49 protein-coding genes, 1 pseudogene and 1 riboswitch (2 of these 51 running past the window's edge) are annotated in these 57,671 nt (G+C 44.9%); of the genes and pseudogenes, 3 read left to right on the plus strand and 47 right to left on the minus strand.

The window, feature by feature from the left end; translation table 11 throughout:
* The 10 genes and pseudogenes from rsmD to M3180_RS01975 form a co-directional block, all read right to left on the minus strand.
* Positions 1-258 carry the 5' end (the start) of a 16S rRNA (guanine(966)-N(2))-methyltransferase RsmD gene (gene rsmD, locus M3180_RS01930; protein WP_251665536.1) on the minus strand. Its footprint begins 321 nt before the window's first position, so the window shows 258 of its 579 coding nt (coding positions 1-258); its start codon is at positions 256-258; its stop codon lies off the left edge, out of view.
* Positions 259-532: 274 nt separating this feature from the next.
* Positions 533-1,333, minus strand: a complete 801-nt coding sequence (locus M3180_RS01935; RefSeq protein WP_251665537.1) for a peptidoglycan recognition protein family protein — start codon at positions 1,331-1,333, stop codon at positions 533-535.
* Positions 1,308-2,075: a glucosaminidase domain-containing protein gene (locus tag M3180_RS01940; protein WP_251665538.1), complete on the minus strand. Its 768-nt coding sequence runs from the start codon at positions 2,073-2,075 to the stop codon at positions 1,308-1,310. Before M3180_RS01940 ends, M3180_RS01935 begins: the two co-directional genes overlap by 26 nt.
* A 209-nt stretch (positions 2,076-2,284) precedes the next feature.
* Positions 2,285-3,079: a TatD family hydrolase gene (locus tag M3180_RS01945; protein ID WP_251665539.1), complete on the minus strand. Its 795-nt coding sequence runs from the start codon at positions 3,077-3,079 to the stop codon at positions 2,285-2,287.
* A gap of 141 nt (positions 3,080-3,220) precedes the next feature.
* On the minus strand, positions 3,221-3,694 hold the full coding sequence (locus M3180_RS01950) for a hypothetical protein (RefSeq protein WP_251665540.1): 474 nt from the start codon (positions 3,692-3,694) through the stop codon (positions 3,221-3,223).
* An 81-nt stretch (positions 3,695-3,775) separates the two neighbouring features.
* Positions 3,776-4,571 (minus strand): annotated as a pseudogene (locus tag M3180_RS01955) (IS1595 family transposase); the annotation flags it as partial.
* Between the two features lie 332 nt (positions 4,572-4,903).
* The gene (locus M3180_RS01960; RefSeq protein ID WP_251665541.1) at positions 4,904-5,662 is read right to left on the minus strand and encodes an ABC transporter ATP-binding protein; all 759 of its coding nucleotides are present in this window, start codon (positions 5,660-5,662) and stop codon (positions 4,904-4,906) included.
* The gene (locus M3180_RS01965) at positions 5,662-6,435 is read right to left on the minus strand and encodes an ABC transporter permease (protein WP_251665542.1); all 774 of its coding nucleotides are present in this window, start codon (positions 6,433-6,435) and stop codon (positions 5,662-5,664) included. Before M3180_RS01965 ends, M3180_RS01960 begins: the two co-directional genes overlap by 1 nt.
* A complete protein-coding gene (locus M3180_RS01970; RefSeq protein WP_251665543.1) occupies positions 6,425-6,724 on the minus strand; it encodes an MTH1187 family thiamine-binding protein in 300 nt (99 codons plus the stop codon). Before M3180_RS01970 ends, M3180_RS01965 begins: the two co-directional genes overlap by 11 nt.
* Before the next feature lie 59 nt (positions 6,725-6,783).
* Complete coding sequence (locus M3180_RS01975; RefSeq protein ID WP_251665544.1) at positions 6,784-7,812, minus strand: ABC transporter substrate-binding protein; 1,029 nt, start codon at positions 7,810-7,812, stop codon at positions 6,784-6,786.
* Positions 7,813-8,060: 248 nt separating this feature from the next.
* Positions 8,061-8,170, minus strand: a riboswitch (TPP riboswitch).
* 197 nt (positions 8,171-8,367) lie between these two features.
* On the opposite strand from M3180_RS01975, the gene M3180_RS01980 reads away from it, so the two are divergent.
* Positions 8,368-9,447 (plus strand): TPR domain-containing glycosyltransferase, encoded by a 1,080-nt coding sequence (locus M3180_RS01980; protein WP_285855552.1) that lies wholly within the window; start codon positions 8,368-8,370, stop codon positions 9,445-9,447.
* Between the two features lie 263 nt (positions 9,448-9,710).
* Here M3180_RS01980 and M3180_RS01985 read toward each other — a convergent pair whose 3' ends face one another.
* On the minus strand, positions 9,711-10,637 hold the full coding sequence (locus tag M3180_RS01985; protein WP_251665546.1) for a DsbA family protein: 927 nt from the start codon (positions 10,635-10,637) through the stop codon (positions 9,711-9,713).
* Positions 10,638-10,781: 144 nt separating this feature from the next.
* Here M3180_RS01985 and M3180_RS01990 point away from each other — a divergent pair, with 144 nt between their 5' ends.
* Positions 10,782-11,351, plus strand: a complete 570-nt coding sequence (locus M3180_RS01990; protein WP_251665547.1) for a TetR/AcrR family transcriptional regulator — start codon at positions 10,782-10,784, stop codon at positions 11,349-11,351.
* A gap of 139 nt (positions 11,352-11,490) precedes the next feature.
* Here M3180_RS01990 and M3180_RS01995 read toward each other — a convergent pair whose 3' ends face one another.
* From M3180_RS01995 to M3180_RS02110, 24 genes are all read right to left on the minus strand, one after another.
* Complete coding sequence (locus tag M3180_RS01995; protein WP_251665548.1) at positions 11,491-11,844, minus strand: YolD-like family protein; 354 nt, start codon at positions 11,842-11,844, stop codon at positions 11,491-11,493.
* Positions 11,841-13,085: a DNA polymerase IV gene (locus M3180_RS02000; RefSeq protein ID WP_251665550.1), complete on the minus strand. Its 1,245-nt coding sequence runs from the start codon at positions 13,083-13,085 to the stop codon at positions 11,841-11,843. The genes M3180_RS01995 and M3180_RS02000 overlap by 4 nt, the downstream gene beginning before the upstream one ends.
* Before the next feature lie 182 nt (positions 13,086-13,267).
* Positions 13,268-14,338: a hypothetical protein gene (locus tag M3180_RS02005; protein ID WP_251665551.1), complete on the minus strand. Its 1,071-nt coding sequence runs from the start codon at positions 14,336-14,338 to the stop codon at positions 13,268-13,270.
* A gap of 347 nt (positions 14,339-14,685) precedes the next feature.
* Entirely contained in the window at positions 14,686-15,663 is a 978-nt protein-coding gene (locus tag M3180_RS02010; RefSeq protein WP_251665552.1) for a carbohydrate kinase family protein, read from the minus strand.
* Between the two features lie 54 nt (positions 15,664-15,717).
* Positions 15,718-17,205: a glycoside hydrolase family 32 protein gene (locus M3180_RS02015; protein WP_251665553.1), complete on the minus strand. Its 1,488-nt coding sequence runs from the start codon at positions 17,203-17,205 to the stop codon at positions 15,718-15,720.
* Between the two features lie 46 nt (positions 17,206-17,251).
* On the minus strand, positions 17,252-18,712 hold the full coding sequence (locus M3180_RS02020; protein ID WP_251665554.1) for a glycoside hydrolase family 32 protein: 1,461 nt from the start codon (positions 18,710-18,712) through the stop codon (positions 17,252-17,254).
* Positions 18,713-18,769: 57 nt separating this feature from the next.
* Positions 18,770-20,356: a glycoside hydrolase family 32 protein gene (locus M3180_RS02025; protein ID WP_251665555.1), complete on the minus strand. Its 1,587-nt coding sequence runs from the start codon at positions 20,354-20,356 to the stop codon at positions 18,770-18,772.
* A gap of 85 nt (positions 20,357-20,441) precedes the next feature.
* Positions 20,442-21,806 (minus strand): ABC transporter substrate-binding protein, encoded by a 1,365-nt coding sequence (locus M3180_RS02030; RefSeq protein WP_251665556.1) that lies wholly within the window; start codon positions 21,804-21,806, stop codon positions 20,442-20,444.
* A gap of 188 nt (positions 21,807-21,994) precedes the next feature.
* Entirely contained in the window at positions 21,995-22,924 is a 930-nt protein-coding gene (locus M3180_RS02035; RefSeq protein ID WP_251665557.1) for a carbohydrate ABC transporter permease, read from the minus strand.
* Positions 22,925-22,970: 46 nt separating this feature from the next.
* Positions 22,971-23,873, minus strand: a complete 903-nt coding sequence (locus M3180_RS02040) for a carbohydrate ABC transporter permease (protein WP_251665558.1) — start codon at positions 23,871-23,873, stop codon at positions 22,971-22,973.
* 12 nt (positions 23,874-23,885) lie between these two features.
* On the minus strand, positions 23,886-26,195 hold the full coding sequence (locus M3180_RS02045) for a DUF5696 domain-containing protein (RefSeq protein WP_251665559.1): 2,310 nt from the start codon (positions 26,193-26,195) through the stop codon (positions 23,886-23,888).
* A gap of 87 nt (positions 26,196-26,282) precedes the next feature.
* Positions 26,283-27,032, minus strand: coding sequence for a Yip1 family protein (locus M3180_RS02050; RefSeq protein ID WP_251665560.1), 750 nt, complete (start codon positions 27,030-27,032; stop codon positions 26,283-26,285).
* Entirely contained in the window at positions 27,029-28,504 is a 1,476-nt protein-coding gene (locus tag M3180_RS02055) for an NHL repeat-containing protein (protein WP_251665561.1), read from the minus strand. Before M3180_RS02055 ends, M3180_RS02050 begins: the two co-directional genes overlap by 4 nt.
* Positions 28,505-28,518: 14 nt before the next feature.
* Entirely contained in the window at positions 28,519-29,388 is an 870-nt protein-coding gene (locus M3180_RS02060) for a carbohydrate ABC transporter permease (RefSeq protein ID WP_251665562.1), read from the minus strand.
* Between the two features lie 19 nt (positions 29,389-29,407).
* On the minus strand, positions 29,408-30,307 hold the full coding sequence (locus M3180_RS02065; RefSeq protein ID WP_251665563.1) for a carbohydrate ABC transporter permease: 900 nt from the start codon (positions 30,305-30,307) through the stop codon (positions 29,408-29,410).
* Complete coding sequence (locus tag M3180_RS22875) at positions 30,304-33,159, minus strand: extracellular solute-binding protein (protein ID WP_251665564.1); 2,856 nt, start codon at positions 33,157-33,159, stop codon at positions 30,304-30,306. The genes M3180_RS02065 and M3180_RS22875 overlap by 4 nt, the downstream gene beginning before the upstream one ends.
* A gap of 207 nt (positions 33,160-33,366) precedes the next feature.
* The gene (locus M3180_RS02075) at positions 33,367-35,007 is read right to left on the minus strand and encodes a response regulator transcription factor (RefSeq protein WP_251665565.1); all 1,641 of its coding nucleotides are present in this window, start codon (positions 35,005-35,007) and stop codon (positions 33,367-33,369) included.
* Positions 35,008-35,014: 7 nt separating this feature from the next.
* The gene (locus M3180_RS02080; protein ID WP_251665566.1) at positions 35,015-36,802 is read right to left on the minus strand and encodes a cache domain-containing sensor histidine kinase; all 1,788 of its coding nucleotides are present in this window, start codon (positions 36,800-36,802) and stop codon (positions 35,015-35,017) included.
* 13 nt (positions 36,803-36,815) lie between these two features.
* Positions 36,816-38,171 (minus strand): ABC transporter substrate-binding protein, encoded by a 1,356-nt coding sequence (locus M3180_RS02085; protein ID WP_251665567.1) that lies wholly within the window; start codon positions 38,169-38,171, stop codon positions 36,816-36,818.
* A gap of 164 nt (positions 38,172-38,335) precedes the next feature.
* Positions 38,336-38,623 (minus strand): stage VI sporulation protein F, encoded by a 288-nt coding sequence (locus M3180_RS02090; RefSeq protein ID WP_251665568.1) that lies wholly within the window; start codon positions 38,621-38,623, stop codon positions 38,336-38,338.
* A 67-nt stretch (positions 38,624-38,690) separates the two neighbouring features.
* The gene (recG, locus tag M3180_RS02095) at positions 38,691-40,748 is read right to left on the minus strand and encodes an ATP-dependent DNA helicase RecG (RefSeq protein ID WP_251665569.1); all 2,058 of its coding nucleotides are present in this window, start codon (positions 40,746-40,748) and stop codon (positions 38,691-38,693) included.
* A gap of 7 nt (positions 40,749-40,755) precedes the next feature.
* Positions 40,756-41,616, minus strand: a complete 861-nt coding sequence (locus M3180_RS02100; RefSeq protein ID WP_251665570.1) for a DegV family protein — start codon at positions 41,614-41,616, stop codon at positions 40,756-40,758.
* A 36-nt stretch (positions 41,617-41,652) separates the two neighbouring features.
* The gene (locus M3180_RS02105; RefSeq protein ID WP_251665571.1) at positions 41,653-43,392 is read right to left on the minus strand and encodes a DAK2 domain-containing protein; all 1,740 of its coding nucleotides are present in this window, start codon (positions 43,390-43,392) and stop codon (positions 41,653-41,655) included.
* 17 nt (positions 43,393-43,409) lie between these two features.
* A complete protein-coding gene (locus M3180_RS02110; protein ID WP_251665572.1) occupies positions 43,410-43,769 on the minus strand; it encodes an Asp23/Gls24 family envelope stress response protein in 360 nt (119 codons plus the stop codon).
* Positions 43,770-44,030: 261 nt separating this feature from the next.
* On the opposite strand from M3180_RS02110, the gene rpmB reads away from it, so the two are divergent.
* The gene (gene rpmB / locus M3180_RS02115; RefSeq protein ID WP_251665573.1) at positions 44,031-44,219 is read left to right on the plus strand and encodes a 50S ribosomal protein L28; all 189 of its coding nucleotides are present in this window, start codon (positions 44,031-44,033) and stop codon (positions 44,217-44,219) included.
* A gap of 101 nt (positions 44,220-44,320) precedes the next feature.
* Here rpmB and spoVM read toward each other — a convergent pair whose 3' ends face one another.
* The 12 genes from spoVM to coaBC all read right to left on the minus strand — a co-directional run.
* The gene (gene spoVM, locus M3180_RS02120; RefSeq protein WP_123039970.1) at positions 44,321-44,401 is read right to left on the minus strand and encodes a stage V sporulation protein SpoVM; all 81 of its coding nucleotides are present in this window, start codon (positions 44,399-44,401) and stop codon (positions 44,321-44,323) included.
* A gap of 117 nt (positions 44,402-44,518) precedes the next feature.
* Positions 44,519-44,800 carry a hypothetical protein gene (locus M3180_RS02125; RefSeq protein WP_251665574.1) on the minus strand — a complete coding sequence of 94 codons (282 nt, stop codon included), beginning with the start codon at positions 44,798-44,800 and terminating at the stop codon, positions 44,519-44,521.
* Positions 44,801-45,606: 806 nt separating this feature from the next.
* The gene (rpe, locus tag M3180_RS02130; protein WP_251665575.1) at positions 45,607-46,251 is read right to left on the minus strand and encodes a ribulose-phosphate 3-epimerase; all 645 of its coding nucleotides are present in this window, start codon (positions 46,249-46,251) and stop codon (positions 45,607-45,609) included.
* Positions 46,252-46,257: 6 nt separating this feature from the next.
* Positions 46,258-47,181 (minus strand): ribosome small subunit-dependent GTPase A, encoded by a 924-nt coding sequence (rsgA, locus tag M3180_RS02135; protein ID WP_251666337.1) that lies wholly within the window; start codon positions 47,179-47,181, stop codon positions 46,258-46,260.
* A gap of 25 nt (positions 47,182-47,206) precedes the next feature.
* Complete coding sequence (gene pknB / locus M3180_RS02140) at positions 47,207-49,375, minus strand: Stk1 family PASTA domain-containing Ser/Thr kinase (RefSeq protein WP_251665576.1); 2,169 nt, start codon at positions 49,373-49,375, stop codon at positions 47,207-47,209.
* The gene (locus M3180_RS02145; protein ID WP_251665577.1) at positions 49,375-50,133 is read right to left on the minus strand and encodes a Stp1/IreP family PP2C-type Ser/Thr phosphatase; all 759 of its coding nucleotides are present in this window, start codon (positions 50,131-50,133) and stop codon (positions 49,375-49,377) included. Before M3180_RS02145 ends, pknB begins: the two co-directional genes overlap by 1 nt.
* Positions 50,134-50,145: 12 nt before the next feature.
* The gene (rlmN, locus tag M3180_RS02150) at positions 50,146-51,192 is read right to left on the minus strand and encodes a dual-specificity RNA methyltransferase RlmN (protein ID WP_251665578.1); all 1,047 of its coding nucleotides are present in this window, start codon (positions 51,190-51,192) and stop codon (positions 50,146-50,148) included.
* Positions 51,193-51,264: 72 nt separating this feature from the next.
* Positions 51,265-52,761, minus strand: coding sequence for a 16S rRNA (cytosine(967)-C(5))-methyltransferase RsmB (gene rsmB, locus M3180_RS02155; protein ID WP_251665579.1), 1,497 nt, complete (start codon positions 52,759-52,761; stop codon positions 51,265-51,267).
* Positions 52,758-53,702, minus strand: a complete 945-nt coding sequence (gene fmt / locus M3180_RS02160; RefSeq protein WP_251665580.1) for a methionyl-tRNA formyltransferase — start codon at positions 53,700-53,702, stop codon at positions 52,758-52,760. Before fmt ends, rsmB begins: the two co-directional genes overlap by 4 nt.
* A 2-nt stretch (positions 53,703-53,704) precedes the next feature.
* Positions 53,705-54,193 (minus strand): peptide deformylase, encoded by a 489-nt coding sequence (def, locus tag M3180_RS02165; RefSeq protein ID WP_251665581.1) that lies wholly within the window; start codon positions 54,191-54,193, stop codon positions 53,705-53,707.
* A gap of 47 nt (positions 54,194-54,240) precedes the next feature.
* Complete coding sequence (gene priA / locus M3180_RS02170) at positions 54,241-56,727, minus strand: primosomal protein N' (protein ID WP_432806901.1); 2,487 nt, start codon at positions 56,725-56,727, stop codon at positions 54,241-54,243.
* On the minus strand, positions 56,711-57,671 hold the 3' portion of the coding sequence (gene coaBC / locus M3180_RS02175) for a bifunctional phosphopantothenoylcysteine decarboxylase/phosphopantothenate--cysteine ligase CoaBC (protein WP_251665583.1). The gene runs 263 nt beyond the window's last position; only the last 961 of its 1,224 coding nucleotides appear in the window; its start codon lies off the right edge, out of view; its stop codon occupies positions 56,711-56,713. The genes priA and coaBC overlap by 17 nt, the downstream gene beginning before the upstream one ends.

Consider the following 57,671-nt stretch of genomic DNA (forward strand, 5'->3'; position numbering starts at 1 on the left):
TGCCTGCACATTACTGCGAATAATATCGATGCTAATTTTCTCCTTGTCAATACTAATCACTTTATCCGCACCACGGCTCCATGCCTCTATCCCTAACCCCCCAGTGCCAGCAAACAAATCCAGTACTAAGCCTCCATCGAAAAAGGGGCCAATCATACTAAATATCGCTTCCTTCACTTTATCTGTAGTGGGTCTTGTGCTTTGTCCAGGAACAGCTTTTAAGGGTCTCCCCTTAGCTTTTCCAGCTATTACTCTCACAGTTTGTCCCCCTTCAATGCTCGTCAATTGTATCGTACCATACTACGTTTAACGATGAAAGATTCGCTTTTCATATTAGCTAAAATTAAAATTTTATTGGGAATATGTATAAATGATGTTCATTCGGTCCACAATATGCTCATCGGTATCTTTGATGCCGTAGAAAACCGTGTAGAGGACTTACGTTTCCCCATAAGCTCTTCATCCGGTTTCTCCTCTCCCATTTTTTTGGATAGAGGCCCTAGCGATAGGGCCTCGCTATTTTTTTGAGGGTCTAGTCAGTAACAGGCTCTTGACCGCTTGCTTTACGCAGCTCATTTGCTAGTCTGTTAAATTCCTGACGAGCTTCTCTATTCGGAGAAGCCATATATGCCGCACTTAAGAAACGTATAATCTTGTTCGCATCCTCCACTGACATTGTAACGCCTCCATTCTCATTGTCTGGATTCTGTCCACCTGAACGTACATCGTCATTGCCAGCTTCTCCATCATTGTTTTCTTTTAGCTGTTGCAGCTTGGCTGCCACACTATCCACAAAATTTTTCCAGCCGGTCCATTTACCATCTGTATTCATAATTCTAGGACAATTCTTTCCGCTCCAATCATAATGCCTTCTTAGTCGATCTGTGCCCCATTTACGTTCCAGTAGCATTTCGGCTACGAGCTGAGCAGCATTCTGCAGTGTGCGCCCATAATTTCCGCTTTCGCATATTTCAATTCCAATCGAGGTACGATTGCCGCTTGAGCTGCGACTTCCATCTCCAGCATGCCAAGCTACTTCATCTAACGGAATTACCTCAATCGCTTCTTTATCGTCAATAACGATATGAAACGATGCCGTATTCGTATTCAGGCTATTCGTTAGCCATGCTCGTTCATTGCTTGCAGTACTAGATGCATTACCTGTGTTATGAATCGTTATCGTGCTTGCGTCCATTCGCGTGCCTGGCCTGCGGTTATACGGTGTTGATCTCGGTATATGCTCTACTCGATAGTTCACACTCATCTCTTCGCCTTCCTCCTCTTCCCAGTTCTTGAAGTCGACATAATTAATGGACAAATAGAACTTTAGCATTGGAATCCCACTCTAACGTCAAGTTAATGAGGTTTGCGAGCTCTCTCACTTGTACATAGCTAGTCGCCGCAACGAGTCGAGTCTCCAAGAGTGTGCCGTTAACGTATACCTCGCCATTACTCCATATAACCCTTGCACCGAAATGCTCTGCCAGCTTACGTACTGGTACATAATTGGTACCTCGTTCATAATAAGCAGCTCCAAAAAATTGCTTCTCAACGTAAATCGGCACGATTTGGGCATCTTTAAATACTTCAGGCATAACAAAAGGTGTAACCGCATCGTATTTTTCTAACTGATATTGCCGTATTAACGACATAATCTTAGACGCATAGTTCGGGTCCGTTGCATAGCCAGCCCGTTGCATTTCATTGGCCTGCTCATATGGTGTAGTAGCCGTTCTGACTCTACTGTAGCGGCTTCCTAGAAACAATTCATCCTGATCCTTGTAGTAATGATACAGTGTGCGGTATGCACGAAATGCTGAGCTTTCACGAACTTCCTGTCCCCCACGGTATTCCCATGTCCCTTTAGTGACCGTTTCTCCTCGCCAATAAGGGGTCACTCGCCCGCTTCCAACCTTAATCCCTCCTAAGTTGTTCCAGGCATGAATGGCACCGCCGGTTTCTAGCAAGCTTTGTGCTAATCGTACAGATGGTAGAATTGGAGAGCCTTGCTGACGAATAAACACAATAATCGGTGCAATCGTTTCAAAAAATTGCTGCCTTGTTAATGTGGCCATGCTCTTCTCTCCTTTGCTTGTATTTTTTCAAAATCTAGCATCTCTACTATTTATGCTTCTAGTTCCAGAATGGCAACGGCGAATACCTCAAGAGCACTGATATTCGCCTAAAAAAGCAGTAAGGAGCCTATAAGCGTTAGCTTACAAGCTCCTTGACAGTGGTACATATACCTATATGTCTTAGAGGGAGAGGGTATTGTTTCCCTTCCCTATTCAAAACGATAAAACTGGTTGCTATTATGATACAGCTGAGCTGCTACTTCCTCGACATCTCTTCCAACGATGTCTGCAATCGCTTCAACGACTCTAACCACCATCGCGGATTCTGTCTCTCTCCCATGAAATTCGCCTTCAAATGGCCACGGTCCATCTGTTTCGACCATGAGCAGTTCTAGCGGATAGCGTTTAACGAGCGCTTGTATTTCCTGCTCGTAACAGACGTCTGGCGTGATAGAAATAAAGTAGCCTTGTTCAATCATACGATCTATCGTTGCTGCATCTCCCTTAAACCAGTGAAAATGCGCTCGTTTCATCTGATGCTTCTGCAACAAATCACATACCACTGCAGCATCCTCATATACCGCATGCAGCACGATTGGTCGATCAAGCTCCTTGGCCAGTAGAATAAACCGTTCTAACAGCTCGATATATGGTTGCTTATCTAGCTGCTCACCTTGCTCCAAAAGCTCCAGTCCACGATAATAAGGCAGACCGACTTCCCCGATAGCAAAACGTTCTTTGTAAGCAGCTCGTACTCTTATCCATTGCATTAGCAGCTCTAACTCTTCTGCGCGAGGCAGTGGTTGTTCAGGGTGAAATCCATAAGCAGGCATTATCGTTGAGCGATAACGCTGTGCAAGTGCATAGGTCGCTTGCGAAGAAGGTAAATCCATGGATACAGCCACAATATACTTTACATTCGCTGCTTTTGCTTCTGCCATAAGCTTTTCAATCTGGTCATAATGATATTGCTCCAAATGAATATGGGTATCTGCGTAGTTCATTGCAAACCTCCTTATTATATAGGCTATGTTAAATTCTAATGTTGATATTTGATGATTAGAAAACCTCCTTAGTGAAAAGGCGGTTTTTTAAGCTATCGTTCCCGATAGCTTAATCGCTAAGACCATTAATCCACCAACTGTCTAAACTATTGGTCCTTCAATGGCTTTGCTAAGCTTCATATCGAAAGTGACAGATTGCTCATCTTTATTGCTGATATAAATGCGGTATTTCCCGTATTCTGGGACTTTAATAATGACCTCATCTTCTCTGCTCTTCACGATGTCGCTGAATACTTCTTCGGTATCTATAGACAATATACCAATCTCAAGTTCACCGTCATTTTCACTTACCACAGAAATTTTGAACGTCTCACCTTTACGAAATGACAATTCTCCGAAATTGTTTTTTGTTCCGCCATCCATTGTTATTTTTAGGTTCTTGCCGTCATTTGTTTCAATATTACCAACTTTAATTGATGATGTCTCTATTCCGCTATCTTGTATTACCGGGCTGGAGGGAGCTTGTAGTACATACTCCTGCTTGGCATTACCGCATCCAACAATTAACCCCAGTACAACGCCTACTATCAAAACAAGATAACTTTTCTTACTCATATTGTCATCCTTCCTAATTACAAGTTCAATTCATCTCCAAATAATATATTTGTAAATTTATACTGAGTTAACTTACATGAATAAACAGGCACGATTTGACCAACATATTTTTCTTATTCCTTGAGGTATTCTCATATTCCTTGTGTCTATATAACGAAACCAAGCCAAATAATGTTGCAAATATTTGGTTGCAACACTATTAAAGCGGTCCATCCATTCCATTTTTTTAAGCGGCTGTGGCAGTACTTTACGTTTGGATATGGTACATGCCTTTCGCACGTTGTTTACCGTCGAAACTTGAAACATTAATGAGCAAAGCTTTTTGAATTCGCATAGGAACTGAATGCCCTCCACGAATCAATGCATAGCATGTTTGAGTCAGATAGATGACCACTAATCGCTTCATCCAATTTTGTAGTCCGAATGCGTCCACGCCCAAGTATGCCAGAGTAAGAATTTTCTGACGGTCATGAGCAACCAGTATGTAAACTTGATCGTGGCTAATACCACGATATATAGCTTTGCCGCCATGTTCACGAGGCTTGCGTTGGGGGTGATATTTCGTTTGCCTTTTTCCGAGTACAGAAAGTAAGTCTCATCCATCTCAACAATATCTTGAAATGCTTCGGTTGGAATCTGTTTTAGAGCAGAGAGAATCTTATGCCGCCAGTAAAACAAGGTGACATGCGTGACTTCACCGTTTAACTGCTCTGCACATTTTCTCAGAGAAAAGCAAAGCCCTCAATTATGCATTCAATAAAGCGAACCCAAACATGAGGTCTGCAGCGTACTTTCCATAACGCACGACAGAATGATTTTTGCAATTCGGGCAAACAAGTCCATCTTTATGCTTCTGCTCTTGTATTTCATCAATCGCTGTACAGGAACCGCAACTCCCTTGGTTGTGATATTACACTTGTAATAGAACATTTATTCGTAATCATCAAAAGGTTATAATTATGCTTCAATAAGTACTACTTTCAGCACCAAGGTTTATGCTTACGATGTGCGTTTCTTCAAAACGCTGTAGTTGGATAACGCTAGGGTATGAGGAACGCAGCTAAACGTTTTCGCAGAAAACGACTACGGAAGCATCCACTTGTAGTTGGTACGTGAGCAACCGAAGTCACTGGCTGAATTCAAGATTCGATGTCGAATAAGCTAACAGTTTAACTTCGTGATCAAAGTAGGACTAAAAAAGGTGCAGGCTTAGCCTGCACCTTGGGCCTGCAACAACCCATATATAAGCTGCTTTAATTCGTTAAATTCAGCCGTACTCCAAAGCTCTCCGCTTCTAGGACGGTCGAACGGAACCGACACCTCTTGAACGACCGTAGCAGGATGACTCGATAGTACGACGATTCGATCGGACAGCATAAGTGCTTCGTCTATGCTATGGGTAACAAGTAGAACGGAGCGACGGTTCTGCTCCCAGATTGACAGCAGCCATTGCTGCATATGCAGCCTTGTTAGCGCATCGAGCGCTCCAAACGGCTCATCTAACAGCATTAGCTTTTGCGGTGACAGCAGCGCACGCAGAAACGATACACGCTGACTCATACCGCCTGACAGCTTATATGGATACTCATCACTGTACTCAGCTAGTCCTACACGCTCGAGCCATTGCTCGGCCTGCTGCTGAGCCTCCTTTTTACCCGCTCCTGCTATTTGCAAAGCTAATGCAATATTGCGTTTTACTGAATACCATGGCAGCAGAGACGCTTGCTGAGGCATATAGGCAATATGTCCTCGCTCACCCGTAATATTATTGCCTTCAAGCCAGATCTCACCTGTATCCAGCTCATTTAATCCGCCTATTAATTGAAATAATGTCGTTTTCCCACTGCCAGATGGACCAATCATCGATACAAACTCTCCATCTTTAACGGAGAGATTAATGTTGCGCAGCACCTCATGCCGCTCACCATTTGTTACAAATGACTTGCTTACCCCTTTTAGCTCAAGCATTAGCTCGCCTCCTTCCGAGGTCGCCAGCGTATGCAAAGCCTCTCCAGCAGCGTAACAAGCCAGAACAATAATAAGCTCGTCATCACGATCAGGAGCACGGTAGCGAATACGCGTTCCGGCATGTAGCCACGAGAAGACAAGATCATAAACCCTCCTAGTCCAACCTTAGGAGACAGCCATTCTGCTACAACTGCACTTAATACACTATAAGATGCGGCTATTTTTAAGCCGCTGAATACATTGCTTAGCGCGCTTGGCAGCTCCAGATGAATGAAGGTTTGCCATTTGTTGCTCCCGATCATCCGCATATAGTTATTCAAACTATAATCAATCTGCGCAAGCCCGCCCAGCATAGCGATACAGATTGGGAAAAAGCAAACAAGCACGATCAGCAGCACCTTTGGCAGCATTCCGAAGCCTAGCAGCATCGTTAATATTGGCGCAATGACGATAACGGGAATATTTTGCGACAATATGAGTACAGGGTACATGGCACGTCTTATAATCGGAATAAAGTGCAATAGCATAGCAAGTGCAATACCGCTTAGCGCACCGCCAACAAAGCCTAGCAGCGTGAGCTGCATCGTAGCCAGCCAATGCTCCATCAGTCTTGACCAGCTGTTGATCATCTCTTGACCTACGCCTATGGGAGACGGAATTAACCAGCTATATACCAGCTCATAGCGAACGATAAGCTCCCATACGATGAATATGAGAAGCAGCATTAGCGCTGGCGGCCATATGCTGCTCCATAGACGCTTTCTACTGTCCATCCGGGTATTTCTCCAGCAGCTTATCCATCGATGCACCTTGTGGGTTGTAGGAAATTTTGATTTGAGATAATGCTCCTGGACATCCTGCCTCAGTCATCGCTTCATGCATTCGTTGAACGATGCGCAGCAGCTCATCCAGATTGCCTTCCATTGTTGTTTCCAGCGGAGCTACACGATACGGTACCCCTGATTCCTTAATGATCGCGATTGCTTGATCAACATAAGGTATGACACTTTCCCCGTTATTCGTTTTTGGTATCATTTGAATGCTCAATAATGCATTAGCCACTTAGCCTTCACTCCTCTTTTTAGTTTACTTATTAACAATTCGCCTTTGGCGTGTTTCACTTATTCTGGTAAAAACTCATTAGTAAATGCCGCTTCAGCTTCAAGCTCACCCTCTAGCAAGCCATTGCTGTACATCCAGTCAGCATACCCTTGCCATACGGACAGCTTCTGCTCACCCCAGCGTGGTGCATCATCCTGATAGCGTGGGCTTAGCCATTGCTGACTTGCTTTAACAAGCTCTGCATTAAGATCTGGTTCTGCTGCAATCAATACATCTGCCGCCTCCTCTGGGTGCTCGATGCTGTACTGATATCCCTTTGCTACTGCTGCGACAAAGCTACGAACGAGCTCAGGGTCTTCCTTAATCATCGCTTCACCCGTTACAAGCACTGGCGTATAGTAATCTAAATTTTCATTATAATCCTTCATATAGATCATATTAAGATCTACCCCTCGCAGCTCTGCTTCAATCCCTGTCCAAGCGTAGAAGATCCAAGCAAAATCTATATCTCGCTCAACCGCTGCAAAGAAATCACTATTGCCCATATTCACAATATCCATTTTGCTATAATCAGCATCTGCTGCAAGCATTAAGGACTCGATTGTGGCTTGCTCAATCGGAGAGCCCCATCCGCCATAGCGCATCCCTTCAAATTCCTTCGGTGTTACAATGCCTTTATCCTTAGGCGATGCAAAGCCTGAGGTGTTATGCTGAATAATGGCCGCAAGCGACACAACTGGTAAACCAGCGATGCGTGATAGCGTCACATTTTCCTGATAGCTTACACCAAACTCTACATTTCCCGCTGCAACATGTGCGTCTGCTCCACCATCTGCTGGAGCAATAATTTCCACCTCTAAGCCCTGCTCTGCAAAGTATCCTAGGTCACGAGCTGCATACAGTCCGGTATGGTTTGTATTTGGCGTATAATCCAGCATAAGCTGTACCTTGCGCAGCTTTTCCTCTGAGGCTGCTTCATTCCCCTTTGCTGCATTCTCCGCATTTCCTGCATTCCCCGTATTACCGCATGCTGTAAGCATCGCTAGCAGCACAACCATAACGAGCCATTTAGTGCTTTGAATTTTCATAGCTTTTCTCTCCATCTCTTTTTCTTTTTCTTTTTAGATTGACCATTTTGACACGCTGATCATCATAGGTATTAAAAAGACACCCTTCGCGTAGAGGAAGGATGCCTTGCAGCAACGTCATTACCCTGCTATGAAACAGCTTGCCCGCTGTTCAAACGTTCATACAGGTTAATTGATCGTTTTCGATGCCCGAATATGTATCTGCTCTGCTGCAGAGCACAAAAAAACCGGGCATAGAAACGTGGCCGGTTAATGTTATGGCACATTTCCTACGCTGGAATTATCCAGATCAGGTACGGTCGAGAACAGAACAGTTCTCCTCTCAGCCAAGTTCATCTTAGCTCCCGAAGTGTCGTATTCAATTGGTTAATCTATTGTTTATTATAGCAAACGGTTATTCATTTGGATAGCCCTGCTCATGATGAACACGTCTAGGCATTGTAAGCTGCGTCTAAACATAGGGGTATACAGGCACATTCATTCCACGTGTCTAGCACTTTTCTTATGGTTGACTAATAGACTATACAAGACTATACAAGACTTTGATAAAGGGTGATGTTGTTGATTACGATTAGTTTATGTATGATCGTGAAAAATGAAGAAGATGTGATTGCTCGCTGTCTCAATAGCGTGAAGGAGGCTATTGACGAGATCATCATTGTGGATACAGGCTCAACAGATCGGACGAAAGAGATTGCTGCCTCGCTTGGTGCAAAAGTGTACGACTTTGAATGGATTAATCATTTTGCAGCTGCTCGTAATTTCAGCTTTCAGCAAGCAACCAGTGACTATATCATGTGGCTTGATGCGGATGATGTACTGATGCCAGAGGATCTTGCCCGCTTACTTGAGCTGAAGCAGCGCGAGCCTTTTAACTACGATACCGTTACGATGAAGTACAATCTTGCCTTTGATGAGAATGGCAAACCTACCTACAGCTATCGCCGCAATCGCCTCGTTAAACGCTCCATGAATTTTGAGTGGATTGGTCCAGTACATGAATATTTATCTGTATACGGCTCCAGCTTCCACTCAGAGATTGCTGTAACGCACCGGAAGGAACGTCATGCGTCCAATCGTAATCTCGATATTTACTTAGCTCGATTGGAGCAAGGAGAAGAATTTACGCCACGTGATCAATTTTACTTTGCAAATGAGCTGCGCGACCATGCCCGTTACGAAGAAGCCATTCAATGGTACGATCTGTTTCTTGAAGGAAAAAAGGGCTGGGTCGAGGATAATATTGCAGCCTGCTCTCGCAAAGCGCACTGCTATGCCCAATTAAAACAGAGGGAGCTTGCCATTCGTAGCCTACTGCAGACGCTTGAATACACGCCACCTCGTCCTGATTTTTGCTATCAGCTTGGCAGCTTGTTTTTACACGAAAAACGGTATCCTGAAGCCACTTATTGGTATACCCAAGCACTTTCAACATCAAAGTATATGACAGATATGAGCTTTCATAATCCTGCTACAGCGACATGGCTGCCTCATTTGCAGCTGACAGTCTGCTATGATCGAATGGGAAATATCGAGCAAGCCGTCGAACACCACAAACAGGCAAAAGCATTAAACCCGAATCATCCGAGCATTGTCTATAACGACAACTACTACAAGAAGAAAGGCGTTCTGTAACTGCTTCTTCAAGTGTACGCCTATTGCCGCAAAAACGGCTGCAAGATGCAGCCGTTTTTTTGTCGTGACCTTGTCACTATGAAATGCACTATTAATAATATTCAGCAAGGAACAGGAAGCTCGAAAACATCGAAAATTGTACACATAATAATCGATCCATGGGCTATTCGCTTGCCAAGTTAAGTTTCTTCGTTCGCCTTCGCTGCTCAAAGGAGCTGCTTAGCTTTATGAGCTGGAGCAGTACACCATACAGCACAGCATCGTTAATTGTTTATGGTCACATAGCGCTCTCCGACAATTTCCTTCACTTGATAATGCCCCTCAGAAAGCTCCTTTTCGATGAATGCATCAATTTCCGATTGTTCAACATCGTACATCACTTCAATCTCTTTTGAGAATAAAAGCTTTTCTTTTTCTAGTAAGCTTGATAGAGAAGGCTGTTGTTTCGGCTGCAGTTCTTCCACATCGAGAATCTGCTTTAATCCGTCTACATAATACTCAAACGGTCGACCACCACCAATTTTTACACCTTTGTTTTCCTCATTGATCATAACAATGGTAGGGAATCCTCTAACACCTAATCGTCCTGCTAGAGTGAAGTCCTCATTCAATAATTGTTGTCCGATAGGTTGTTCCGCTTCATTTACAATCGCCTCACCATCAAGCCCAACCTTATTTACAATATCGATCAATATAGACTGATCTGAAATATTTTGGTTAAATGCGAATAGTTGTTCTCTTGTGCGACGCAGGAACTCATACGCTAACGCATCACTATATTTACTTTGAATGACCTTAAACACGCGGGATGGCGGGTAAGATGATTGAACAGGGTTGTCGATCATCAGTGAGCCGTCAATAGGCATACGAGAATATTGTCCTACTTCCCTCCAGTGACCGGCCACATCTGCTGGCTTGTAGATTCCATTGGCAGGATCAATTGGTCCATCGCCCCATTTTTCTAGCAGTCCACCCATAACGGCATGGAAGTTAAAATAATGTCCATACTGCTCCTTAAACTTTTTCAGTACAGGTTCAATCGCCCAGCAATGTGAGCAGATCGGATCGGTTACATAATATACATCAATGGATTTTTTCGGTTGATTGAAATCAACAATCTCCATTTTTTCCTCTTCTGCTACTCCACAAACACCTGTCGCTAGATCACACATCATTTGATTGTTGCTCATAATCCATTCCTCTTTTCGTCCGTTGATTTGCTTTACAATCGTAGTTTAAGCCATAATAGTATTGATAAACACCAATATTTCTCTGAATCTGTTGCTTTTACAACACATCTAAGTATTTGTCTAAAAAGTAGGAGGGATCATAGAATGACGCCAACGAAAACCGATCCTCGCGTACTGCGGACTCGTAAATTAATTATGGATTCTTTCATCGAGCTTTCTGGGAAGAAGGAATTTAAAGATATTACGATCAAGGATATTACGTCAGAAGCGATGATTAATCGCGCAACTTTTTATTATCATTTTGAGGATATCTACGACTTACTAGAGAAGGTATTATCTGAGGTTTTATTAGTCAATTTGAATTATGAACTCTATCAGAATGACGAGCTATCAGAAGAAACGTTCATAAGTCTCTTTAACGCTATAACGAATTTTCAAAAATCATTGTCCAATCGCTGCCATCGAGGCTATGAGGACACCATTGCCCGTATTATTAGGGAGCAGCTCGAAATTATATTTTATAAAATGCTAAGGAAACAAAATCATATTGAAGAGGATGACACACTTAAAATTACTGCGGCCATTTTAAGCTGGGGAATGTACGGAGCCTCTGTAGAATGGAGACGCCAAAGTGAGCAGCGTTCTCCGGAGCAATTTATTAAGTCTGCTATTCCTTTTATCCTTTCCGGAATTAATGCTGGTTCTGAGAGCTAGCCATTGTGCCAATGTATAAATGGGTACCCACAGTCTTCTTGGATACTTTGAAAATAGTGTTTAGGCTGTGGGTATTTTTGTGCTCTCACTATTACAGATAATTCAGCGCTGGTATAGATGATTTAGTGCTGAACAACCGTTAGCTTGGCGCAGCGGCAGCATCGATATCCAGCAGATCGCTAAAGCTAATCCATAGCTCCTCGTCTCCACCCTCACTAACGACCTTTACTCGTTTCAATTGGGTATCGATTTTTGTGATCATGCCTGTGATGACGGTATCCATATAAGGATGAAATACCGTTATCGCTACTTCTAAGTTTTTATATAAAGCTTCGAACATTCGATAAGAAAGCTCCTCAAATCTTTGTTCGTCCAGAACAGGTCGTTGCTTTTTATTCAACGCTAGTTGATAATTAACGATCGCCTCCTTATGCTCTGGCAGCATCATTCTAGACGATTCGAACAGACCGTTTCCTTGCAGCTTTTTACTCATTTATAATGCCCTCCTATTTTTTCGGCCCGATCGCGTGCTTGACCTGAAGCCGTTACCGAAGAAGCCCTCATAATCGCAGTATTGCCATAGCGGGCTTTAATTTGATCTGTGACACGCTCTAAAGCAAGCTGTTCTTCATACGGATCAAACCATGCCAGCTGCACGACCTGATCACTTACCAACCCTCCAAGCGACACCCCAATGCTCCGTACCGGCATCCCATCCCAGTGCAGCTGAAACAGCTCCATCACTGTTTTGTACATCGCTGCAGCGACATAGGTTGGATCATCCAGCTTACGCTGCCTATGAAAGCCCGTTGGTCGGTCAAAATCAGCACCTCGGCAGCTAACAGAAATTACCTTGCCCATCATTCCTTTCGCACGTGCACGCTGACACACTAGCTCGGTGAGCTCCTGCAGTGGGATCTTGATCTCCTCTAGCGTTTTGTAATCGCGTGGAAGCGTCATATGATGCCCGATCTCCTTCTGCGTATGATGTGTCGCTAAGCTTACATGAGAATCGTCGATGCCGTTAGCTATCCGCCATAGCACCTCTCCGTTTACTCCCCAGCGGCGTCTCAGTACAGCAAGCGGCGTATGTGCGAGTTCTCCGATCGTATGAACGCCCATTACTTCCAGATGCCTTGTCATGCGACTGCCAACCATAAACATCTTGCTTACGTGCAGCGGCCACAGCGTATCGGCAAGCTTGTTCTTTTTAAGCTCGAATATTCCTGATTCGTTCTTTTTAGCAAAGTGATCACAAGCCATTTTGCTCAGCACCTTATTGCTCCCTATGCCGACGCGTACACGAACCCCGGTTTCTCGCATTACACGTTGCTGTATTCTCGCAGCCATCACCGCAGGGTCTCCGCCAAACAGGTGGATCGTGCCTGTCACATCTAAATGCTGCTCATCGATACTGTACGGCTCTACGAGATCTGTGAAGCTGCTGTAAATCGATGTGATCTGCAGCGAAACCCGAATATATTCCTCCATGCGAGGTCTAATGACTGCTAGATCGGGACATTTGCCTAGCGCCACCCCGAGCGGTTCTGCCGTTGTCACACCAAAGCTTTTAGCGATTGGACATGCTGCCAGAATAATACCTGAACGACGCTCTGGGTCGCCTGCAACGACGAGTGGACGATGCTTTAAATGAGGATGAGCAATCTTTTCTACCGTTGCATAAAAGGACTGGCAGTCTGCTAACATAATGATACGTTCTCGTTTCTTTTGCATCACTACACTTCCTTTTACATGTCAATCTTCAAAATAGAACAAGTGTTCGTATATATATTATATACTCCTTTAGCCTGTCTTATGCAAAGGTAATTTGTTACAAATGAAAAAAAGACCGGATGGAGCTGTAATCACTATGTGATTAACCCCCAGCCAGTCTGCTCATAACACGATCGAAAATATTACAGCGGCAACGTCAGCAATACCGCTGCCACTTTATCATCCACGAAATATAAATAAAATCGTACATAATCCCCCATCAGGTATCCCCATACATTGGGCAGGTTCAGATTAGGATTACCTAGCTTCGCCAGCGCCTCCTCCCGTGTCGTTCCTACCTCTATGCCATCCGGCGTCGTGAATCCAGGCTCCGTGAACGCATAAGCAAGATTCAGCTTTAGCACGCCATCTTCGTATAATGCCATCGCTTCAAGCTCTCCTTCGAAGCCGATAAAAGCAGACTCTGTTAAAGGCTCAGCACCCGACAGCTCCTTTTCCCAATCCAGATAATCCTTCCCGTTAATCGTAAGCCGGTCGCGCTCCACAGACTGCTCTGTCTGCACGCCTTCGCTTGTCATCAATTCTACACTCAAAGTACTATAGAGGGCTCCGACCTTCCCCATTGCCGTCTCTGGCTCAAACAGCTCATGCAGGAGCAAGGAAAGCTGAGTATCATAGGCGTACAAATATCCAGTACCGGTCGGACCATCCGTTGACGAGGAAAGTACATTCTCTTCGTAATAAAAACTCGTCTCGTAAGCGTCCTCTCCGCTCTTGATTACCATTAACGCTAAGGAACCGGTGGGCTCCTCCTCAAGCCAGCTCCAACCAGCGGAAGAGGCTGGATCAGTAAGCCGAAGCGTTTGCAGCGCAATCATAGTTTGATCTGAAGTTAGCTCGAACACCTCCGTTGAGCCAACCTTTTGCACGTATACAACGGCATCTTCCTCGACATCAAGCGCGAAGGGAAGACGAAACGATGCCGTAACCGAAGGCATCTCATCTGGCGGATACGTATAACGTATTGCTTCCGTAGCCAAGCGCTGCTCCGCTGGTGATTCGACAGGCACTTCCTCGATCGGTCTCTCCGTGAGCGTCTCTATTGGCTTCTCGGGTTGCTTCGTCTCCTCGATCGCCATCGTTACCACAGGCCGCTCCGTCTCTGCAGCCTTATCCGGCGTTGCACCTATATCGCAACCGACAGCTACCAGCATAAGCACAAGTAATAAGAGACTAAACCTAACATTTCCCATCAACAAACCACCTTCCAAAACTTGCCATATATATGATATCAGAATAGACGGTTGTTGCTCATAAAAGGTTCCGACATCTCTTATTTTTTTAATAAATAGGCATAGGCTAAGCAAAAAAAGGTCTTCTTCGTTTATATGTAGGGTAATTCGCCTGCTAAACGATTGTAAGATCGAACTACACCAAAGCTCAAGACTCAATAGAAATAAAAGGCGTGTCTAGAAAGTCAGTTATTACCGACTTTCTAGACACGCCATAAGTCTTACTAAACAGCCGCTCTAATGTAACCTGCTAACGATATAAACAATTCTCACGATGCACTGTAAGTGCCACTAATACTTTACTCAATTCACAATTCAATAAAGGCTTTTGCTTGTTCTAAGGTCGGCAACGAAGGGATCGCACCCTTACCTGTCGCTGTCAAAGCGCCCATCGCATTGGCAAATGCCAGCATCTTATGCAGCTTATCTTCGGTCCATTGCAGCTCTACTACATTTTCTTCAGTAAGCAGCCAGTACAATACACCACCGAAGAAAGCATCGCCAGCCCCTGTCGTATCGATTGCGTTCACCTTGAATCCTGTATGTGTTGCAGACAGTTCTCGATCGTCACTACTTGCTCCGGTGACGCAATAGCTGCCCGCTGCACCAAAAGTTATGAGCAGCAGTTTAATATTGTTGAATTGATTCAACAGCAAACGCGAGCCAAGCTTTACATCCTCTGTCTCTGTTAAAAACAACAGCTCTTCTTCTGATATTTTTACGATATCGCCGTATTGCATTCCATCCAGAATTGCTTCTTTAGCATGCTCTGCATCGCGCCACAACGAAAGTCTTAGATTAGGATCATAGCTGACCAGAACTCCATGCTCTCTCGCATAGGCAGCCGCCTGCAGCGTTGCTGTGCGAGAAGGCTCTTGTGTCATCGAAAGAGACCCAAAATGAAATACTTTCGCTGTAGCAAGCAACGGGTAGTCAATATGCTCGGTACGCAGCATCTGATCCGCGCCTGGCTTACGATAAAATGTAAACGATCGATCCCCTCCATCATCTAAATGAACAAAGGCAAGCGTTGTAGGAGCCTCATCCGTAACGATGAGCTGATCTACGTTAATATTGGCAGCGTGCAGTGTTTCTTTCAAGTATGACCCAAAAGCATCATTGCCTACTGTACCAACAAAAGCAGTCGTTCGTCCCAGCTTCGCTAATGCTGCAAGTACGTTAGCTGGTGCACCGCCAGGATTTCGTTCAAACAGCTGCTGCCCTTGCTGCGACACGCCAGCCGGTGTAAAATCAATTAACAATTCACCTAATGCAATGACATCCATATATAGCCGTCCTTTCAATAGTTGATAATCTAAGCAGCAGCCTGCACAGCAATACTACCAAATCGACGTTAAAGGCCATGCTTGTAAATCCACTACTCTCGCTTCTCCGCCGCAAGCAAAAAAAGAGATTCCCGTCGCAAGCGCATCGCCATAAATTCGATTGGTCATTGCAATCGTGCCATCGTTAGCAAACAGCTCTACAGAGGATCGATCCACATAGAGGTGAAGCTCAATCGTGCCGTCATCAAGCAGCTTCAATGGAGCGGTACTAATACCACCATCACCGACACCTGCGCAGCTGCGATCCATCTGCAGTTTTCTCTCAGCAACCGAGTAGCTAACCTCTGCGTAGGATGCTCCATCTGCAGATGCGAACATGCGCAAACCAACCTCTGTCGCAGCTTTAGGATCGATGCGAACAATGAGCTCCAACGAATGCCCGTGAACTCCTTCAATTTCCTTCTGCTGGCCTTCCTCAAGCTCAAACTCTGTCTTCACGATCTTTTCACCGCGAAGCTGCTCCAGCTCCTTCACTGGACGACTGCGCAAAGTTCCGTCGGATTCTAATGTCAGCTCGCGCGGCAATGTCATTGCCCCATACCAGCCATGCTCCTGCTCAGGCATCTTCGCTCCCCAGATATTCATCCAAGCGATCATAATTCTCCGTCCTTGCTCATTCACTAGCGTTTGTGGAGCGTAGAAATCGAAGCCATAATCGATTTGATCTTGATGCAGTTTTTGCAAGCGACAAGTGCTGTAGTCGAATGTACCAGTAACATAGAGATTTTTATACGAACCAGTATTCATTGGAGAAATAATGAGAGCATGTGAATCTCCACCGCCAATTGGGAACAGGTCCGGACACTCCCACATATCTCCCATCGTTCCATCGCTTTCTATGGCTGCCCCTTTGCAAGTCCAGCTGTGCAAATCATTCGACGAATAAATAAGCGCTTTTCCTAGCCCGTCCTTGCCATAGCCAATAACCATATACCATGTATCGCCACGCTTCCATACCTTAGGGTCACGGAACCCAAATCGCTTAGCATCTGGCGAATCACCGATAACAGGGTTATGCTCGGCCTTATGGAACGTTATCCCGTCCTCACTTACCGCTAAGCACTGCACTTCCTCAGGTTGGCGTCCATCGACATGCCCAGTATATATCAACGTCAGTTTACCATTATCATCTACTGCACTTCCTGACCAGCAGCCTTGCCCTCCAGTCGGTCCGCTGTCATAATCCTCTGATGGAGCTAGCGCAACAGGCTGATGCTGCCAATGTACTAAATCACGGCTTGTCGCATGTCCCCAGTGCATAGGTCCCTGCTTCGCTTGATACGGGTCATGCTGATAAAACAGATGATAGGTACCATCGAATTGAATAAATCCGTTCGGATCATTCATCCAACCTGCTGGCGGCATCATATGATAATGAAGACGATAGTTACTATCCATCCCAGCTTCAAGCTTTTTCAGAGATTCTCCCGCTTTGGCGATCAACGCCACATGCTCTTGTTGTTGTATAGTAAGGTTACTCATCCTTATTCCTCCCCAAATGTTCATACTGTAACAATAAAGTTCGTGCTTATGTCCAAATTGAGCTCATCTCATATACATGAACGGAAGCAAACGTAGCAGCTCCGTCCTCGGCAAACAATTCTATTCCTCGTGAGGATGGGTCAGGATAAATCAGCGTCGTAAAAACGGTATCACCATCATCGACAAACAGCTCTACCACCGATTGATCCACAAACAGCCGCAGTGTAATTTGCTTGTCTTTGGCCTCATGTGCCGCGACAAATTGCTTACCGAAATGAAAAGGCTTGCCTTCGCGACTAATAAATTCACTTAAGCATGATCGATGACGATCAACGTACACCTCATCTTGGAATGGCCTATAGCCAATTTCAGTTGCTTCTTGATCAGACACGCACACACGTACCCCGAATGCAGCAGCATCCCCCCAGCTGACAGTAGCCACAAGCTCAAAGGATTGTCCTTCGTAACCAATCTGCAGCTTATCGCTTGATACCGTGACATCCTGCATGCTGCTCGCCAGCTTACGCAGCTTCTCAAGCTCCGTAATCGGCTGCTGAACAAGACGAAGCTTCCCTTCCTTACTCCGCTTTAGAGATAATGAACGAGGCAACGACATGCCTCCCTTCCATGGCTCAGTCGGTCCAGCAAACGGATATTTCCAATTGGAGGTCCAGCCAAGCCATACTGTTCGTCCATCTTGCTGCGGGATATCAGAGTAGGTAACCGCTGCGTAAAAATCTTGACCATAATCCGTCCAGTTAATCTCTTTGCCAGTAGCATCGTCATTAATAAAGCAAGTGCCATCGAACTCTCCAATAAAATATTGCGCATGAGAGCCGTCCGTTTGTCGATTATCGCCAATACTAATATGCAATACCCATTTGCCTATACCCTCTTCACCTGTAACTGGCAGCTTGAACAAGTCTGGACATTCCCACACTGCAGCTTGACTACCTTGATCTCGGCCGAACGAGCTTTCGTAGCGCCAATCGATTAAGTTTTCTGAGGAGTAAAAATAAACCTCGCGATCAACGGACACAATCATTACCCAGCGAGAGCTTTCCTCATGCCATAATACTTTAGGATCACGAAAATCTTTTAAGCCGGGATTAGCGATGACAGGGTTGCCGCTATACTTGATCCAGCTTCGTCCTCTATCATGACTATACGCCATGCTTTGCGATTGCAGCCCATCCTTAAAATGAGTGAATATGGCGACCATACCGAATTGATCCTGAAAAAGCCCACTGCTGTTGTGATGATCAACAACACAGCTTCCCGACCATATATCACCAAGCTCATCGCTGACCAGCGCTAACGGAAGATGCTCCCAATGAATCAAGTCTTTACTTACGGCATGTCCCCAACGACCTGTGAACTGATAAAATTGATGATATTCGCCAGCTACATAAACCATTCCGTTCGGATCACTCATCGGTCCTTGCGGTGGTGTCAAATGAAACTGCGGACGAAATTTTTCCTTATAAAGCTTTGCAGAAGACGTCATCTTTACCTCCTCATAAAAACTTTTCATGAGAGCCACATTTTATATGTCTGTGCATAACTAGGGTGTAAATAGCTTCAAGTCAGAAATCGTAGTCACTCCACCTCGTGAATACCAGCCCCATGCACCGCCAGGCATTTTATATATACGAGTAGTAAGCGCATGATCTTCTACATAAAACACGATGACATCGTCTTCGATGACTAGCGTAAACTCATAATCAACATTTTCTTGGAATGAAATGCTTACGCTGACGTCAGGATCAACACTCGTTAGTGCTGCACCATGTACAGAATCATAACGAATGCGTTGTCGATCAGGCTCTACTTGAATGCCGTATGCTTTTTCCGGCTCCTCTCCTACACCTGCAACAATACCGGTAAATTGTGTACCTGCTTCAAAGCGGAATTTACCCGTAATTTTTGCAATTTGCGGTAAGTTGTCAAACACGATGCCAGCTAGCTCCCCTGTCCCGTCAAGCTGCCACTGGCCCGCTTCACCTGATGTTTTTCCAAGCTGCTTCTGCATATGCAGCTCTTCTTCTTTAGATAGATACTGATCAATTTGATCAGGTACTTTTACGCCAAGGGTACTGTCAGCATGAGTCACAAGCTGATGGGCAACAAGATTGCCTGCCCAATCCCAGTTCATAAAGTCTTTTTCTTGATTACGAGTCGGCACCCAGCCAAACAAATAACGCTGATCACCAAGCATGCCTGTTTTAGCAGCATAAAATGCACGTCCGTCAAACAGATCATCCCCGTCTTCCGGCAGCAGCCATGGGCCGTCTATTGAATCGCTGACACGATAGTGGGTTGCTTTTTTGTCGCTGAATTCTGAAAAGACAAGATACCACTTATCGCCGCTGCGGAAAATATCCGCACATTCAAGCATAAAAAAGCTTGAAGCTGCTTCAATATCTAGTGGCTCACGCACTTCCCACTGTGCAAGATCCTTAGATGCAAACACAGCAAGCACGCCGCCTACGCCTTCCTTGCGTGCACTAACAAGCATTCGATATTCGTCCGCTTGTTCATGATAGAATAGATAAGGATCGCGGAAATCATGAATTTCATAGCCTTCTGGCGCAACAAATGTATGCTCAGGCAGCTTCGTCCACGTTTTCAAATCATTGCTAACTGCATGCATCATCGCTTCCTTTGGCTTACCTTGATCAGGAAACTTCCAATTATGGCCAGTATAAAAGCCGTGATACGTATCGCCAACTTGAATAACACTGCCTGTACCGATTGCAAGATCAGGCTCATGCTCCAAGCCAAATGGTATCGACTCACCCTCATACTTGTAATCTGTCAAATTTGCTGTAGTAACAAGATGCCAAGGGTGAAATCCTGGTGCTCCATCACGCCAGTCCTGCAAATAATAAAGATATAAATCGCCGTTCTTATCATTAAACGGCATTAAATCACCAACCCAGCCCTCTGGCGGCTTCCAAAATAAAGAATCCGATGGTGTTTTCACTTGTTCTTCAATCGTAACGGCAGACTGAGGTGTCTGAACCGGGCTCTCGCTTTCAGGTGGTACAGCTGTACTGTTTTCGGAGCTGCCGCTTTCCTTACTGCATGCCGTCATCACAAGCGCAGCACCAAGCAGAACAGTCGCCGCAGCTTTCACTACTTTTTCCATTCTTTTCTCGCTCCTCAAACGTTAGTAAAAAGGGGCGTCCTCCGTCATTTCCATGACTTATAGAACACCCCTAAGATGTACTGAATTATTGCGTCAACGTAATGTTGATACCTTCTTCAAGAATACCTTTAGCTGTCTCAGCAAATGTACCTACAGGTGTACCGTCTTTAATACCGCCTAGGACAGCACCGTTTGCATCCCAATACATTTCAACACCGATCGGGGCAAACAGAATTTTTTGGGAAAGCTCATTGATTCGATCAACACGCTCTTGACCGAATACTTCAACGTTTTTCGCTGTAGCTACTTCCTTCTCATTTTCCGAAAGCAGCTTAATAAACGCAGCCGCACCCTCTGGATTTTTCGATACAACTGGAATAGACCATCCAGACAATCCGCCTGGGCCAACGCCAGCCTCACCTCTTGGACCTTTTGGTACAGGTACAAAGTCGATTTCATAGTCGCCTTTGAATGCGTTAAAGCCGTTCAAGCCGTATTCTGCTGTCATTGCCAGCTTGCCGTTTTTAAACTCAGCTACGAAGTAATCGCCTTCTTTATCTTTGTCGATATACTTATCCTTAAGTAGAGCATCTTGGGTAAATTGCATAGCTTCTTTCACATTGTCAGACGTATGATTGGCAGAAATCGAGCCATCTTCATTGTAGGACAAAATCGTTTTACCGTTAGAGCCTACCATCAAGGCGTAACCGCCATCCCACCAGCCAAAGCCGTATTGATCATTTACACCGTCGCCATCTGTATCCTGTGTCATTTCCATCGCAGTTTGACGGAATGTATCCCATGTCCAGTTGCCTTCAGCGTAAAGCTCTCCTGGTGTCTGCATACCATTGTTTTCAAATAGCGTTTTATTGTAGTACATAACAATCGGAGCTGCTCCTACACCTACTGCATAGGCCTCGCCTCCAAATGTAAAGGCGTTCGTTACAGCGTTATTCCAGAACGGATCATTCAGATCAACGTATTGGCTAATTGGCTGAACCATCTTTTTCAACGGATATACAGGGAAGTTTTGGTCATGAGCTTGTGCCACATCAACTTGCTCACCTGCATTAACCATAGAGATTAGCGTTGATTTCTGATCGCCCCATGGAACAGCAATTAGTGTAACTTTGCCGCCATGCTGCTGTTCGAATACTGGAATAGATTCAAGTAAAGGATCGTATGCATCTGGGTTTGCTGCTTTATTTTCCGCATACTGCTCCAGCGATGTATGGTACAGTACTGTAATATTGCCATCAGCTAACTTGACTTCTTCTGCTGGCGTTTCACTTGCAGAAACACCGCTATTTCCATTATTACCACTGTTGTTTCCATTAGCATTGGTCGTTGCTGGCCCGCTGTTACCACCGCCAGAGCAAGCTGCTAATGCTGTAGTCATCACCGTTACTGCTGCCACCATCGTTGCGAAAGATTTCAGATGTTTATTCATTATAAACCTCCCAAATTTTGTTGTATTTTGATCTGCCTATCCTGCTGCTCACCGTTAAAACTGAAATAACCTGCTTATGTTTCTGTCATTGACTCCCTTAAGAACTGTAAATATATAAGTGCAGCCTTCGCAAATGTTTTTCTTGCATCGCCCCCTTTCAAGGCGCTTAAGCTGAAAGCACATCTATACTACTTAATACCGACATGCTCGATGCTGTCCGTGAAATAGCGCTGCGTTAATAAGTAAAGCAGCAGCAGCGGTACAATCGCTAGCAGCGCTCCCGCTTGAATCCGTGTTACGACTAGTAATGGATCGCTAATCGTCTGTGCGTTGACAACAGATTGTAAATCTACACGTAGTGAAGAAATCGCGATCGCAAAGTTTTTCTTCATATTGCCAAGGAGCAAATTGGACATGTAGTATTCATTCCAGTGCCAAACAAACGAGAACAAAAATACAGTGATGATCGCGTTTTTTGCGTTAGGCAGCATGACCTGGAAAAATGTTTTGAATGGACCGCATCCGTCCATATAAGCTGCGTCCTCCAGTTCATTGGGCATCCCCTTAAAAAACTGACGGAAGATAAAGATAAATAACCCCGCCCTTAGCCCCATCGCAAACATTGAAGGCAAATAAAACGACCAATAGCTGCCTATAAGACTAATTGATTCTGGTCCACCGACAACTGAAGTAAGCTTCATCAAGCCAAACGCATCAAAGTAACGCATATCCGCATAGAGCGGCAATATAATCGTTTGAATCGGTACAACTAACGTCAGGATGACGAGTGAGAACATCAAACCCGACAGCGGAAACTTAAATCGAGCAAAGCCATACGCTACAAAAGCACAAGACAATACGTCGAACAAGCCGCAGCCGACTCCGATAAGCACACTGTTTTGCAAAGCATCCCAAAAATCCATTACGCGCAGCGCATCTGCAAAATTACTCAAGGTGAACGACTTCGGCACCCAGATTACACTAGGATCGATCGCTTCCTCAGGCTTGCGAAGCGCCATGCTAAGCATATAAAGCACTGGATATAAGAGCTGGTAAGCAACTGCCGCCAGCAGCATATACCGCAACGTAACGACTACAAATTTTTTGGCAAATTTCATTTGCCTCCTGCCTGCGATCGCATTCAATTTCAATCCCCCGCTTCCTTTAATCCTGCATATACACGATGCGTTTCTTCAGCAGCAAGTAGACAAGCCCGAGGAACATCGCAATCGCTAGACAGTACAGCCATGCAAGCGCACTACTGTAACCGAAACGAATTTGCGAGAACGCCGTGTTGTAAATCATCATAATGACGCTGTTGCCGTAATCAGTAAACGTATCGATAATCGTATATACAACGTTTAGCAGCATCATCGGCGTAAGCATTGGAAGTGTAACCTTCCAAAACTGCTCCCAAGGACGAGCACCTTCCAATGAGGAGGCCTCGTACAAATAGGATGGAATCGTATGCAAGCCCGCCAGAAACAGCAGTACCTGCACACCAGATCGCCAAGTAAGGTCGAAGATGCGCGCAATGACATTGTTAAACACTTCAATTAGTCCTGCACCAAGGCCAAGCTCCACTAACAAGCCGCTAATGCCCGTACCCGTAAACAAGTACACACTTTCTACTCCACCGCGCATCCCTTGTGAGAACACATCTTCCTTCAAAATTTGCATCAGCACGCCAGAAGCAATAATAACGGGTAAAAACGATACCGCTCGCATAAAACCGCGTCCTGGAAATTTATTTTTAATCAAGATTGCGATAAACAAGCTGTACACTAAAATGAGCGGAACACCGTAAAGCATATTTACAAAGGAATTGACTGCTTCACGAATAAAGATTGGATCCTTGTAAAGCGCATAGAAGTAGTTGTCCCAACCAATAAAGCTTCCCTTAAGTCCTTGCGGAGTAAGCTCCATGTTTTGAAATGAATAAACAATTGATGTAATGAGCGGCCGAATGAAAAACAGAATAAATCCGATAATCCACGGCAGTACGAACAATAGCCCGTACAGCTCTTTTTTCTTCGTATAAGGCATCGCCCGCAAGCTTTTGAACATGTTCGCACCTCCTTATCTTTTCAGATAGCCATTGGCTGGAATTTCAGTTTCTTGTACGTTGACAGCCTCATCATTGTAATTGACAATAACACTTGCTCCATTTTCGAAAGTCGTCTCGTAGACGCCAGTCAGCAACTTCTGGTGCGACATGATGGAACTGCCCTGATAATCTTCCATAATTGCGTCTAGCTCCTCATATTGGTCAAGCATAACTTGCTGCCATGCGCTGTAATCACCGCTATATAGCCAATCGAATTCGGTACCTGTCAGCTTAGCAGAGTTACTTGCAATGAATTGATAAGCTGGGAAGGTACCCGTCTCAATGAGTTTCAATAAATAATCACGGGGCATGCTGGAGAGATTAATTGGCTCACTGTAGGTAGGAATCCAGCCGCTAGTCACAATACTGTAGAATGGAACTGTCTCATCCGTAACATCAAAGCCGCTATCATATAGCGGTACGCCAGTCAGCATTGCAGCATGAGGAAATGTGTAGGCATTGGCTTTATCAAAGGCTAACGCCTCCATGTTGTCTGCCGCCTGTTTCAACGCTTGCTGCCATACTTCTCCTGTCTCATTTTTTGAGCTGCTGTCTTTTTTGAAATCCGAATAGACCATTGATCCAATTGCTTCAAACGATACTGCGCCGAAGCTTCTTTTCATAGCCGCCGTTGTATATCTGTCGACCGCTTCCGCTACAGAGGAAGGCTTCATCAGATACCAACGCGAAGCTGTTTTATTTTTCGACCGATCACTTAACCGATACTCATACTTAAGTGCAGGCGCACGGCTAATACTTCTAACTGTGTCGGAAAATTTGCTGAAGCCGTTACCGCTCTCATACAAATAAACAGGGTTGACGCTCGGATAAAACGCCACTCCTTTATCGGCAAGCTCCTCTCCAAGCTGAAGCAGTCCTTTATTACCGCCAAGTTTGCTTTCAGCATCCAACGATACGGGCACTTCTCCTTTCGCCCCGCCATCACTCCAGCCTTGCATACGAACCGATAAATTTATTCCTTCAGAAAGCAGTTGATCTGTAATAAGCGATATATCCTTGAATGAAGTGAGCGCTTCGACCGTGTTGTATGGAATGCCGAGAAATGTCTCTCGCTTCTTAGCTCCGCCCACAAAATCGATCAGCAGTGGTAAGCTGCTTTCCGTTGCAGTAAACTCTTGATCATCGGAATGTCTTTCCTCATATTTATCCAGCAAATATTGCTTATAACGGTGTGCCATCCCGACATAGGTCGGGTCCTGCTCTGCTTGTAAGAAATAGTACCGTACTTCAAGTGGAACATCTCCCGTCATGGAAGCGGAGGAGCGTGTCACCTGCTTCTCGTTAAGCGATCCTTCCAGCAACAAATTGCTTTCGATTTCCGTAAGATTCAAATAGCTGTATACATTGTTGTAGCTATTGTTTTTTCCGCTCGTATCGCCAACAATGCCTGCTTGATACTCGCCTTGAGCAATGACAGCTACATAAGCTTGATCGCCTTTTTTCAGACCGAATACCGGTAATCTGATCGCTTGCTTCACTTCAGCTTTAGTTGGCAGATCGAGTGCTGCTTCGCCACCATACACTCGTTCATTGTAGCTTCGGTAGCTGCTTTTTCCGTTATTGAAGTAGATAAGAGCCCCGCTGCCATCAGGTACAAACAGATAGCCATCTTCCTTTAAGTCGCCCGCCCCAAAAAACGGAAGTAAACTAATATTGACCAGCTTATATTTACTTCCTTGCTTTATATCCGCAGTAACAATCATGGCAGAAAATGCATCATCCTCGATGGTGTAGCGTACTGGAATTGAGAATTCGACTTGTGGAAATGAAAATACAATTTCTACTCCGCCGTCAATCGCACGCACCTCGGGCGCTGCTTCTTTTACACTTCCTGTCAAACTATTTGCCTGAAACGGCTTTCCAAGATCATCAATATAGTCAATTAGCAGCTGCGAGCCTAAATCCATCTTCTTAACACCTTTTGCAAGCTCATCGCTTTCACGAGCTGGTGGATTACTGCTCCATACTGCTCCAGAAGCTTTTTCTGTTACAGTTAGCTCACCGCTCGCTACATCAATATGCAAAATGAGTGAATCGCTCTCTGCCACTTTCGTCCATCCACTTTTCACTGACTTCATATGTGAAGAAGCAGGAGCATCGTCGTTATTTTTTGCAGTCGCCTTTACTTCCTGCGACTGATTCACCGCATGATCATTAGCTGTTCCATCACCTACTGCTTGGCTAGCCAGCATATAAGGTGACGATGAGGATGCTAACAGTAATGCCGCTACAACAGTGACTGCAATGATTCTTACTTTCATTAAGCTTCCTCCTCAAGTGTTTCAAGCATGCTTGAAACACACTTCGTAAGCATAAACCTTGCTTAGATCCTTCTGACTGTGCTCACATCATAAGCGGAACAGCAGTTCGTTATAAATCGTATAAAAAAACAAATATACTTGATTGAATAGTGTATAAAACAGGACCGCCAGAAATAGAGTAATTCCGATCGCAACAAAAGTTAGCGCAATAGATTGAAGCGTTTTAAGCGCACCATAGTCGTGAATAATATTCATACCAATAAATATCAACAGTGCACTCCATAACACAGAAACGGCAATAATATATTGAAGGAACATCCCTTCTTCCATGACGAGCACATTGCTCAGCAGCGTCGTTGCAATAAGCGCTACAACATAAGGTATGATCGCATATGCGCTCACAACAGCAATTTGCTTCGCTTTCCCTTCACCGTCCATCCATGTTGCAACCGCCCAGTTAGCAGCGACCCAAAGCCCATACAATACAATTGTTTTTGCGGAAATGATCCATATATTAAGCGCGTTCAGGTCAGCCATATTGAACGTATAGCCTGTACTCTGACGCTTAAATATAGTAGCAAGAAAGAAAACGATAATGATGGTTGCTGCTGCGACAAGAGAGCCTTTACCTTCATCCTTGACCGCTGTAAAGCTCTCAAAAGGATGCAGCAGTGTACGTAGCGGATTCAATCGCTTCATCGAGAACGCTGACTGCTGCTCACCCCCACTTTCAGCAACATTTTTGTCTAGTGAAAAAGTTGATTTTACTTTTTCCGCTATCGTCAACTTCAGCATTGAGCGTTTGTTGGAAGCCATGCCATTTTCGGTTTTTGTCATCTGCGAGCAGCCTCCTTTCGCTTCATCCTGCGGACAATGGTTAGTCCCTTAAAGCCGTAAAATGCAGCTAGTGCAACAAGCAAAATCGTCATCACTAACGGAAGATTACTTCGCACGGTCTCCATTCGTTTAAGCCCAAATGTATCTGAATAACCGAATCGATCTGCACCTAGCTTGTAGTAGGCAAGCGCTTCATCATAACGCTCTTCCTTCTCCAGCGCTTTTGCGATGCCTAAGTAAGCGATAGAATTGTTAGCATTACGTCGTATCACTTCTTCCCACAGTTCTGCCGCTTCATCGTAAAGCCCTTGACTGTATAGAACAGTAGCTTGACGTACGATATTTCCGTATTCGGAACGCTTAAAAAATGTTAGATTTCGTTTACCAGCATCAAGCACAACTATTTTTCCCTGCCAATAAGACAGCGCAACTGGCTGCTGGAAAGTACCACGTTGGAAACCAAGTGATCCGAATACAGCGATCGCATTACCTTCCGCGTCGTATTCAAACACTTTGCCTCTTGTACGATCAAGCCCAATAATAAATCCATCATCATCTACAGCTAGATCAATAAATGAACTATCCTGCTTAACACCATTTTTATAGCTAATTTCCTTATCTCCGAAATCCGCTGCTCCTTGGCTTGTGACAAGCACATTGTTACCGAGTGGATTCAGCTTCTTAATTTCTTCACGCGAGTTTTGCGAAATGATCGTTGTTGTATAGACAAAGTTGTCATGTCCAATGTGAAGATTCGAATACTCGATCGGAAGAAGCTTCACCATAGAATCGCGCTGCTCTTTCGATAATAGATTTTTCCAAAAAGTTTCTAATACAACAGCAGGCGTTACTTCTACACGATTGCTACCGTAATAGCTCGTAAAGCTACCCTTATCGTCGAACTGCATCAAACCGAAAAATTGCCCTTCTGATAACACATAAATTCGTCCTGCATTATCTGCTGCCACCTTGGAAGGCTTGAATACAAAATCATCAGCAATGAGTGGACTTTGCGGAGCTTCGATGACGAGTTCAACTTCTAAAGATCCACTGAGGCGGATAATCCGTCCAGCTTCCTTGTCAGCAATATAGAGCGTTCCATCCTCTGCTACGAATAGCCCTGTCGGTAAGCTTAGCTCGAGCTCAGCCCCATTCCATGTCAGTTTATCAATGATTTTTTTTTGCTGTAGCTGCTTATCAAGCACAACAATTCGTTTATTACCAGTGTCCGCAATGTATATGTCACCCTCTTGCGTAACAAACAAGTCTTGCGGCTCCTGCAACGCACCGATACCGAGCTGCACACCAGTGAAAGAAGCCTCAGGCAAATAGCTTACCGGTGCAGCCTTCGACTGATCCCATTCGTTGTAAACATAGGCTTCATAAGAAGCTTCTGCATAGGCAGTGCCTCCTTTGACAGGCGAGCTCAACAGCAACAGCAGTGCCAAGACCAATGCTAGTTTAATTCTCACAGTAGCTCCCCCTATCACTTGATTCCCGCGAATGTCATTGTCTCTACTACCTTGCGCTGCAACAACACGAATACGATAATTGGCGGTATCATTAAAATAACGGAAGCCGCTGCGCCAGCCCCCATCCTTGCGATCGGATCACCAGCAACAATTTGCTCCAGTGCCATACGGAACACCTTGTTCGACTCGCTATAAACTAATTCTTTCGGTGCATAGTTCCACAAGTTTACGAATTGAAAAATAACGACAGTCATAAGAGCTGGAACCGAGTTTGGCCATACGATAGAGAAAAATGTTCTATACTCACTCGAACCGTCAATACGAGCCGCTTCCAATATCGCATCTGGCAGCTGCTCAATAAATTGCTTCATTAGAAATAATCCGAGCGACGAACCAATCCACGGCAGCAATAGCGCTGCATAGCTATCCACCATCCCAAGCTCAGCCATCATAATGAATTGCGGAATAAATGTAACTTGTGGTACAAACATCAACGCCATTAAAATGATGGAAAATATAATATTACGTCCTGGAAATTTATGCTTGGCTAGCGGATAAGCGGCCATTGCCGCAAACAGCACATGCAAGCCCGTACCTGCTACCGCAATAAACACCGTATTAAACAAGTAGCGTGAAAGCGGGACCCACATATTGGAAGCAAGCTGATACAAATCAGTAAAATTAGTCCATGTCGGTCTCAGCACGACTAGTCTTGGTGGAAAATATAGCAGCTCATCCAGTGGCTTGAACGCTGTTACAACCGCGAAGTATAACGGAAAAGCGGAAAACAAGCCTAGCAATGCCACAATGCAAAAAATAAAAAAATTTCCTGTTGTCGAGCGACGTGCTTTGGCTCCCGCTTTTTTTCTCGTAAAGTTAAACACTTGCCTCGCCTCCTTCTAATCAGATTCCGACCTTATTCAGCAGCTTCGTAACAACGCGATTGGTAAATACCATTAAGAAGAACAATACAACCGCCATCGCCGATGCATAGCCCATTTCATAGCGAATGCTGCCGTAATCCATAATGTGGGTAACCATCGTTTCCCCCGCGTATTCGGTACTCGGAAAACCAGCAAGCTGAATCGAGACATCGGCAACACTGAACGAAACAACAATTTGCATAACGGCTCCGAATATAAGCTGTGGAATCATCGATGGAAGCGTAATATACCATAGTTCCTGGAAGCGATTTTTAATTCCGTCCATAACTCCCGCTTCGTACATGCTACGATCAACTGTTTGCAGTCCTGCAACAAAAGCGAGAAAACTAATCCCTAAACTCATCCACAGCTGAACAAGAATTAGAATGACAAGTACGTATTCTTTATCCAGCAGCCAAGCGACTGGCTCATTAATAAAACCCATTCCCATCAGCAGCCCGTTTAAGTAGCCGTATTCATCAGGGCTGAATATCAGCCTCCACATTGGGAATACCGCAGCTCCAACGACAGTCGGGATATAAAAGACTGACGTTGCAATGGAGCGCATCGTGCGAGACAGGTCGTTAATCATCCATGCCACGAAAAAGCTTAGTATATAGCTGATCGGTCCCGTCACAAGTGCAAAAAATAATGTGTTTTTTAATGCGATAATAAAGATGTCGTCATCGAGAAATAAACGAATATAGTTGTACCAGCCGATAAAGCGTGGTGGCTCGATCATGTTGTAATAAGTGAAGCCAAGCACGATCGATAAGACGACGGGCAGTATCGTAAACATTAGGAAAAAAATCATATATGGCGCCATTAGCAGGTAGCTTTCCTTATACTTGCCTAGCGTGCGGATCTTCGAGCCTTTCATTGCTTCACCCCGAATTCATACCTTTTTCGATCAATCTCTTCATTAATATCTTTGTTCCAATAGAACAATGTTTCCCGAGCATTTCGCTTCTGGAATACAACTTCACGGAAAGCATTGTCAATATTGCGCAATGTATAGTAACCGCCAGGCAGCTCAGGTATTTCGATAATTTGTTCCCATTGCTCATTCAAGCTTGCTTGTTCCGTTCTGCTCCATAACGTTGAAGCTACCGAGACCGTATTAGCTGGCAATCTTCTGCCGAGCACACCCATCTCATTCTCAAGCTCGTTAACGAATTGCGCTTGAATTTCTGGGGAGTTCCACCATTGCAAAAACTTCCAAGCCGCTTCCTTATTTTTCGTATCTTTTAGCATGATGCTCGCTGTACCCGTTGCCCCACTGGCGCGGTTGATGCTGCCATCAGCTTCTACAATTCCAGGAATCGGAATCATATCCCAAGTGCCAGCAATTTCAGGAGCAGCCGCCGAAAGACGATTGTATAGTCGATATGAAGAAATAACAATTGGCATTTCTCCTGTACGGAATCGATTCAGATCGTCCTTGTACAACGCGTAGTCATATAAATTATAAAAATCAGTCCATTGCTTGAACGCTTGATAAGCGGCTGGTTCACCAAGGCTTGTCGCTGTTTGTTCCTCGTTATACACCGTGCTGCCAGATTGCATGAGCAGCGTTGGGAACATATTAAGCGCTCCGATCCCTTTCGTAAGCAATTGGAATGCGTCCAAATTTTCATATGGCAAACCGATTCCCATATTGTTGTTTTGCAGTACAGGGGCGATTTTCATCAAGTCATCCCATGTTCGTGGCGGAGTCAATCCAAGCTCCTCAAGCACATCTTTGCGGTAAAACATCATGAAGAATTCTTGTTCATCAGGTACCCCGAATGTATGTCCTTCGTATTGATAGGGCACAAAAGCATTTTCCTTATATTGCGATGCTAGCTGCTGGAAGCCTTCGAAGTTATCTAGCGGCTGAAGTGCACCTCTGAACGCAAGATTCATCGAATCGCCTCTACTAGTAAACAAGTTAATATCAGGTCCTTGACCAGCCATTACAGCTGTAACTAGCGATGTGCCAACCAGATTAAGATCAACACCGATGCCCGTCTCTGGAATAAACGACTCATCAATCATCCGTTTCAGTACATATGCCTGATCGCGGCCAAGACCAATCCACACTTTAATCGACTCTTCTGATGCCCCTTCTGACTCCATCGAATCATAGTTTTGCAAGAAAGAGCCCGCGAATGCTCTTACTTCGTGCACAGCTTTAGCGATCATCCCTGCTTCTGCCTGCGGCTTGTCAGCGTTTGGTGAAGCGATATACAAGTAATCAAGCTCAAGGGGCTGTAGCTTTACCGTTAACAGCCAGTCGGCAATTGCTGTTACATTTGATTTATAATTGTTCAATCGTTTTGGGATACCGTCTGGTCTATCGACGAAGCTGTCCAATTGTCTAGCAAGAATACGCAGTGAGCGTGATCCAGTATTGCTTTGTCCAGCCATCGCATCCAACTGATTAGCCTCCTCATCGATACGACTGGAAAGCTCACGGAACTGCTCAATTAGCCCTGGAATGCTCTTGTCGATATCATAGTCGCGGTACAGATCGGGATTCGTACCTGTAACCATCACGATTTTGCGATACATTTGATTCAGTTCATACACGATGTCCTGCAATTCAGCAATCGATGGAGCAAGATCTCCAAGCGTTGCTTCCAGCTTGATCTCGTGCTCGCCTTTCGTTAAGTAAAATAGATAAGGTTCACTTTCCTTTGATTCTCCGAATTGATGAATCTCCCAATTAAGAGAATACGGAAAGCGCAGTGCCTCCATGCCGTCGAATAGCATTTGACCATCAAGCTCCATTTTGCGGGAAACAAATGTTCCTTTAACTTTCGATTGATGGTAGCGTGCTCCGATTTTGTACCAGCCGTCGGCAGGCACTTCAAACTTCCAGCTAATCCATTGACCTGGAATTTCCCAGTTGGAAGCTCCAATCGTATTAATCCGCAGTTCTGAAGGATGATATGGCATCGTTAACGGTGAAGTGCGATCTACAGTCGGATACAAACCAACATCCGATTTTGCGTAAGCATGTTCTGCTTGTACCGTTATAACCAAATCATTGTTCTCTATACTGCTACTAATTGGTGCTGCACCTGCTGCAGCTACCTTATTCACATACTGCTCATAGCTTGGTACCGGCTGAGCTGGTGTAAGCTGAATATAGTCCACTACAGCAGCTTCCCTAACATTATGCAGTCGTAGCATATTATCACCTTGCTGCAGCTGAAGCTTGAGACTACCAGTCGCCGTTTCGCCGGAATCTCTTACTTTTGTGTGCATCCACACGGCACCTTCTAACTGCTTCGGTCTAAGTTCGTTACCGTCACTTCGCTTCAACGGCCCTTGCTCGTCTTGATAGATACGATTCAGCTTTAGCGGCGTAAGAGAATCGCCAACTGACTGACCATTTACTTCCACTAGAAACTCGATCGGCTGTCCTTTGCCTTTCATCGGAAAGTATCCAATAGACAGCTCATACTCTCCTGCTGCTGGCGCTGTTACGTTCCATTGCAGTAGTGTATCTTCTTTCCACTCCACAACGTTTTTTCTGCCCTTCCATTCCTCAAGCAAGGAGTCTTTGCCCTCGATCAGAGAAGCAGCTGTTAACATCAAGCCTTCTGATGGCGGGACTGCATCGCTGAGCATATATGTGCGTGCTGGCTCGACTTCTTTCTCCGAAAAAGAAACTATTGTAATCAAGCTAGCAGTAACAACAATCATTGTTAGCAACACCGTATAAAACCAGATTCCCTTTTTCACGGCCAACCCCCACGTTCCTTATTTCAATTCCTTCTGTAGCAAAAGAATAACAAATTGGTGCACTAACTTATTTCACTATCCTTAGGTGTTGAGTTTCAAAGTTTTTGGGCATTGTCATAGCCAGCACGTGAACAGAAAGCTTTGACAGTGGCAGAGGTAATTAAAAAAGCACCAAGCCATAAGGCTCGATGCTTCCAAACTTTTCTATTAACCTATCGATTTGTGCTGTTCACGGTATTCCTTCGGACTCATCCCGTAAAACTTCTTGAATGAAGTGCTAAAATAACTGGAGCTTGATATACCGACTAGCATTGCAATATCAGTCAGCTTCAAATCACTATCGCGCAGCAGCTCGCCTGCCTTGTTCATACGCAATCTCGTTACATAGTCCGAAAATGTTGCACCCGCATGTTGTTTGAACAGACCTGACAGATATGTTTCATTCAGATAGAACATTTCTGCAAGCCCTGTAAGTGTCAGCTCATACGTATAGTTATCATCTACATATTTTTGTACTGCCGCTGCAATCGAGCCATGGGTTGCGCCGCGTGCCTTCTGCGCTGCATCCATTACAAGCTGTCCGAGCTCCTCTAGATGAGCAGCTACAGCTTCGCGGGATTGGAAATCACCAATCGTCATCTGGCAATCCCAGAGCAGCTTTTGCAACGTACCATCACTTGTACCATCTTCATACTTTTTTGCAATAGCATGGAGAAGGAGTAGCAAACGTGACGCCATAAACGTAAATGAAAACATAGCGTAATCAGCATTGCGTGGAAAGATACGCAGCATATACGTGGAAAAAGCAGCTTGATCCCCACTTTCTATAGCAACAGTCAACTGACGTTCAAGTTCCGGTGTAAATACATTCATCATATTCGGCAGGCTGCCAGCTGTATCGCAAGCGATTCCATCCACCGTACTTCTGCTCCAAGACAACATGCAGGATGAGAAAGCATTTTTGAACTGCAATACATCACTTACGGGCTCACCCAAGCCAATGACGCAATCTAGCTTTAGATACTGTACAATATTGTAACGAATCTCAGCAGCGAACTGCTTGGCGTTTTGTTTATCTATTGCAGATCGCGCTGAATCCGATGTCTCGATTATGACAAAATGAATCATTGCAGGGTGGCTTGCATCATAGAACGGCAGTATTCCTTCGTGCTCCCCAGCCAACTCTCTGCACAGCATGCCGAAGGCCAATCGAAGTAAGTCTATATGGTGATCATTCCCATCAAGCCGTCCCTTGGGAACTCTCATCTCCACCGTCATAAAACGAACTTTTCGTCGCTCCCCTAGCTCTAATAGTTGGGTTAACCCCAGCGCTTCAATTCGCTCCTTTACAGTTAGCATTCCAGTACTTTCATCTTTTGCAAGCCGAAGCAGCAATGCTTCTCTTGAAGCTTGCAGATGCTGCTCACGTTGTGCTTGCTCGACTCGTTGCCTCGCCTCAATCGAGCGTTCACTTTGCAACTCAACCGATAGTTTATGTAGTAATTCAACTAATTCACGCCTTCTAATAGGCTTCAGCAAGTAATCCTTCAGACCAGCATGTATAGCGACCTGCATATATTCGTAATCAGAATAACCAGACAGGACGACAATTTTAAGTTCAGGATACAACTGTTTACACTTTTTAATAAGCTCGATCCCATCAATATGAGGCATTCGAATATCAGTCATCAACACATCAGGCAACGGCCCGGTCTCAAGCAGCCGTATTGCCTCTTGTCCGTTTTGCGCTTCACCTGCAATATAGAATCCTGCTTCATGCCAATTTATTTTTGCTTTAATGCTGTTACGTACTCCGATTTCATCGTCAACGATAATGATGCTATTCATGTTCTGTTCATCCTTTCACCGCTGGAATGCGTAGTACAATTTCCGTTCCTTCTCCAAGTCTTGAGTCAATTTCTACAGATATCTTTTCTCCGTAATAAAGTCGACAGCGAGAGAGCACATTACGTAATCCGATGCTTTGGCCTTCACTGTTCAGTATATCGACCGAGGCATTGCTTTTCAGCTCTGTCATTAAATCGTTAACAAAACTCTGTTTCATGCCTATCCCATTATCCGTTACCTTTAGTGTTAGCTGCTCTTCTAACAGTCGGACGGATATACTAATCTTCGCTATGCCGCCTTTCTCCAAACTATACTTAACTGCATTCTCTACAATCGGCTGTAATAAAAATTTTGCTATAAGCAGTTCTTTAGTACGTTCGTCCTCATCTATTATGACTTCAAGCCGATCCTCGTAACGCAGCTTTAATATAAATAAATAATCGCGAATATAATTTAATTCTTCCTTTACATTAACGAGATCACTGTTCAAATTTAACGAATATCTCATCATCTGTCCTAGTGCCTCGGTTGCATCGATCACCATATCGTTTCGCTTCATTGCAGCCAATCCACCAATAATTTCTAACGTATTATTAAAAAAATGGGGATTGATTTGCAATAGTAGTGCCTTATATTCTGCATTTTTACGACGAAGATTCGTTTCAAACTCTGTTTCGATTAAATATCGTAGCCGATTCGTCATACTTTCAAAGATACGGGTAACATAACCGACCTCGCTATGTCCAGTCCTTACCTTTGGCATCATCTCCAAAGCACCAGAAAACTCGCCGCGTTCAACAAGTTTCATTGCCCGTGCCATCGTTGTCAGAGGCCTGGATATACCGTACGACAGCCACAAAGCAACCAGCATAGCTACTCCAACAAGAGCAGCACTGACTAACAGCAACGTGCGACGAATATTGTTAATTTTAACGAAAAGCTCCTTTTCAGGAACTGCACCAATTACGTACCAGTCTTGGTTAGGGAAATAACGATAGAATAGCAAAAAAGTCTCTCCGCTATGACGCACTGAAAAAAAACCATCTGTTCTTTCTTCCTTGCGCTCCTTTATCTCTTTAAGTCCATTCTCAATAATTGAGAGTTCTTCTCCCGTTGCCTGTTGATCAAGTACGCTGCTTCCATCAGATTTCAATAAAAATGCTCGGCCCGTTTCCCCAAACCGAATCTTGTCCAATGCATCATGTAATGTTGCAGTTGGATAATTGATTTTGACTATACCGATTCGAGTAAAAGATTGTAGCTGCACAAGCGGTATCACATAGCTGTTCACTCGCCGCGTCTTCATCAATTCATCGGCTTGATCGGAATCATAATGAGCACTTGTCCAACGCTCATCTTCCACTACAAATTGCTTGTACCATAATTGATCGACATATGTTCGATCCTGCGTCCAAATACCGCCAGCAAAATCCGAAAATATACCGATAGAGATACCGTTTGAATTGTTAATAGAATACGATGATATATAATCGACCTGTCGCTGCTTCGTCACTAGCAGCTCAGCGTTTGAACTATCCGGATTCATACCTGTTGAAAGCCAAGCTTGCGTTACACTGTTACTCATTACTTGATTCCCTACCTCTTCTACCTGTTGCAAAAAAGTAGTCAGATGAGAACCAAATTGCTCAATCGTTTGGGAAGTGGATGTTTCAATGGACGCTCTAATAACTTGTGATGATTGTTCGCTGAACAAAAAAACTAGTGCCGTAAATGGAATAATTAACAGCAATGAAAAAGCAAACATTAAACGGCTTCTGAGCGAAAATAGCATCATTTTCCTCCCTTCGTTATTGCGAGGTCAAACGCTGCGAGTCTGTATAGGCCTTATCAATGCGAACAATAGCATCCTCTACAGCTTCATCCACATTTCTTCTTTGCACCGTAACTTCTTCAAATAAGCTTTTAACTGCCTCTGACATCTGTGGGAATATCGGTGTAATCGGTCGCGGTCTACCATATTTTTGATTTTGCACTACAAAGATATTAAGTGGATATTCGTTCAGCTCTGCAAATTGTTTGGCAACAGAGTAACGAACAGGGATATCTCCAGTAATACTACTATACAGCATCAGTCCTTCGTAACTAGTCATCCAATTGACAAAAGTCCATGCTGCATCTGAGTGCTTAGTTTTAGCAGAAATTCCAAGAGCCCAGCTCCCATTGGCTACTGCTTGACGCGTTACTTTCGGCAACGGCGCAACACCAAAATCAACACCGAGCTTAAAATCTGGGTAATTTTCTTCAATATGCGCCAGCGTCCATGTACCATCGATTGTAATACCGAGCTTTCGGTTCGGAAAAGCATCCAATGGATATTCGAAAGCTGCAACTTGATATTTGTTGAACAGCTCTGCATAGAAAGCAAGCGCTTGTTTTGTCTCTGGAGAGTCCAATGCTCCGCGAGCAGAAGTTCCAGACTCGTTCATTACGTCACCGCCAAATTGCCATATCATCGGATATTTGAAATAAGCGGTTGCGCCTGCATTTTGAAAACCTTGCGCAGGATCAATTCCGTAAACCCCTTTTTCAGGATTATTAATTTTAATTGCTGCGTCGAGTACTTGTTCCCATGTCCAAGCTTCGTCAGGATCAGCAGACGGAAGCTCTAACCCGGCATCCTGAAACAGCTTGATGTTGTAGAACATCGCGATGGAAGACTCTGTCATCGGTGCTAAATAAATATCATTGTGATACGTATAGCCTTCCATAGTAGATGTCGGTATATCTTCCAAATTTCCATCGATATTATATTGTTCCGTTAGTGGAAGGAGTGCATCAGCCTGCGCGTAGGAAGCAAGGCTTGGTGCGTCTATTGCCATAATATCAGGTGGACTGCCTGTGGCAACAGCAGTTCTTAGCTTCGTGTCATAATCCGCATATGGAAAAGCTAGCATGTCAATTCGTATAGTAGGATGCTGCTCCATAAACTTAACAATAAGTGTGTCATAAGCAAGATTCTCTAGTTTATTCCCAGAATTCCTCCAAAAAGTAAGCGTTACCACTTTTTCACTAGTTACATTGCCATTACCGTTAGACACATCATTAATCCTATCTATTTGAGCCTTCTCTTTCTCCTTGCATCCTGTAAGCATTAGCATTGCTATTAGTAAAAATAACCAGAAGGCTCTTTTACTCTTTTTCATTTCGTCAACTCCCTAGTCAACCTGTACATACGATTTAATCATTATATTATAACTGATAAATTCCTATAAATATTTTTATATCCTCTGTTATTAATTTGCAATTTCTTCTGTTCATAAAAAAAACGCAGCAAGTTATAAACTCGCTACGCTTTTTACTTAGCTACTCACCGAAACATTCCCCACAGCTTTATAAGATGTAGCGTGTTATTAGGGTCAATTTTTTGGGCAAGCACAAAATTAATAATTTGCTCTTCCTGTACCTCACTCAGCTTCTCCTGCAAAATTGTAGCAGATGTTCGAGTTAGCCTGCGGACCTTAGCACGATCCTGCAAGTCATACTTCGTTACATCACCAAGCAAATTTCGCATCTTTTCTTTAACGATGGGGTTCTTCATCTTAAGCTTTATTCGTTCTACAAACTGTGGACTAATCCCATATCGTTGATAACTCATACGTTAGACACCTCCAAGGCAACTATCCTAATGAGTTAACTATATGCGAATAAAACCAAAATCTTGACTAATCTATCTGTTCTCCTTGAAATAATGGGTCATTGCGGAGCCATTCTATTAATCTTGAATAAACGGCATCCTGCCAAAAGCTCTCTGTTGCTACAAGCGCAGCGGCATCCTCGCGTGCCTGCTCCAAAAGCTCATAATCAGCAACCATATCTGCTAGTCTAAACTCCGGCAAGCCGCTCTGCTTCGTTCCAAAAAATTCACCTGGACCGCGCAGCTCAAGATCTCGACGAGCAACCTCGAAGCCGTCATTCGTGTCGGTCATCACCTTCATCCGCTCTTGACCAACCTCTGATTTCGGATCAGCAAGCAGAATACAGTACGACTGATGCTCGCCACGACCTACACGTCCGCGTAGCTGATGCAGCTGAGATAATCCAAAGCGCTCTGCATCCATAATCATAATCACCGTAGCATTCGGCACATCTACCCCAACCTCGACAACGGTCGTAGCAACGAGCACCTGTGACTCATTTGCTGCAAAGCTGCCCATTGCCTGCTCCTTCTCAGCAGTACTCATCCGGCCATGCAGCAGACCGACCTTTAGATCGGGAAATGCGCCCTGAATCATCAAATGAACATCAATTGCATTTTGCACCTCGAGCTTGTCCGATTCTTCGATAAGCGGACAGATCACGTAGGCCTGCCTGCCTTCGGCAACCTGCTTGCGAATAAATTTGAGCGCACGATCCAACGATTGTGACTTAAGCCAGTAGGTCTCAATGGGCTTTCTCCCTTTTGGACGCTCACGAATCGTTGAAACATCCATATCTCCAAAGGCAGTAATGGCAAGCGTACGCGGGATAGGCGTTGCAGTCATCGTCAGTACATCTGGATGAATGCCTTTTTTCCTCAGTATGCTTCGCTGATTCACACCAAAGCGATGCTGCTCGTCAACGACAATAAGACCAAGCTTATTAAAATGCACATCCTCTTGAATTAATGCATGTGTGCCAATAACGAGATCAGCTAAGCCCATCTGCAGCTCAGCAAGAATATCCTTGCGTTTTCGCTCAGATACACTGCCAGTCAATAAACGAATGCTCATATTCGTATGTTCAAACAAGCGGGATAGGCTTTTCATATGCTGCTCAGCAAGTATTTCGGTAGGTACCATTAGCGCACCTTGATAGCCTGCTCGAATTGCACTATATAGAGCAATAGCAGCGACTACCGTTTTGCCGGAGCCGACATCCCCCTGTAGCAAGCGATTCATACTATAGCTTCGGCGCATATCAACCGATATATCATTGATTGCCTTTTTTTGACCAGTAGTAAGCTCGAACGGAAGCATTGCAGCAAATTCACGAATCCACTCACTCTTTAGCGGCATCGCAATACCTGCCTTACGTCGGTGAGACAGTGCACGATAAGCCTGCAGACGAAGCTGAAACAAGAACAGCTCCTCATACACCATTCTACGTCGAGCCTCTTGACCAGCCTCTAGATCGCCTGGAAGATGTATGTGCCGTATCGCTTCCGCACGATTCATCAGCTTGTATTTTTCCACAAGCGAATAAGGCAATATTTCCTCAACCATCGAGCTATATTGCTCTAGCGCTGAAGCAATCAATTTTCGAAGCCAAGGCTGAGTAATTTTCCCGCCAACCGAATAGACCGGCTGGAGTGTATCCATCTTCGCAGAAGGCTTTGCCTGATCTAAGAACTCGGACTCGGACACCGTCAGCTGCAGGCGAGAAGGCTCCCACTTACCCGTAAGCAGCACCTCACGCTCCGTTGTCAGCTGCTCACGGAGGAAATGACGATTAAACCAAGTCGCAGTAATTAATTGCATGCCTACCTGAATCTTGCAGGTTAAACGAGATTTAGCTTTCCCGTAGCGCTGAAGAACTGGAGCACCGCGTACAATGCCAACAACCGTTGTTTTTTCACCCGGTTTTACATCAAGAAGATCTCGTACGCGATAATCCTCATAGCGAAACGGAAAATATAACAGTATATCATTCACTGTAAATAAGCCAAAGGCGTGGAGCTCTTTTTCCTTAAGAGCACTCACGCCTTTCAACTGCTTTACAGGAATTTGATCAAGTTTGATCATTCCACTTTCACACCTTAAATAAGAATACTGCCGAAGTTCCTGGGCCAGTGTATGTACCGATTACTGAACCAACCGTTGTATAACGAACTTCCTTAATATTGAGCTCAGCAGTGACACGCTGCTCAAGCTCATTTGGCGTAGTATCGTCATCCGTCTTCGCAACAACTAGAATAAGCTCATCGTTACCATAGCTTTGCTTGAGAAGCTCAACAATCTTTGACATCGCCTTTTTAGTGCCTCTAGCCTTATCCACAGCAGTAACCGTTCCGTTCGGCTCGAGCGAAAGAATAGGCTTAATATTAAGTAACGATCCAATCATAGCAGAAGCCTTGCCAATTCTTCCGCCCTTTTGTAGATAGTCGAGTGTGTCGACAAGGAAATAAACGCCTGTGTTGTCATTCTGACACTGCTTCATGGCAGCAACAATCTCATCAACAGAAGCACCACTTTGTGCCATCTGAGCAGCAAGCACTACCTGCGCGCCATGTCCATAAGAGGCGGAGCAGGAGTCAACGACAGTAATGTCCGCTCCTTCAACCTCCACCATCGACTTTGCAATTGTCGCAGATTGATACGTACCACTGAGCACAGAGGCAAGATGAACTGAAATAATTGGAGCAGTCGGATCCTCTGCAAGCAATTGCTCATAAACCTCTAAAAATTCAGCGGGCGAGGGCTGAGACGTTTTAGGTAAAGCTGTAGATGCCTTCAAGCGTGAATAAAATTCCTCCGGTGTCAAATCAACTGCATCTCGATATGTTTCTTCACCAAAAAGAACTTTTAAAGAAATCATTGTAATTCCAAGCTCTTCACGGACTTCAGCTGGAATATCAGCTGTGCTGTCAGTAACAATTCTCACTTTACTCACGATTTACTTCAACTCCTCTCTGTTATGAACTAACCATTATTCAACTGCAAATACATACGGATAAAGAGGCTGACCACCATATTGAAGGTCAATTTCTAAATCCGAGTGATTCTCATTAATCCATTCACAGATCGCCGAAGTAACATCCTCCGTTGCATCTTCACCCGTTAATATAGTAATGATGTCTCCCTCATCCTCAAGCATGCTAGCAAGCAGTGCTTGACAAGCAGCAAGCAGGTCAGCCTCAGAGGTTACGATCGATTTCTCTTTAAGTCCAATATAATGACCCTCGGTAATCTCTACACCATCTATGCTTGTGTCTCTTACCGCTTTAGTCACTTGACCCGAGATTACCATGCTAGCAGCAGATTGCATCCATTCTTTATTGCGCTCAGGTGTTTCATCCTCTTTGAACGCGAGCACTGCGGCAATACCTTGCGGAATCGTCTTCGTTGGGATGATGGTCACTTGACGCTCTGTTAGTTGAGCAGCCTGCTCTGCCGCTAGAATAATATTGCTATTGTTAGGGAATATGAAAATATGCTCAGCAGATAAAGCCTCTATTGCTTTAACAAAATCCTCTGTACTTGGATTCATCGTTTGTCCACCTGATAGCACAACATCCACATCACTGCTGCGGAACAGCTCAGCGACGCCTTCACCAAGTGCAACAGCAATCATACCGTAAGGAGCGCGCTCAAAGCCATGCTCTGTAGGGCGATTATCAATAGCCTGTCCTGCCAAAAGCTCAGCAGCAGACAAATTAGCCTCACTGCTAGTCTCTTCTTCCTCAAGCAGCTGGCGATGCTGCTCACGCATATTCAGAATATGAATATCTGTCAGCTCACCGTAGCGTACAGACAGATTGAATACATCGCCTGGCTTGCGAGAATGAACATGAACTTTAATAATGTCATCATCCGTTATGACTAGAATTGAATCTCCGTCTTTAGATAATGCTTTCTTGTAAGCGGATTCATCAAACACTGCCACGGAATTTCCTGACACATTGCGCTTGATAAAAAATTCCATATCATAAAAGAATTCAATATCTAAAGTTTCTAGCTTCGCTTGTGCAGATGTTGGCTCGGAATGCTTCACCACATTGATTTCAGCGGGTGCTGCTACAGTTGCACTATCCTGTCCAACTTCAACCTTTGCACCAGAAAGAGCTTGCACAAAGCCTTCATAAATGTACACGAGACCTTGACCGCCAGAGTCTACGACGCCTACCTGCTTCAATACTGGTAATAGATCTGGAGTTTTTTGAAGCGCCTCATTTGCTCGTGCATGCACTTCCACCATTAGCTCTAGCACCTCAGTATTGCGTCTTGCAAATTGAACTGCATGACGTGCCGCTTCTTTGGCTACCGTTAGAATCGTTCCTTCAACTGGCTTAACTACTGCTTTATAAGCCAAATCAACACCATGCTGAAGTGCTGCTGCAATATCCATTGCTGTAGCCTGCTCCACATGTGCTAGAGATTTCGAGAAGCCACGGAACAGCTGTGATAGTATTACGCCTGAATTACCGCGTGCCCCCATTAGCAAGCCTTTAGACAACGCTTCTGCCGTTTTCCCTAAATGGGCGGACTGTTTGTTTTTTAGCTCCGTAATACCAGAGGTCATTGTTAGATTCATGTTTGTTCCTGTGTCACCATCTGGCACTGGAAATACGTTAAGTGCGTTTACCTTTTCAGCATTACGCTTTAGTAAGTCGGCGCCTAATAATGCCATACTCGCAAAATCAGATCCGTCAATTGCTCGCTTACTCAAAGAAATTCCCCTTCCTGCTAAGTAGATACCCTCACGTCTTGAACGAATATATTGACTTCGTTGACATCAAGGCCTATTACTTCGTTTACAACATAAGTAACTTTAGATCGAATATTATTTGCTACTTCAGAAATTTTTGTACCATAACTTACAATAATGTATAAATCGATATTTACACCGTTCTGAACTTGCCTTATTTCAACACCTTTAGTCAAGTTGTCTCGACCGAGAAGTACTGCAATTCCATCCTTAAGTCCGTTACGTGATGCCATACCAACTAGCCCATAACATTCTAAAGCAGCATATCCAGCAATGGTAGCTAAACAATTATCAGAAACTTGAATTTGCCCTAACGTATTGTTTAATTGTATTGGCATACTACTACACCCCTTGCCCTATATTATGGACTGATTTACATTGTACTATAAACTCGGAAGTTATTGAAGCCAAATGTTAAAAATCACTTAAATAGCCGTAGAATTAGGTTGAACCGTGTCAAACTTTATGTTACGATATTTAGGCGTGTTTATAATTGTAATGTTATAATGATGAGAAGCAAAAGCAAGCATAGCATGGATATGTTAAAGCTATGAACGGTTAAGCTATTTTCGCTCATAATTCGTGAAGGAGGTGTTTTTATGTCCCGCAAATGCTTCATTACTGGCAAATCGCCTAAAAAAGGTAACAGCGTATCTCACGCGAACAACGCAACTCGTCGTAACTGGGGAGTTAACGTTCAAAAGGTTCGTATTCTAGTTGATGGTAAACCAAAACGTGTATACGTCAGCGCTCGCGCGTTGAAATCTGGTAAAGTAACTCGCGTGTAATACGCTCTACTTACCATAGACAAAAGCACCTGATCCTCAGGTGCTTTTTTTTGTAAACCTAAAACTGGAACGAAGCCCAATCACTTGGTGTCGATATGATATTAATTTTTCTGAAATGTATTTAGTAAAGCTTTGACAAACCCGCCTAAAAACTTCGGCAGTTTAATCGTGTAAAATTTCATGCCCATCCCTCCTTGAAACGCACGGTGATCCGCATACTCAAATCTCCGCTCTTGTAAACCATATTATGCAGAAACTCGAAAACGTAGACCAACACTCGCCTAGGAGAACGAACTTTATTATAGGCTTGCAGCCTGCATTACATCAGGGTTATCCCTTATAAATTGGAACATCGCGATAATAACCACAATTAAAAAATACATCGCAATAGCTAGAACAATGAACGTAATACGTAGGCCGATTGTTTCAAAGCGGCGAAAAAAACGAATACCGATATATACGGTAAGCAAGGAAAAGAGGTATTTTGCAAAAGTTGTAATAGTAGAGAATAATGCAAGACTCCCGCCAGCAAGCAGGGCGTAGAGTAGGAGCCACATTACCGTAGAAAAACTAACCTTCATACGATCCCCCCTGTATAGGATGTTTTAAGATCGAGCTTTGATCACGATGTGTACTCAGCGATGCGTATTCGGCGGCGAATATCGCGTTCATCGCTCGCTCCAGTGCTCACGTACATAATTCGTACGCTCCGCGCTTCGCTTCTCTAGCTTCTCGCGATCTTCTTGGTGCTGAAAGCTCGATCTTAAAACTTTCATTGGAATTTGGATTGATCGAGCTTTGATCACGATGTGTACTCAGCGATGCGTATTCGACTGCGAATATCGCGTTCATCGTTCGCTCCAGTGCTCACGTACATAATTCGTACGCTCCGCGCTTCGCTCTAGCTTCTCGCGATCTTCTTGGTGCTGAAAGCTCGATCGAGCTTTGATCACGATGTGTACTCAGCGATGCGTATTCGACTTCGAATATGCCATTCATCGGAAGCCTCCGGTGCTCATGTACTTAACCCGTACATTCCGCTCCTCGTTTCCTAGCTTCATGGCATCTTCTCGGTGCTGAAAGCTCGATCTTAAAACTTCGATTGGAATTTGGATTGATTGAGCTTTGATCACGATGTTATACCTACGATCCATATTCGACGGCGAATATCGCATTCATCGCTCGCTGTAGTGCTCACGTACACATTACGTACGCTCCGCGCTTCGCTTCTCTAGCTTCATGGCATCTTCTTGGTGCTGAAAGTCTAAAGTTCCCCGATGTAATAAGCTCAATCTTAAACCTTCGATTGTATATTTGCTTTGTACTGCTTGTACTTCTTCATCGCCGATCACGATACTGCGGCTCGCGGATACCCCGCTTCTTACCACTATCTCAGCGATGCGATTGCTTCTGCGCGGTTTGGTGCGTTGTAGACGGCATTGCCGGCGACTAGGACGTTGGCACCTGCTTCGCGAACGAGTGCAGCTGTCTGCGCATTAATGCCTCCATCCACTTGAACATCAACATGTGTTAGTGAACGAGCCTCTAGCATGCTGCGCAGCTCCCTTAGCTTCGTCGTAGAATAAGGAATAAATGACTGTCCGCCAAAGCCTGGGTTCACCGTCATGATTAGCACCATATCAATATCCTCTAGAACAGGCGCTAGCGACTGCACAGGCGTTGCAGGATTAAGTGCAACACCAACGGGTAGCCCTTGCTCCTTAATCGCGTAGATCGTGCGGTGAAGGTGCGCACAGGCTTCTAGATGAATTGTGATGCGATCAGCACCCGCTGCAATGTAATCTTGTATCGACAGCTCTGGACGCTCTATCATTAGGTGTACGTCAAAAGGCAGCTTCGTTACTGAACGTACGGCTCCAATAACCGGTGGCCCGAACGTTAAATTCGGCACAAATTTTCCATCCATTACGTCAATATGCACCCAATCGGCGCCAGCTTCTTCAATGGATTTAATTTCTGAACCTAGCTGAGAAAAATCAGCAGATAGTATAGATGGTGCAATAATGGTCATGTTGAATTAGTACCTCCGTTTTTGTTCTTTCAGCTCCGTCAGGAAGGCTAAATAATGCTCATGTCTGCTGGATTCGATCTCGCCGTTCTCGACTGCATCTAATACGGCGCAGCCTGGCTCTTGAACATGCGTACAGCCTCTAAACTTGCAGTTAGGGGACAGCTCACGCATTTCTATAAATCCGTAGGACAGATCAGATATGCCTAGCTCTTGGAAATCAAGTTGGCTGAAGCCTGGCGTATCAGCAACATAGCCACCGCCAATATCAATAAGCTCAACATGGCGCGTCGTATGCTTACCTCGGCCTAGCTTATTGCTAATTTCATTCGTTTCGAGTGTGAGACCCGGTACAAGTGCGTTAAGCAGTGAAGATTTACCGACGCCCGACTGTCCTGCGAACACAGCAACATGGCCCTTCAATCGCTCGTGCAAGGCGCCAATCCCTTCATGCTCAACAGAGCTCGTACTATAGATCTCATAGCCCAGCTTGCCATAAATTCGCTTAACAGCTTCAAGGCTTGACTTAGCTTCTTCCTTAAGCTGCGTCTCAGCCTCTTCTGACATCGCAAAATCCTGCTTACTTAAAACTAACAGCGGCTTTATGCCTGCATGCTCGATATGTACAAGAAACTTGTCCAACAACTGAAAATTAAGCGAGGGCTCCACAACCGAGAACACGAGCACCGCAAGATCAACATTTGCGACAGGTGGACGGATGAGCTCCGTCGAACGAGGCAGCAGCTCGACAACGGTCCCTTCGCCATTTTCAGTTAATACATAATAGACCTCGTCTCCAACTAGCGGAGTCAGGCCTTTCTTCTTAAAAACTCCTCTAGCACGGCATTGTACCGTGCTAGAAGAGGTTTGATTATCATGAGGCTGAACATAGTAATATCCGCTTAAAGCTTTCACAATCACACCAGGCAGCATTGCTGAAGAATCTGGCACAACCTTATCATTCTTCTGTTGTGTTCGCCGGTTGATCGCTTTGCTCATCGTTATCATTAGCCTCCGTATTTTCGTTGTGCTCACCGCCACGTGAGAATGTTTCCTCGTCAGGAGTATGCGTAGGTTCAAGCTCTTGTCCTGGTACAACCATTTCATGTGAGCCTTGTGCAATATCTCCATAGTAAATATCTTTAATGTCCATAAATACGCCATCTCGATAAACCGATACCTTGGCTACCGTGTCTGGATCAAGTACAAGTGTCAAGGAAATATCAACAGTACTTGTAATTGTTCGCGGTTCGAGCTCCATGTTTTCACCACGCGCGTCTGAGTAATATATTTTCACTTCACTCGCTGATCCATGCATAGCGGGCGAAATTCTTACATTAAATTGATAGTTCTTTGCATCCTTTGGATAGCCAGAGCTTACGACAAGCGTCACTTTTGTACCTTTTTCCACCATCTCGTTCGGCTCTGCATTGCCTTGACTAATAACATGATCCTTCTCGAACAGATAACTAGCTTCATACTTGATATCTTGTTCCTCTAACACAAGACCACGTGATTCCAGAAGCAGCTTCGCTTCCTTTAACCGAGCGTCAGTCAGATCAGGCATTTCAACAAGCTCAGGCCCTTTACTTACTGTAAAGCTAATCAACACATCATCTGGATTTATTTCTTCACCAGCTGGTGGAGATTGCTCAAGAATTGTACCTGCAGGCGACTCGTCAAACACTTCAGTAAAGTCGATCTGAGCTTCCTTAACCCCGAGATCAATTAACGCATTAACCGTCTGCTGCTTCATAGAATTGATATAGTTATCCAATTCCTTCAGCTCGGGACCAGCACTTATCGTAAGCTCAATATATGTGCCTTTCTTAACCATCATACTCATCTTAGACTGCGCAATAACCTGATCCTTAGGAATAAGCTTACTCGTTTCTCGCGTTACTGGCTCTGTCACATTTAAGCCAGCCTCTGCCAACATCTTACGAGCTACTTCTTCTGTTTCCCCAACAACATAAGGAACCTTCACATCCTCTGTCCTAAAGGAATCCAGCAGCCTAAAAAATCCCCACAGCAGGGCCGCTAAAAACACTAACGTAATAAGCACAACAATTAACGGCTTTTTCCAGCCTCCAGATGTCTTTACAGGCTCTCCATCAACAAATTGTCCAGTATGCATCGTGACGGATGCTGTATCAGTAAGTCTTGCCGTATCGCTGTAGCGTGCCGTGCTGCTCATCTGCCCTGTGTTCATATCGTTAGGCATAGAGGTAGAGCGAATGGCTGGCATAACCTTTGTTTCCTGCATATCCACAGCATCATTAAACGTAATCTTTGGCTCATAGAGACGATGCGGCTGCAAGCAAGTTTCTAGATCAGCCATCATCGCTCGTGCTGATTCATAACGATCGTTCGGGTTTTTACGCATCGACTTTAATATAATGTTCTCAACTGACTGCGGAATATGAGAATTAACGACGCGCGGTTCTTCAAAATGATCCTGTAAATGCTTTAACGCGATGCTAATCGGACTTTCTCCGAAAAACGGAAGATTACCTGTTACCATCTGATACAATACAATACCTAAGGAATATAAGTCCGATTTTTCTCCTGTATTCACACCTTTTGCATGCTCAGGTGAAAAATAATGCACAGAGCCAACTACAGAGCCTGTGTGTGTTATTTTTGAAGAAGTTGCAGCTCTAGCTATACCAAAATCCGTTACCTTCACACGCCCGTTATTGCCGATTAATATGTTATGAGGCTTAATATCACGATGAATAATATGATTAGCGTGTGCGTGATCAAGTGCATCACATATTTGTTGAGCGATATGAACCGCTTCTTCAATCTGCAATGGTGCACGTTCAACTATAATTTCATTCAGATTATGTCCTTCGACATATTCCATAACGATATAATGTATATCTTCTTCTTGACCAACATCATAAATACTAACAACATTCGGATGCGATAAAGCAGCTGCGTTCTGCGCTTCTCTACGAAACCTACTAATAAACTCCTCGTCATTAACGAATTGCTGACGCAGTACTTTGACAGCAACCTTGCGATTAAGCAACACATCATGAGCCTTGTAAACAAGGGCCATGCCCCCACCGCCAATACGGGAAATAATCTCATAGCGACCAGCCAAGTCGTGTCCAATCATTATGATTCCTCCCTTCTGTCGGGGCTATCCTTCATATCACACAATACGAGTGTAATATTGTCTTCGCCGCCTGCCTCTAATGCAAGTTCTATTAATTGATCGGCACGCTGCTGCAAGGGCAGCGAGGAGGCAATCGTCTGATGCAATTGCTCCTCGCTAACGCGATTGCTTAATCCATCACTGCATAGCAGCAAAAGATCCTCATTCTTCCATTCCATAACGCGTACATCTACCTCTACATCATCATCGGTGCCGATGGCGCGCGTTAGTACATTTTTACGTGGATGATGCTCCGCCTCTTCAGCAGTTAGCTGTCCGGACTGAACGAGCGCATTAACTAAGGAATGATCCTCGGTAAGCAGCTCAATCCGTTCCTCATTGACACGATAAGCACGGCTGTCACCTACATGTCCAATAACGACAAGTGAGTGAATGAAGAGCGCAGCTACTATTGTCGTCCCCATATTGTGGTACTGTGTCAATTGCTTCGCAAGACGATAGATTTCTTCATTCGCCTGACGAATCGCAATTCTCATAAGTCGCTTCGCATCTTCGGCCGTCCAGTTGGAAATTTCATTATGCTGCTGCAGAATGCGTTCAAAAGCCTCCACAGCAACTTGACTTGCTACATCACCAGCTTGGTGTCCTCCCATGCCATCTGCAACGATAGCAAACGCAAGCTGATCATTTATCGAACCCGTCAATGCACTATCCTCGTTCACTTGACGGATTCTTCCTATATCACTGCGATTAACCATTAACAAGCGTTATCACCTCGCCGTAGACTCCATATGTTTCGCACGTAATTGCCCACATGCTGCCGCAATATCATGTCCTTGTTCCCTGCGAATTGTTACGTTAATTCCATTGTTTTCAAGAACTTTCGCGAATGCAAAAATATCGTTTCGTGGTGTACGAACATAATTGCGCTCTGGTACATGGTTAACTGGGATAAGGTTAACATGGCAAAGCATATCCTTGATGACGCTAGCTAGCTCTTCAGCATGCTCCACCTGATCATTGACGCCGCCAATTAACGCATATTCAAATGTAATCCGTCTACCCGTCTTACCTAAATAGTAGCGAATCGATTCGATTACATCATCGAATGGATAGCGCCTGTTGACAGGCATTAGCTTGGAACGAAGCTTATCATTCGGTGCATGAATGGACAAGGCCAAGTTAATTTGCGTGTTTTCTTCTGCAAACTTATAGATACTCGGCACGATACCACTTGTCGAAACGGTAATATGACGCTGACCGATATTTAAGCCTTTCTCATGGATCATATTGCGTAAAAACGCCATCGTCGCATCATAATTTTCGAACGGCTCACCTGAGCCCATAATAACGATGCTCGATACTCGCTCACCTGTTGCATCTAGCATTTGCTGTGCAGTAACGACCTGCGCAACGATTTCACCAGCAGTTAGATTTCTCTTCAAGCCGCCTAAGGTTGACGCACAGAAGGTACAGCCAATTCGGCAGCCTACCTGCGTCGTTACGCACACGCTATTACCGTAGCTGTGGCGCATAATAACCGTTTCAATCGCATGATTATCATGTAAGCCAAACAGAAACTTAACTGTGCCGTCACGCGATTCAAACTTTGTAATTTCAGTAAGCGTTACGAACTCAAACTGGTTACTAAGCTTTTCACGTAAGCCTTTCGATAAATTCGTCATCTCATCAAAGCTTTTTACTCGTTTGACATATATCCAATCAAACACTTGATCCGCACGAAAAGCAGGCTCGTCATTATCCTTCATCCATTGCTGGAGCTCTTCATGTGTATAGTCATAAATAAAAGGGTTCATTTTATCACACCTGTATTCAATTTTAGAGGTTACACGCAGCTTCAAGCTGCGCTGCAACTATTTTAACACAAACTATAGCGTTGAGCTATTCGAGCTCTGAGCACTCCTTTTTAAGCGAGCGATATAAAAGCCATCGCTGCTCGCATGGTGCGGCAACAGCTGAAGCTGCCCATCAAATTGTTCTGAGACAATACCTTGCTGCTTTAAGGATGTGAGCAGCGCTTCTGGCCACTGTGCATCTAAGCTATACTCCTTATGACGAGCTAGGAAGCTGGCCACCTGCTCTTCATTCTCTTCCTTAGCAATGGTGCAGGTACTATATACGAGCACACCGCCTGGCTTCACCAGACCACTCATGGCATCGAGCAATTGAGTTTGAATGCCCGCAATATCCTTTACATCACCGGGCTGCTTCGTCCACTTAATTTCAGGCTTGCGGCGGATAACACCAAAGCCGCTGCATGGTGCATCAAGCAGCACAGCATCAAAGCTTGCCGGCTCTAAAGAATCAGCTAACAAAGCAGCATCCTGACTCGAGGTCTGTACATGCTCCAAGCCTAACCGAGCAGCCTGCTCCTCGATCAGCTTGCGCTTATGCTCATGAAGGTCGTTTGATAGAAGCATCCCTTCACCCTTCATTAGCTCGCCAATGTGCATGCTCTTCCCTCCGGGCGCAGCACATGCATCAAGCACCTTCATACCAGGCTTCGGCTCCAGCACTTCCGCTACGAGCATCGAGCTTTCGTCCTGCAATGACCAATGACCTTCCTTAAAGCCCTCAAGCGCAGCAAGATGTCCACCCTTTTCTACATTAATCCCAGCTGGAGCAATTGGCGATAAAGACACTTGCAAGCCTGCAGCCTCTAGCTCCTCCAGCACCGCGTGCGGTGAAGTTTTCATCGTATTGACTCGAATTGAGCTATGCGGCGGCTCATTGCTTGCATGAAGAATCTGCTCAGTAGCTTGCCGTCCGTACACTGTTAACCAGCGCTCTACCAGCCATATGGGGAATGAGTAACGCACACTGAGCGTTTCTGCATCAGTAGACAAAGCAATAAGCTCTGGCTTTAGCTCTTCCTGCTTACGTAGCACATTGCGCAGCACACCATTCACCATACCAGATATACCTTGGTGTCCTCTTTTTTTCGCTATCTTAACCGCCTCATTAACGACAGCATGAGCAGGTATTCGGTCCAACCACAGCAGCTGGTACATACTCATTCTCAGCAGCTGATGAACCCATGGCTGAAGCTTATGCAAACCTTTAGCAACAAGCTGCGAGAGCCAATAATCGATCGTTAGCTTCCGACTAATTGTGCCATATACAAGCTCAGTTGCAAGACCAGCATCTGCACGAGAAAGTTGCTCGGATTGCAGCGTGCGATTCAATTGCAAATTGCTGTATGCACCTGCTTCCTCCACCTTTACAAGCACATCGAGCGCAACCTGTCTTGCTGAACGAGTCGCTTGCTGCTTAGAGCTTGACTTTCCATTGTCAGTCGCTTGTCTATTCTGATGCTTTCTATTGTTGCTATGTGAATGTTTCTTATTGTTTTGTCGCTCACTCATGCTTGTACCTCTTCACCGAAGCGTGCACCGACAATAGCACGAGAACCTTGTATCCAATCACTTACATTCATCATACGTTTTCCAGCCGGCTGAATTATCGTAAGCAGCAGCTGACCTTCTCCGGTTTGTACGACGATGCCATCTGCAGATGCACTAACAATCGTACCCGTTGCAGCATTAGATGATGCTGAAAGCGGCTTACAGCCCCATACTTTAAATACTTCGCCGTTCAGCGTTGTAAAAGCTCCTGCCATTGGCGATAGCCCGCGAACCTGATTGAAGATCGAGATGGCTGACTTATCCCACTCAATTCTTTCATCCTCACGTGTTAAGTTTGGTGCATATGTAGCTAAGCTATCATCCTGAGGGATCGCTTGAAGCTCACCTCGAATAAGTGGCGGCACAGTATCGATGAGCAGCTTAGCTCCAGCGATGCTAAGCTTTTCGAATATCGTTCCAGCATTGTCTTCATCCGTAATCGGAATCGCGACAGAGCTAATCATATCACCAGTGTCCAGCCCCTCAGCCATATACATGATCGTAACGCCTGTTTCCGATTCGCCATTTATAATCGAGCGCTGAATCGGAGCGCCTCCACGATACTTAGGCAGCAGTGAGCCATGCACATTAATGCAGCCATGCTGCGGAAGCTCAAGCACCGCTTTAGGCAAAATTTGTCCATAGGCTGCTGTTACGATGAGTTCCGGTTTATAGGAAGCGACTTCAGCTATTGCATCCTCATTGCGCATGCGCTCTGGCTGAAGAACGGGAATGCCAAGCTCTAGTGCTGCCTCCTTCACAGGAGTTGGTGTCAGCAATTTTTTTCTGCCTTTAGGCCGATCTGGCTGAGATACAACAGCTACAACCTCATAGCCTTGCTCAACTAATGCACGAAGTGAAGGGACAGCGAAGCTCGGTGTCCCCATAAAAACGATCCGCATATTTATTGTTCGCCGCCTTTTTTTACACGATCCGAAATATCGTACGTATTTAATGCAATATCTGTAAACAACACACCGTTCAAGTGGTCGATTTCATGCTGGAATGCTCGTGCAAAATATCCTTTCGCTTCGAGCTTAAACGTTTCTCCGTCACTGTTTTGCCCTTGTACAACGATGCGGTCAGCACGTAGCACCTCACCGTTCAAATTCGGAATACTTAAGCAGCCTTCCGGACCGATTTGCTCACCCTCACGCTCTAAGATTACCGGGTTAACCATCTCAACAAGCCCATTCTCATCCCCTACATCAACGACAATGACGCGCTTAGAGATACCAATCTGAGGAGCAGCAAGACCAACGCCTTCTGCATCATACATCGTCTCTGCCATATCCTTTAGAAGCTTTTTCAAATTGGAATTAAACTTCGTCACCTCTTTAGCTACTTCACGCAGCACAGGATCCGGGTCCTTTACAATAATTCGTATACTCATCTTTATCCCTCTCTTATCTTCAGTCTATCTTTAATTGTTGTTGTTAATTACAGGATCACTTGTGGATCAATATCAACACTGAATTGAACCTGCTTACTCAGCTTACCTTCTACAAATGGCTTCATCGCACGTTCTAAGAGCGAAGATGCATCTATGCTTCCTCGATATTTTATCACACATTGGTAACGGTATCGATCCTTAATACGCGCAAGAGGTGAAGCAACTGGACCAAGAATTTCTAGCGCACGCATCATCCGGCTATGCAGCGGAACGAGCACGCCTTCATATTCAGCAAGCTCCCTTAGCTCTTGTGCAAATCTCGCACTAACTTCCGTCAGCTGATCAAGTCTCTCTGACGACATCGTAATACACACTAATCGGCAGTAAGGGGGATACATCATCTGCATTCTCAGCTCCAGCTCCTGCTCCAGAAACTGCTCGTAATGATGATCCGCAGCCGCTACGATCGCATAATGCTCTGGGTTATACGTTTGAATCATAACCTCACCTTGCAAGTGATGGCGACCTGCTCTGCCTGCCACTTGTGTTAGCAGCTGGAACGTCCGCTCAGCAGAACGAAAATCCGGCAGATTTAAAGTTGTATCGGCAGCGATAACGCCTACTAATGTAACATATGGGAAATCAAGCCCTTTTGCAACCATTTGCGTCCCAAGTAGCACATCCGCTTTCCGCTCACCGAAAGCTTTAAGAAGCTTTTCATGCGAATTTTTTTCAGTCGTCGTGTCTACATCCATGCGAATAACACGAATACCTGGGAACAGCTTCGCAAGCTCCTCCTCAACCTTCTGAGTGCCAGTGCCAAAGAACCGGATATGCTCAGAGTCGCAGCTTGGACATGTTCGAGGCTCCTGCTCCGTGTAACCACAATAATGACAGCGCAGCACATGCGTTTTCTGGTGAAAAGTTAAAGAGATGTCACAATGTGGACAAGCAGCAGTATATCCGCAAGATCTGCACATAACAAAGGTAGAGTAACCGCGTCGATTAAGCAGCAGAACAGCCTGCTCCCCACGCTCCAGCCGCAGCTTTAACGCGTCGTACAGCGAAGTAGAAAACATCGAGCGATTTCCTCGTGACAGCTCGTCTCTCATATCAACAATATGCACCTCTGGCATAGGCTGACCTGACACTCTTTCAGGCATAGGCAGAAGAGGCGGCTCGCTGCCGACAGCAGGCGTGCGGCTCGCTGCCATATACGTTTCAAGCGAAGGTGTAGCTGACCCCAGCACAACTACTGCCCCATGCTGCTTAGCACGACGCACAGCAACATCACGAGCATGGTATTTGGGCGTATCGTCTTGCTTATAGGATGTTTCATGCTCTTCATCAATAATAATGAGTCCGATCTGAGCAAACGGTGCAAAGATAGCGGACCTCGCACCTACCACAACATCGGCTTGACCATGACGTATTTTACGCCATTCATCATAACGTTCTCCATCAGATAATCTACTGTGCATAACAGCTACAGCATCACCAAAACGTGATTTGAACCGTTCAACCATTTGCGGAGTAAGTGAAATTTCGGGTACGAGCACGATCGCCTGCCTACCTAAAGCTAAGCAATCTGCAATGCTTTGCAGATATACCTCTGTTTTACCACTGCCCGTTACACCATACAGCAGCATCGTCTGTCCTGATTGCTGGTGCATCTGTTCAATAATGCGATGATAGACCTGCTGCTGCAGCGCGGTAAGCGGGAGGGGCTTGCTACGAGCAAATTCCCGCCCTTTATAGGGATCACGCTTTTGTTCGACCTCAACTAAATGAAGTATGCCTTTATCGACAAGACTATGTACAACACTTGAGCTCGTATTCAGCTCAGCGACAAGCTTTGCAAGCGCAATTGGTACTGGATGCTCCAGCATATACGTGAGCACCTCATGCTGCTTACGCGCTTTTTTCAAGGAGTCCAGCTGCCCCTTTGCAGCCTCTAGATCATCAGGAGGCATGACAGTTAATGCCTTCTTTACGCCCATGCGATCTTTTACCTTTGCTGATAAAGTCAATATACCCTGCTGCACAGCCTGCTTGATTTCACGATGCTCCTCGGGGAACATCGACATTAGCTTATTGAAGGATATCGAGCCTCCTTCAGCCTGCAGCACTTGCAGCCACGCCTTATCTGAGTACTCTCCAGTTTGAGAGGAATCAGATAAAGCGATATATTTAACTTCCTTGCCCTTTAAAGCTGTAGGAAGCATCACCTGAAGAGAAGCGATGCGTGAGCAGCAATATTTATGACTTAGCCATTCTGACAGATCAACCATATCTGGCAGCAGGGGTGGTGCTGGATCAAGCAGCTCCTTAATCTCCTTCAGCTTAGAAGAATCATAATCCGTATCTGTAGACAAACCGACAACGAAGCCCTGCAGCACTCGCGGACCAAAAGGTACACCCACCCGGCTACCAATCTCGATCCAGGGCTGCATGTCGTGCGGCACCTCATAATCAAAAGGCCGATCCGTTTGACGGCTCGGCACATCAACAATAATATTAGCGATCACGTTCATCATCCTTAGCTTCTAATGCATGCTGTGCAACGATGTTTAGCAGCCGCCGTGCAGCGTCCAGCTTCGACATGAGCGGAAGCCGCTCCACAAGTCCTTGCTTACTGTAAATCGAAATGATATTCGTATCACCGTTAAAGCCAGCACCTTCTGTCGATACATCATTGGCGATAATAAAATCACAATTTTTCCGGTTCAGTTTATCAAGCGCATATACGTCGATCTGCTCTGTCTCAGCGGCAAAGCCGACAACCGTCTGGTGTGATTTTCGTTTACCTATCGTCTCTAGTATATCCGTTGTTCGCTCTAATTGTAACACCAGCTCATCAGAGCCTGTTTTTTTAAGCTTTTGGTTATGAATAACCTTAGGACGATAATCAGCGACAGCAGCAGACTTAATGACAATATCGCTAGTTTCAAAGCGAGCAAGCACCGCTTGCAGCATATCCTCTGCAGATTCTACCTGTACCAGCTCTATGCCTTGAGGAGCTGGTGCGCTAGTGCGACCAGCAATAACGGTCACTTCAGCGCCCTGCTCTTGAGCAGCTTGTGCTACAGCGAAGCCCATTTTGCCTGATGAGTCATTGGTTAAATATCGTACAGGATCAAGCCGCTCAATCGTTCCTCCAGCTGTTACGAGAACCTTCTTCCCAGCAAGCAGCTTAGGCTGATTAAGCCATTGATCCAAGGTAGCGACGATATCTTCAGGCTCAGCCAGTCTGCCCTTGGCCACATAGCCACAAGCAAGCTGCCCTGTACCTGGCTCTATAAATTGAACACCGCGCTGCATAAGCAGTTCAATATTGTGAACGACTGCAGGATGCTCATACATATGAACGTTCATCGCTGGGGCAATAACGATTGGACAGGTAGCAGCCAGCATCGTTGTGCTAAGCATATCATCTGCTAGCCCATGCGCTAGCTTCGCAATTACATTAGCGGTGGCT

This window comes from Paenibacillus camelliae, from assembly GCF_023715345.1.
Taxonomy (GTDB): domain Bacteria; phylum Bacillota; class Bacilli; order Paenibacillales; family Paenibacillaceae; genus Pristimantibacillus; species Pristimantibacillus camelliae.

Bases quoted from the DNA above. Each gene is read 5' to 3' on its own strand.
- M3180_RS01935 (WP_251665537.1), bottom strand. From the start codon at position 1,333: ATGCTAAAGTTCTATTTGTCCATTAATTATGTCGACTTCAAGAACTGG.
- M3180_RS01940 (WP_251665538.1), bottom strand. From the start codon at position 2,075: ATGGCCACATTAACAAGGCAGCAATTTTTTGAAACGATTGCACCGATT.
- M3180_RS01945 (WP_251665539.1), bottom strand. From the start codon at position 3,079: ATGAACTACGCAGATACCCATATTCATTTGGAGCAATATCATTATGAC.
- M3180_RS01950 (WP_251665540.1), bottom strand. From the start codon at position 3,694: ATGAGTAAGAAAAGTTATCTTGTTTTGATAGTAGGCGTTGTACTGGGG.
- M3180_RS01960 (WP_251665541.1), bottom strand. From the start codon at position 5,662: ATGCTTGAGCTAAAAGGGGTAAGCAAGTCATTTGTAACAAATGGTGAG.
- M3180_RS01965 (WP_251665542.1), bottom strand. From the start codon at position 6,435: ATGGACAGTAGAAAGCGTCTATGGAGCAGCATATGGCCGCCAGCGCTA.
- M3180_RS01975 (WP_251665544.1), bottom strand. From the start codon at position 7,812: ATGAAAATTCAAAGCACTAAATGGCTCGTTATGGTTGTGCTGCTAGCG.
- M3180_RS01980 (WP_285855552.1), top strand. From the start codon at position 8,368: ATGTTGTTGATTACGATTAGTTTATGTATGATCGTGAAAAATGAAGAA.
- M3180_RS01985 (WP_251665546.1), bottom strand. From the start codon at position 10,637: ATGAGCAACAATCAAATGATGTGTGATCTAGCGACAGGTGTTTGTGGA.
- M3180_RS01990 (WP_251665547.1), top strand. From the start codon at position 10,782: ATGACGCCAACGAAAACCGATCCTCGCGTACTGCGGACTCGTAAATTA.
- M3180_RS01995 (WP_251665548.1), bottom strand. From the start codon at position 11,844: ATGAGTAAAAAGCTGCAAGGAAACGGTCTGTTCGAATCGTCTAGAATG.
- M3180_RS02000 (WP_251665550.1), bottom strand. From the start codon at position 13,085: ATGCAAAAGAAACGAGAACGTATCATTATGTTAGCAGACTGCCAGTCC.
- M3180_RS02005 (WP_251665551.1), bottom strand. From the start codon at position 14,338: ATGGGAAATGTTAGGTTTAGTCTCTTATTACTTGTGCTTATGCTGGTA.
- M3180_RS02010 (WP_251665552.1), bottom strand. From the start codon at position 15,663: ATGGATGTCATTGCATTAGGTGAATTGTTAATTGATTTTACACCGGCT.
- M3180_RS02015 (WP_251665553.1), bottom strand. From the start codon at position 17,205: ATGAGTAACCTTACTATACAACAACAAGAGCATGTGGCGTTGATCGCC.
- M3180_RS02020 (WP_251665554.1), bottom strand. From the start codon at position 18,712: ATGACGTCTTCTGCAAAGCTTTATAAGGAAAAATTTCGTCCGCAGTTT.
- M3180_RS02025 (WP_251665555.1), bottom strand. From the start codon at position 20,356: ATGGAAAAAGTAGTGAAAGCTGCGGCGACTGTTCTGCTTGGTGCTGCG.
- M3180_RS02030 (WP_251665556.1), bottom strand. From the start codon at position 21,806: ATGAATAAACATCTGAAATCTTTCGCAACGATGGTGGCAGCAGTAACG.
- M3180_RS02035 (WP_251665557.1), bottom strand. From the start codon at position 22,924: ATGAAATTTGCCAAAAAATTTGTAGTCGTTACGTTGCGGTATATGCTG.
- M3180_RS02040 (WP_251665558.1), bottom strand. From the start codon at position 23,873: ATGTTCAAAAGCTTGCGGGCGATGCCTTATACGAAGAAAAAAGAGCTG.
- M3180_RS02045 (WP_251665559.1), bottom strand. From the start codon at position 26,195: ATGAAAGTAAGAATCATTGCAGTCACTGTTGTAGCGGCATTACTGTTA.
- M3180_RS02050 (WP_251665560.1), bottom strand. From the start codon at position 27,032: ATGACAAAAACCGAAAATGGCATGGCTTCCAACAAACGCTCAATGCTG.
- M3180_RS02065 (WP_251665563.1), bottom strand. From the start codon at position 30,307: ATGAAAGGCTCGAAGATCCGCACGCTAGGCAAGTATAAGGAAAGCTAC.
- M3180_RS02075 (WP_251665565.1), bottom strand. From the start codon at position 35,007: ATGAATAGCATCATTATCGTTGACGATGAAATCGGAGTACGTAACAGC.
- M3180_RS02080 (WP_251665566.1), bottom strand. From the start codon at position 36,802: ATGATGCTATTTTCGCTCAGAAGCCGTTTAATGTTTGCTTTTTCATTG.
- M3180_RS02085 (WP_251665567.1), bottom strand. From the start codon at position 38,171: ATGAAAAAGAGTAAAAGAGCCTTCTGGTTATTTTTACTAATAGCAATG.
- M3180_RS02090 (WP_251665568.1), bottom strand. From the start codon at position 38,623: ATGAGTTATCAACGATATGGGATTAGTCCACAGTTTGTAGAACGAATA.
- recG (WP_251665569.1), bottom strand. From the start codon at position 40,748: ATGATCAAACTTGATCAAATTCCTGTAAAGCAGTTGAAAGGCGTGAGT.
- M3180_RS02110 (WP_251665572.1), bottom strand. From the start codon at position 43,769: ATGCCAATACAATTAAACAATACGTTAGGGCAAATTCAAGTTTCTGAT.
- rpmB (WP_251665573.1), top strand. From the start codon at position 44,031: ATGTCCCGCAAATGCTTCATTACTGGCAAATCGCCTAAAAAAGGTAAC.
- spoVM (WP_123039970.1), bottom strand. From the start codon at position 44,401: ATGAAATTTTACACGATTAAACTGCCGAAGTTTTTAGGCGGGTTTGTC.
- M3180_RS02125 (WP_251665574.1), bottom strand. From the start codon at position 44,800: ATGAAGGTTAGTTTTTCTACGGTAATGTGGCTCCTACTCTACGCCCTG.
- rpe (WP_251665575.1), bottom strand. From the start codon at position 46,251: ATGACCATTATTGCACCATCTATACTATCTGCTGATTTTTCTCAGCTA.
- rsgA (WP_251666337.1), bottom strand. From the start codon at position 47,181: ATGCTGCCTGGTGTGATTGTGAAAGCTTTAAGCGGATATTACTATGTT.
- pknB (WP_251665576.1), bottom strand. From the start codon at position 49,375: ATGATTGGACACGACTTGGCTGGTCGCTATGAGATTATTTCCCGTATT.
- M3180_RS02145 (WP_251665577.1), bottom strand. From the start codon at position 50,133: ATGGTTAATCGCAGTGATATAGGAAGAATCCGTCAAGTGAACGAGGAT.
- rlmN (WP_251665578.1), bottom strand. From the start codon at position 51,192: ATGAACCCTTTTATTTATGACTATACACATGAAGAGCTCCAGCAATGG.
- rsmB (WP_251665579.1), bottom strand. From the start codon at position 52,761: ATGAGTGAGCGACAAAACAATAAGAAACATTCACATAGCAACAATAGA.
- fmt (WP_251665580.1), bottom strand. From the start codon at position 53,702: ATGCGGATCGTTTTTATGGGGACACCGAGCTTCGCTGTCCCTTCACTT.
- def (WP_251665581.1), bottom strand. From the start codon at position 54,193: ATGAGTATACGAATTATTGTAAAGGACCCGGATCCTGTGCTGCGTGAA.
- priA (WP_432806901.1), bottom strand. From the start codon at position 56,727: ATGAACGTGATCGCTAATATTATTGTTGATGTGCCGAGCCGTCAAACG.